The sequence below is a fragment of the Bradyrhizobium sp. UFLA03-84 genome, from assembly GCF_002289535.1.
GTDB lineage: Bacteria > Pseudomonadota > Alphaproteobacteria > Rhizobiales > Xanthobacteraceae > Bradyrhizobium > Bradyrhizobium viridifuturi.
In genome coordinates, this window is record NZ_NSJY01000009.1 from 115,344 (window position 1) to 173,014 (window position 57,671).

The 57,671-nt window shown below is 65.1% G+C and carries 39 protein-coding genes (1 of these 39 only partly in view); 16 read left to right on the forward strand and 23 right to left on the reverse strand.

Annotated features, from left to right (window positions below):
• The first annotated feature begins 116 nt into the window (after positions 1–116).
• From CK489_RS10700 to CK489_RS10715, 4 genes are all read left to right on the forward strand, one after another.
• Entirely contained in the window at positions 117–1,253 is a 1,137-nt protein-coding gene (locus CK489_RS10700; protein ID WP_095732286.1) for an acyl-CoA dehydrogenase family protein, read from the forward strand.
• 155 nt (positions 1,254–1,408) lie between these two features.
• On the forward strand, positions 1,409–2,578 hold the full coding sequence (locus tag CK489_RS10705) for an acyl-CoA dehydrogenase family protein (protein WP_095732287.1): 1,170 nt from the start codon (positions 1,409–1,411) through the stop codon (positions 2,576–2,578).
• Positions 2,578–3,234 (forward strand): glutathione S-transferase family protein, encoded by a 657-nt coding sequence (locus CK489_RS10710; RefSeq protein ID WP_095732288.1) that lies wholly within the window; start codon positions 2,578–2,580, stop codon positions 3,232–3,234. Before CK489_RS10705 ends, CK489_RS10710 begins: the two co-directional genes overlap by 1 nt.
• 116 nt (positions 3,235–3,350) lie before the next feature.
• Positions 3,351–4,175: a helix-turn-helix domain-containing protein gene (locus CK489_RS10715; RefSeq protein ID WP_095732289.1), complete on the forward strand. Its 825-nt coding sequence runs from the start codon at positions 3,351–3,353 to the stop codon at positions 4,173–4,175.
• A gap of 139 nt (positions 4,176–4,314) precedes the next feature.
• Here the strand turns inward: CK489_RS10715 and CK489_RS10720 are convergent, their stop codons facing one another.
• On the reverse strand, positions 4,315–5,538 hold the full coding sequence (locus CK489_RS10720) for an ABC transporter substrate-binding protein (protein ID WP_095732290.1): 1,224 nt from the start codon (positions 5,536–5,538) through the stop codon (positions 4,315–4,317).
• A 213-nt stretch (positions 5,539–5,751) separates the two neighbouring features.
• Here CK489_RS10720 and CK489_RS10725 point away from each other — a divergent pair, with 213 nt between their 5' ends.
• From CK489_RS10725 to CK489_RS10740, 4 genes are all read left to right on the forward strand, one after another.
• On the forward strand, positions 5,752–6,618 hold the full coding sequence (locus CK489_RS10725; protein ID WP_095732291.1) for a beta-keto acid cleavage family enzyme: 867 nt from the start codon (positions 5,752–5,754) through the stop codon (positions 6,616–6,618).
• Between the two features lie 142 nt (positions 6,619–6,760).
• Positions 6,761–8,359, forward strand: a complete 1,599-nt coding sequence (locus tag CK489_RS10730) for an AMP-binding protein (RefSeq protein WP_095732292.1) — start codon at positions 6,761–6,763, stop codon at positions 8,357–8,359.
• On the forward strand, positions 8,359–9,975 hold the full coding sequence (locus tag CK489_RS10735) for an acyl-CoA carboxylase subunit beta (protein WP_095732293.1): 1,617 nt from the start codon (positions 8,359–8,361) through the stop codon (positions 9,973–9,975). The genes CK489_RS10730 and CK489_RS10735 overlap by 1 nt, the downstream gene beginning before the upstream one ends.
• Positions 9,972–11,951 (forward strand): acetyl/propionyl/methylcrotonyl-CoA carboxylase subunit alpha, encoded by a 1,980-nt coding sequence (locus CK489_RS10740; RefSeq protein ID WP_095732294.1) that lies wholly within the window; start codon positions 9,972–9,974, stop codon positions 11,949–11,951. Before CK489_RS10735 ends, CK489_RS10740 begins: the two co-directional genes overlap by 4 nt.
• 143 nt (positions 11,952–12,094) lie before the next feature.
• On the opposite strand, the gene CK489_RS10745 is transcribed toward CK489_RS10740, so the two are convergent.
• The 9 genes from CK489_RS10745 to CK489_RS10785 all read right to left on the reverse strand — a co-directional run bounded on the left by CK489_RS10745 (position 12,095) and on the right by CK489_RS10785 (position 22,504).
• Positions 12,095–13,087 (reverse strand): ABC transporter ATP-binding protein, encoded by a 993-nt coding sequence (locus tag CK489_RS10745; protein WP_095732295.1) that lies wholly within the window; start codon positions 13,085–13,087, stop codon positions 12,095–12,097.
• Entirely contained in the window at positions 13,084–14,097 is a 1,014-nt protein-coding gene (locus CK489_RS10750) for an ABC transporter ATP-binding protein (RefSeq protein ID WP_095732296.1), read from the reverse strand. The genes CK489_RS10745 and CK489_RS10750 overlap by 4 nt, the downstream gene beginning before the upstream one ends.
• Positions 14,097–14,990, reverse strand: coding sequence for an ABC transporter permease (locus tag CK489_RS10755; RefSeq protein WP_095732297.1), 894 nt, complete (start codon positions 14,988–14,990; stop codon positions 14,097–14,099). Before CK489_RS10755 ends, CK489_RS10750 begins: the two co-directional genes overlap by 1 nt.
• A gap of 4 nt (positions 14,991–14,994) precedes the next feature.
• On the reverse strand, positions 14,995–15,942 hold the full coding sequence (locus tag CK489_RS10760; RefSeq protein ID WP_050630177.1) for an ABC transporter permease: 948 nt from the start codon (positions 15,940–15,942) through the stop codon (positions 14,995–14,997).
• Positions 15,943–15,972: 30 nt separating this feature from the next.
• A complete protein-coding gene (locus CK489_RS10765; protein WP_050630178.1) occupies positions 15,973–17,568 on the reverse strand; it encodes an ABC transporter substrate-binding protein in 1,596 nt (531 codons plus the stop codon).
• A gap of 402 nt (positions 17,569–17,970) precedes the next feature.
• Entirely contained in the window at positions 17,971–18,858 is an 888-nt protein-coding gene (locus CK489_RS10770; protein WP_095732298.1) for a TauD/TfdA dioxygenase family protein, read from the reverse strand.
• Between the two features lie 79 nt (positions 18,859–18,937).
• Positions 18,938–19,675 carry a DUF2270 domain-containing protein gene (locus CK489_RS10775; RefSeq protein WP_095732299.1) on the reverse strand — a complete coding sequence of 246 codons (738 nt, stop codon included), beginning with the start codon at positions 19,673–19,675 and terminating at the stop codon, positions 18,938–18,940.
• 84 nt (positions 19,676–19,759) lie between these two features.
• Positions 19,760–21,310 (reverse strand): AMP-binding protein, encoded by a 1,551-nt coding sequence (locus tag CK489_RS10780; protein WP_095732300.1) that lies wholly within the window; start codon positions 21,308–21,310, stop codon positions 19,760–19,762.
• A gap of 39 nt (positions 21,311–21,349) precedes the next feature.
• Entirely contained in the window at positions 21,350–22,504 is a 1,155-nt protein-coding gene (locus CK489_RS10785; protein WP_198960896.1) for an iron-containing alcohol dehydrogenase, read from the reverse strand.
• Positions 22,505–23,135: 631 nt separating this feature from the next.
• Here CK489_RS10785 and CK489_RS10790 point away from each other — a divergent pair.
• Positions 23,136–23,435, forward strand: coding sequence for a DUF6916 family protein (locus tag CK489_RS10790; RefSeq protein ID WP_245350316.1), 300 nt, complete (start codon positions 23,136–23,138; stop codon positions 23,433–23,435).
• On the opposite strand, the gene CK489_RS10795 is transcribed toward CK489_RS10790, so the two are convergent.
• The 5 genes from CK489_RS10795 to CK489_RS10815 all read right to left on the reverse strand — a co-directional run bounded on the left by CK489_RS10795 (position 23,428) and on the right by CK489_RS10815 (position 33,935).
• Complete coding sequence (locus CK489_RS10795; protein ID WP_245350317.1) at positions 23,428–24,003, reverse strand: GNAT family N-acetyltransferase; 576 nt, start codon at positions 24,001–24,003, stop codon at positions 23,428–23,430. The genes CK489_RS10790 and CK489_RS10795 overlap by 8 nt on opposite strands.
• Before the next feature lie 7 nt (positions 24,004–24,010).
• A complete protein-coding gene (locus CK489_RS10800; protein ID WP_095732303.1) occupies positions 24,011–24,541 on the reverse strand; it encodes a phage tail protein in 531 nt (176 codons plus the stop codon).
• Positions 24,542–24,553: 12 nt separating this feature from the next.
• Entirely contained in the window at positions 24,554–25,060 is a 507-nt protein-coding gene (locus tag CK489_RS10805) for a phage tail protein (protein ID WP_050631996.1), read from the reverse strand.
• A 12-nt stretch (positions 25,061–25,072) separates the two neighbouring features.
• Positions 25,073–25,570 (reverse strand): phage tail protein, encoded by a 498-nt coding sequence (locus CK489_RS10810; protein ID WP_095732304.1) that lies wholly within the window; start codon positions 25,568–25,570, stop codon positions 25,073–25,075.
• 334 nt (positions 25,571–25,904) lie between these two features.
• Positions 25,905–33,935: a cadherin repeat domain-containing protein gene (locus CK489_RS10815; RefSeq protein WP_095732305.1), complete on the reverse strand. Its 8,031-nt coding sequence runs from the start codon at positions 33,933–33,935 to the stop codon at positions 25,905–25,907.
• Positions 33,936–34,735: 800 nt separating this feature from the next.
• Here CK489_RS10815 and CK489_RS10820 point away from each other — a divergent pair.
• The 3 genes from CK489_RS10820 (at position 34,736) to CK489_RS10830 (ending at position 40,619) form a co-directional block, all read left to right on the forward strand.
• A complete protein-coding gene (locus CK489_RS10820) occupies positions 34,736–35,971 on the forward strand; it encodes an efflux RND transporter periplasmic adaptor subunit (protein ID WP_095732306.1) in 1,236 nt (411 codons plus the stop codon).
• A complete protein-coding gene (locus CK489_RS10825) occupies positions 35,968–39,138 on the forward strand; it encodes an efflux RND transporter permease subunit (RefSeq protein WP_095732307.1) in 3,171 nt (1,056 codons plus the stop codon). The genes CK489_RS10820 and CK489_RS10825 overlap by 4 nt, the downstream gene beginning before the upstream one ends.
• Positions 39,139–39,428: 290 nt before the next feature.
• On the forward strand, positions 39,429–40,619 hold the full coding sequence (locus CK489_RS10830) for an ABC transporter substrate-binding protein (RefSeq protein WP_095732308.1): 1,191 nt from the start codon (positions 39,429–39,431) through the stop codon (positions 40,617–40,619).
• 176 nt (positions 40,620–40,795) lie between these two features.
• Here CK489_RS10830 and CK489_RS10835 read toward each other — a convergent pair whose 3' ends face one another.
• The 5 genes from CK489_RS10835 to CK489_RS10855 form a co-directional block, all read right to left on the reverse strand.
• The gene (locus CK489_RS10835) at positions 40,796–41,185 is read right to left on the reverse strand and encodes an MAPEG family protein (RefSeq protein WP_095732309.1); all 390 of its coding nucleotides are present in this window, start codon (positions 41,183–41,185) and stop codon (positions 40,796–40,798) included.
• A gap of 102 nt (positions 41,186–41,287) precedes the next feature.
• Positions 41,288–42,373 carry a lipocalin-like domain-containing protein gene (locus tag CK489_RS10840; protein ID WP_095732310.1) on the reverse strand — a complete coding sequence of 362 codons (1,086 nt, stop codon included), beginning with the start codon at positions 42,371–42,373 and terminating at the stop codon, positions 41,288–41,290.
• The gene (locus tag CK489_RS10845; RefSeq protein WP_095732311.1) at positions 42,363–44,822 is read right to left on the reverse strand and encodes an ABC transporter permease; all 2,460 of its coding nucleotides are present in this window, start codon (positions 44,820–44,822) and stop codon (positions 42,363–42,365) included. The genes CK489_RS10840 and CK489_RS10845 overlap by 11 nt, the downstream gene beginning before the upstream one ends.
• Entirely contained in the window at positions 44,819–45,472 is a 654-nt protein-coding gene (locus tag CK489_RS10850) for an ABC transporter ATP-binding protein (RefSeq protein WP_094193754.1), read from the reverse strand. Before CK489_RS10850 ends, CK489_RS10845 begins: the two co-directional genes overlap by 4 nt.
• Before the next feature lie 36 nt (positions 45,473–45,508).
• A complete protein-coding gene (locus tag CK489_RS10855; RefSeq protein WP_050626899.1) occupies positions 45,509–46,270 on the reverse strand; it encodes a class I SAM-dependent methyltransferase in 762 nt (253 codons plus the stop codon).
• A gap of 222 nt (positions 46,271–46,492) precedes the next feature.
• Here CK489_RS10855 and CK489_RS10860 point away from each other — a divergent pair, with 222 nt between their 5' ends.
• Both CK489_RS10860 and CK489_RS10870 read left to right on the forward strand, forming a co-directional pair.
• Positions 46,493–47,809 carry an MFS transporter gene (locus CK489_RS10860; protein WP_095732312.1) on the forward strand — a complete coding sequence of 439 codons (1,317 nt, stop codon included), beginning with the start codon at positions 46,493–46,495 and terminating at the stop codon, positions 47,807–47,809.
• 540 nt (positions 47,810–48,349) lie between these two features.
• On the forward strand, positions 48,350–49,450 hold the full coding sequence (locus tag CK489_RS10870) for a tetratricopeptide repeat protein (RefSeq protein ID WP_095732314.1): 1,101 nt from the start codon (positions 48,350–48,352) through the stop codon (positions 49,448–49,450).
• 202 nt (positions 49,451–49,652) lie between these two features.
• On the opposite strand, the gene CK489_RS10875 is transcribed toward CK489_RS10870, so the two are convergent.
• On the reverse strand, positions 49,653–51,371 hold the full coding sequence (locus CK489_RS10875; RefSeq protein ID WP_095732315.1) for an N-acyl-D-amino-acid deacylase family protein: 1,719 nt from the start codon (positions 51,369–51,371) through the stop codon (positions 49,653–49,655).
• Between the two features lie 161 nt (positions 51,372–51,532).
• The gene (locus CK489_RS10880) at positions 51,533–53,302 is read right to left on the reverse strand and encodes a chloride channel protein (protein ID WP_095732431.1); all 1,770 of its coding nucleotides are present in this window, start codon (positions 53,300–53,302) and stop codon (positions 51,533–51,535) included.
• Positions 53,303–53,688: 386 nt separating this feature from the next.
• Between CK489_RS10880 and CK489_RS10885 the strand changes: the two genes are divergently transcribed.
• Positions 53,689–55,257: a CYTH and CHAD domain-containing protein gene (locus tag CK489_RS10885; protein ID WP_158226429.1), complete on the forward strand. Its 1,569-nt coding sequence runs from the start codon at positions 53,689–53,691 to the stop codon at positions 55,255–55,257.
• A gap of 14 nt (positions 55,258–55,271) precedes the next feature.
• Here the strand turns inward: CK489_RS10885 and CK489_RS10890 are convergent, their stop codons facing one another.
• Entirely contained in the window at positions 55,272–56,504 is a 1,233-nt protein-coding gene (locus CK489_RS10890; RefSeq protein WP_095732317.1) for an MFS transporter, read from the reverse strand.
• Positions 56,505–56,676: 172 nt separating this feature from the next.
• Here CK489_RS10890 and CK489_RS10895 point away from each other — a divergent pair, with 172 nt between their 5' ends.
• Positions 56,677–57,671, forward strand: the 5' portion of a protein-coding gene (locus CK489_RS10895) for an ATP-grasp domain-containing protein (RefSeq protein ID WP_095732318.1). It continues 295 nt past the right edge of the window; the window shows 995 of its 1,290 coding nt (coding positions 1–995); it begins with the start codon at positions 56,677–56,679; the stop codon falls past the right edge of the window.

The window sequence follows — 57,671 nt, forward strand, 5'->3', positions numbered from 1 at the left end:
GTTTAGTGGCTGGCGGGTGGCCAGATGGAACGCCGGTCCGGCCGGCAGCCACTCGACGCAAGTGAACCGGGAAAAATCCGGACATCGTCGGGCGCGAGAATCAATGGAGCACGCGGATGGCAAACCCGTTCTATACCGGTGAGCATGAGGCCTTTCGCGAGGTGATGCGGCGCTTTGTGACCAGGGAAATCGAGCCTTATGCCCATCAATGGGACGAGGAGGGCGAGTTTCCGCGCGAGCTCTATGCCAAGGCGTCCGAGATCGGGCTGCTCGGCCTCGGTTTCCCGGAGGAATATGGCGGGGTCGCCGCCGACCAGTTCATGAAGATCGTCGCCTCGCAGGAACTGGCGCGGGCCGGCGCCGGCGGTGTCAGTTCGAGCCTGATGAGCCATACCATCGGCTCGCCGCCGATTGCCCGCGCCGCGCGGCCGGAGGTGAGGGCGCGGGTGCTGCCGGAGGTGCTTGCCGGCAGGAAGATCTCCGCGCTCGCGATCACCGAGCCGAGCGGCGGCTCCGATGTCGCCAATCTGCGCACCAAGGCGCGGCGCGACTGCGATCATTACGTGGTCAGCGGCGAGAAGACCTTCATCACCTCGGGCATGCGCGCCGACTATCTGACGGTCGCGGTGCGCACCGGCGGCGAGGGTCCCGGCGGCGTCAGCCTGCTCTTGATCGAGGGCGACACGCCGGGTCTGTCTCGCACGAAATTAAAGAAGATGGGCTGGTGGGCCTCCGACACCGCGACGTTGCATTTCGACGAATGCCGTGTGCCGGTCGAGAATTTGATCGGCGAAGAGGGCCAGGGCTTCAAGCAAATCATGTACAACTTCAACAGCGAGCGCATGGGGATGGCGGCAAGCTGCACGGCGTATGCGCGGGTCTGCCTCGACGAGGCGATCGCCTACGCCAAGGAGCGCAAGACCTTCGGCAAGCCGATCGCCCAGCACCAGGTCATCCGGCACAAGATCGTCGACATGGCGCAGAAGGTCGCAGCCTCGCAGGCGATGCTGGAGATGCTGGCGTGGCGGCTCGGCCAGGGCGAAAGCCCGGTCGCCGAGATCTGCATGATGAAGAACCAGGCGACGCAAACCATGGCGCATTGCGCCAGCGAGGCGGTGCAGATCTTCGGCGGCGCCGGCTTCATGCGTGGCGTCAAGGTCGAGCGCATCTACCGCGAGGTCAAGGTCAACGCCATCGGCGGCGGCACCGAGGAGATCATGAAGGATCTCGCGTCGAGGCAGATGGGATTGTGACAAACCTGCCTCGTCATTCCCCGGTGCGCAATTGCGCACCTGAGGGCTCGTGAAGCGAGAGCCCGGAATCCATCGGGCAGCAGATTCGAGGTTGAATGGATTCCGGGCTCGTCCGCTTCGCGGCCGCCCCGGAATGACAAGGGATAGACCGAACAATGCTCTTCACCGCCGACCACGACGAGCCGCGCCGCGCGCTCCAAAAATTCATCGCGGCCGAGATCAATCCCCATGTCGACGAATGGGAGAAGGCCGACATCTTCCCGGCGCATGAGCTGTTCAAGAAGCTCGGCAATCTCGGCTTCCTCGGCCTCAACAAGCCGGTCGAGTTCGGCGGCCAGGGGCTGGATTATTCCTACGCGTTGATGATGGCCGAGGAGCTGGGGGCCATCACCTGCGGCGGCGTGCCGATGGCGATCGGGGTGCAGACCGACATGGCGACGCCGGCGCTGGCGCGGTTCGGCTCCGACGAGGTGCGGCGCGAATTTCTGGCGCCTGCGATTGCCGGCGACCAGGTCGCCTGCATCGGCGTCTCCGAGCCCGGCGCCGGCTCCGACGTCGCCTCGATCAAGACCAACGCCCGCTCCGACGGCGACGACTATGTCATCAACGGCGGCAAGATGTGGATCACGAACGGCACCCAGGCCGACTGGATCTGCCTGCTCGCCAACACCAGCGACGGCCAGGTCCATCGCAACAAGTCGCTGATCTGCGTGCCGATGAAGACCAGGGGTGTCCAAGTCGCGCGCAAGCTCGACAAGCTCGGCATGCGCTCGTCCGATACGGCGCAGATCTTCTTCGACAATGTCCGGGTGCCGAAGCGCAACCGGATCGGCGAAGAAGGCCAAGGCTTTACCTACCAGATGATCCAGTTCCAGGAGGAGCGGCTGTGGGGCTCGGCGGCCTGCCTGAAGGCGCATGAATTCATCATCAACGAGACCATCGACTACACCCGCAACCGCAAGGCGTTCGGCGGCTCGATCCTCGATAATCAGGTGGTGCACTTCAAGCTCGCGGAGATGCAGACCGAGGTCGAACTGCTGCGCTCGCTGATCTATCGCGCCGCCGAGGCACTGGTCGCCGGCGAGGATGTCACCCGGCTCGCGACCATGGCGAAATTGAAGGCCGGCAGGCTCGGCCGCGAGCTGACCGACGCCTGCTTGCAATATTGGGGCGGCATGGGCTTTACCAACGAGACGCCGGTCAGCCGGGCCTATCGCGACAGCCGCCTGACCTCGATCGGCGGCGGCGCCGACGAGGTGATGCTCATGGTATTGTGCAAGATGATGGGCACGCTGCCCGGCATGAAGCAAAAGGGGAACGCCTGATGATCACGCTGTATCACTGCGACGCCGCGCGCTCGTTCCGCCCGCTGTGGATGCTGGAGGAGCTCGGGCTGCCTTATGAGCTGAAGATGCTGCCGTTCCCGCCGCGCGTGTTCGCCAAGGAATATCTCGGCATCAACCCGCTCGGCACCATCCCGTTCATGGTCGACGGCGAGACCACGATGACGGAGTCCTCCGGCATCTGTCATTACCTCGGCACCAAATACGGTCCGACGCCGCTGATCGTGGGTGTCGACGAGCCGGCCTATGGCGCGTTCCTGAACTGGATGTATTTTTCCGATGCGACGCTGACCTTTCCGCAGACATTGGTGCTCCGCTACAGCCAGCTCGAGCCGGAGGAGCGGCGCAACCCGCAGGTCGCCGGCGACTATGCAAAATGGTTCCTGGGCCGCCTGCGCGCGGTGGAGGCCGCCGCCGCAAAGTCGGAATTCCTCTGCGCGGAACGCTTCACCGCAGCGGACATCGTCAATGGTTATGCGCTCCGGCTCGCCAGCAATATCGACCTCGCCAAGGATTTCGGGCCGAATGTCGCGGCCTATTGGGCGCGGCTGCAGCAGCGCGACGGTTACAAGCGTGCGGTGGCGTCGGAGCAAAAAGCCGGGCTGGAACAGAACGTTGCCCCGCGGGCGCGGCCTTGATCGTGCCCGAGACGATGTGTCCCGGAATTGATCCACCGCGTCGGTGACAGGCTTCGAATTTGCGCTATGGTAGCTCCGCCGCAGCGGCCCAAAGAGCCGCGCGAGGAGGAACCGCCATGGACGCGATCGTGGACGCGAAGTGCCAGAAGTCCGGCCAGCAGCAGTCCGGCCACCGGATGCTGATCACGCCGGAGCGGGTGTTCTATGCCGGGCTGCTCGGCCGCCCGCGTGAACGCTGCCCCGGAGCATTCCATGTCTACGTCGCGATCCGCGATGGATTGCATCTGTCGACCAGCGAGGGCCGCGAGTCCCATGGCGAGCTCGCGGTGACGATGCCGAACCTGCGCCACACCATCACCAGCGAATATCGTTCGGCGATCTGCGTCGCGATCGAGCCGGAAAGCGTGCCCGATGGTATCTTGGAAGCCGTTGCGCGCCGTTTGCAGGGACCGGACTCGCATCTGTTCGCGAACCGGATTCGCAACGCCTATGCGACGCTGGCCGAGATGCAGCATCGCGACGCGATCGCGAATGCCGAGTTCGACACGATGTGCTTCGGCGACGCGCTGCCGCAGCGCGTGCTCGATCCGCGCGTGGTGCGCGCGATCGGCCGCATCGGGCAATTCTCCGGCGAGCCCGTGACCGCCGCGGGCTGTGCCGCCGAGGCCGGGCTGTCGCCGTCGCGCTTCCTGCATCTGTTCAAGGAGGAGACCGGAATCTCGTTCCGCTCCTTCCGCGCCTGGAAGCGGGCGCGGCATCTGCTGCACTTCGCCAATCAGGACATCAACCTCGCGCATCTCGCGCAGGATATCGGCTATCCGGACAGCACCCATTTCAGCCACTCGATCCGCCGCTTCTATGGCTTGAAGCCGCGCGCGATCTTCTCCGGCTCGCGGGATCTTGCGATCTACCGGACGGGGCAAGAGCGCGCGCTGACATAGCCATCCGTCGTCCCGGCGAAAGCCGGGACCGATCACCACCGATCTCAGTAGTTGAGACGGCTGTGGCTCCAGCGGGCTGAAATAACTCCCAAACGTGGTTATGGGTCCCGGGTCGCGCTTCGCTTGCCCGGAACGACAGTTAGAGATTCGCGCCCTCGATCACCTCGCCGAACCGCAGCCAGCCCGGACCTTCGATCCGCTGCAGCTGAAGCTGCTGCAAGGGATGGTGGTTGGTCGGACTGGTGTTGACCTTGATGCCGGGCAACAGCGTCGGGACATAGACGTCCTTCAAATTGTTCGCCTGCGCCATGATGTTGTCGCGGGTGAAATTGCCTTTGCATTGCTCAAGCACGATCTTGAGCACGTTCGCGACCATATAGGCGTAGAGATTGTAGCCTTCCTTCGGATTGCCGTCGGGGAAGTACTTTTCCATGAAGGCGAGGAAATCCTTCACACCTTGGTCATTGGCCCAGGCCGGATCGGCAACGTCCTTGATATAGGCCGATGAGATCGTGCCCTGCGCCTTGTCGAGACCGACGGGGATGATGGTCGAAGACAGCGACGCAGCACCGCTGGCAATGAAATGCATCGGCTTCCAGCCGAGCTCGTAGATCTTGCGGATCGACTGCGCACAGAACTTTGCCGTTGTGCCCGAGATCAGCACGTCGGGATTGGCGCCGCGCAGCGCGACGATCTGGGAATCGATCGTGGGATCGGTGACTTCGTGCGAGGCGACCACGGCCGATGTCGCGAACCGCTCGCCTAGCACGTCCTTGGCGCCGGCGACGAAATCCTTGCCGAGATCGTCGTTCTGGTAGAGCACCGCGATCTTCGCGTCCTTGTGCTGGCTCAGCGCATATCTGACGAACACCTGCGCCTCGGTTCGCGCGCTCGGCGCAAAGCCCATGGTCCACGGATAGGATTTGTAGTCGCCCCATTTGTCGCCGTTCACGGACAGGAACAGATGCGGCACCTTGGCCGCGTTGATATATTTGACGACGGCCGAATTCGGCGCGGTGCCGAGCATGTTGAACAGGAAGGCGACGTTGTCGCTCTCGATCAGGCGACGCACCTGCTCGACCGTCTTCGCCGGATTGAACGCGTCGTCGTAATAGATGTACTTGATCTGGCGGCCGGCGATGCCGCCCTGCTCGTTCAGCATCTTGAAATAGGCTTCCTGGCAGCGCGCCTGCACGCCGAGCGCCGACACCGGCCCGCTCAGGGAGGTGGTGCTGCCGATCCTGATCTCGGTCGCGGTAACCCCTGGTGTGTCTTCCGCCAGGGAAGGCTTGAGGCCCGCGACTGCGGCGAGCCCCGCGCCTGCCGCGCCGGTGAGCCACGTGCGCCGGTTGATCGAGACCATGACGTTCTCCCCGTGATGCCGGCTTGTTGCGCCGCTTTGCTTTGCGGCAAGGCTACGCGTCAGGTGGGTGTCGCGTCTTGTGTTAACCGGCTGGCCGCGGATTACGGCGTGATCGCATCCACTTAGCCAGTCAACGCAAGATGGCGCGAAGGCAAATTTCTCATCATGGGAAAATCAGCAGCGCATGTGCACTGCAAAGCGGACAAGAGACCCATGAGCGACAAGGCCGTTATCACCTGCGCGCTGAACGGCGTGCTTACCGATCCGAAGCAGCACAATGTCCCGGTGACGCCGGAACAGATGGCGCACGAGGCCAAGGCAGCGTTCAACGCCGGCGCCAGCATCATGCATATCCATCTGCGTCAGCAGGAGCCGAACAAGGGCCATCTGCCGTCATGGGACGTTGGCGTCAGCAAGGAGATCCAGCAAGCGATCCGCGAGGCCTGCCCCGGCGTGATCATCAACCATACCACTGGCACCTCGGGCCCGAACTATCAGGGCGCGCTCGACTGCGTGCGCGAGACCAGGCCGGAGATCGCCGCATGCAATGCGGGCTCGCTGAACTATCTCAAAGTCAAGGCCGACAACACCTGGGCGTGGCCGCCGATGATGTTCGATAACGCGGTCGAGAAGGTGCAGGATTATCTCGACGTGATGAATGCGGCCGGCACGATCCCCGAATTCGAGTGTTTCGATGTCGGCATCGTGCGCTGCGTCGGGATGTATCGGCAGACCGGGATGTATTCCGGACCGCTCGAATACAATTTCGTCATGGGCGTCGCCTCGGGCATGCCGGCCGATCCGGAGCTGTTGCCGATCCTGTTGAAGCTGAAGGCGCCGGAAGCGCATTGGCAGGTCACTGCGATTGGCCGTGCCGAGATCTGGCCGCTGCACCAGCGGGCTGCCGACCTCGGCGGTCATCTGCGCAGCGGGCTGGAGGATACGTTCTATCTCGGCGACGGCACCAAGGTGACGTCGAACGGGCAGCTCGTCGAAGCGCTCGCAGCCTGTGCGCGGCGTGCGGGACGCGAGGTCGCGAGCCCGGCCGAGGCGCGACAGATCTTTGGGGTCAGGCACTAACCCCGTCATTCCGGGGCGCGCCTCTTGACGCGAGCCTCAGACGCGCAATTGCGCATCGGGGGAATCCATACTCACGATCGTGGTTGTGGATTCCGGGCTCGGCCCTTCGGGCTGCCCCGGAATGACGAGGAGGAGGAAACAGATGGACAACCTCTTGGCAACCGGTGGCGTCACTGGCCCGGGCCGCATCGGGCGCGTCGCGATCGGCGACCTCCTGAAGCGCGCCGCGCGGCGGTTTCCCGACCGCGTCGCGCTGACCGATGGCAGCCGGCAGGTCACCTTCACCGAACTCGAGCGCGACGCCAATCGCTTCGCCAACCATCTGGTGCAGCGCGGGCTGAAGCCGGGCGAGAAGATCTCGACCATCTGCAACAACTCCGTCGAGTTCGTCAAAGCGCTGTTCGGTATCCACCGCGCCGGCCTGGTCTGGGTGCCGATCAACACCATGCTCGGAGCGGCGGACATGGATTACATCCTCGGCCATGCCGAGGTGCGCTTTGCCATCATCGACGACAACCTCCACGCCCAGGCCGACCGGCGCGCGGCGCTGGAAGCGCGTGGCATGCAGATGATCGCGGTCGACCTGGCCGGCAATGCCGGCAAGACCGGACTGCAGGAATTCAACGGCCTGCTGGAAGGGCAGTCCGACATCGAGCCGGAGATCGAGATCAACGACCGCGATCTCGCCATGATCATCTACACGTCAGGCACGACGTCGCGGCCGAAGGGCGCGATGCATTGCCACCTCGCCGTGGTCATGGCCGTGATGAGCAACTGCATCGAGATGCAGCTGTCGCGCGACGACGGCATCACCGGCCAATTTCCGCTGTTCCACTGCGCCGGCCATGTGCTGCTGCTCAGCTATCTCTCGGTCGGCGGCCGGATGGCACTGATGCGCGGCTTCGATCCGGTCGCCTGCATGGAGGCGATCGTCCGCGACAGGCTCACGGTGTTCGTCGGCCTGTCGCTGATGTACCAGGCGATCCTCGATCATCCACGCCGGCGTGAGTATGACCTGTCGGTCCTGCGCTGCTGCATCTACACCATGGCCCCGATGGGCAAGCCGCTGCTCGAACGCGCGATGGCGGACATGTGTCCGAACTTCGTGCTGACCAGCGGCCAGACCGAGATGTATCCGGCGACGACGATGTCGCGCCCGGAGGTGCAGCTCGACCGGTTCGGCAATTACTGGGGCGAATCGCTGATCGTCAACGAGACCGCGATCATGGACGACAGCGGCAATCTGTTGCCGCGCGGCGAGATCGGCGAGCTCGTGCATCGCGGGCCCAATGTGATGATGGGCTACTATAAGGACCCGAAGTCGACCGAGGAGGCGCGCAAGTTCGGCTGGCATCATACCGGCGATCTTGCCCTGATCGACGCCAATGGCGAGGTGCTGTTCCTCGATCGCAAGAAGGACATGATCAAGTCGGGCGGCGAGAACGTCGCTTCGGTCAAGATCGAGGAGACGCTGCTGGCGCACCCTGCCGTGCAGAACGCCGCCGTGGTCGGCCTGCCGCATCCGCAATGGGGCGAGGCGGTCTCCGCCTTCGTCAAGCTGAAGCCCGGCGCGGTCGCCGACGAGGCCGGCATCGAGGCACATTGCAGAAAGCACCTCGGCGGCTTCCAGGTGCCGAAGCTGGTGCGTATTCTCGAGGAGATGCCGATGACCGCGACCGGCAAGCTGCGCAAGGTCGAACTGCGGCAGCAATACAACGGGCATTTTGTGGAGCGCGCCTAGTGGCCATCATCGAGAACACGATTTCCACCGGCAGCGCCGGCTTCCGGGGCAATCGCGACGGCATGCTGGCGCTGATCGCACGAATGCGCGGGCTGGAGGAACGGACACGCGCGGCTTCCGCCGCCGCCAAGGATCGCTTCCACAAGCGCGGACAGCTGCTGCCGCGCGAGCGCGTCGCGCTGGTGCTCGATCCCGGCTCGCCGTTCCTCGAATTATCGACGCTCGCCGGCTACATGTTCGATGTGGCAGATGCGGACAAGAGCGTGCCCGGCGGCGGGCTGGTCGCCGGCATCGGCTTCGTCTCCGGCATCCGCTGCATTGTCAGCGCCAATGATGCCGGCATCGATGCCGGCGCGCTGCAACCCTACGGTCTCGACAAGACGCTGCGGGTGCAGGAGCTCGCGCTGGAGAACAAGCTGCCCTATGTGCAGCTGGTCGAGAGCGCCGGCGCCAATCTGCTGCGCTACCGCGTCGAGGATTTCGTCCGCGGCGGCAATATCTTCCGTAATCTGGCGCGGCTGTCGGCCGCCGGGCTGCCTGTCGTCACCGTGACGCACGGCTCCTCCACTGCGGGCGGTGCGTACCAGACCGGGCTCTCCGACTACATCGTGATGGTGCGCGGCCGCACCCGCGCCTTCCTCGCCGGGCCGCCTCTGCTCAAGGCCGCCACCGGCGAGATCGCGACCGAGGAGGAACTCGGCGGCGCCGAGATGCACACCCAGGTCTCCGGCCTCGGCGATTATCTCGCCGAGGACGATCGCGATGCGCTGCGCATCGCGCGCGAGATCATGGCCAAGCTCCCCTGGGATCGTCCGAGCCCGGAACCTGCCGCATTCAAGCCACCGCGCTACGACGCAGAGGAACTACTCGGCATCATGCCGATGGATCACAAGCGACCCGTCGACATGCGCCAGGCGATCGCGCGCTTCATCGATGATTCCGATTTCACCGAGTTCGGTGCCAATTACGGACCTGCCACGGTCTGCGGCCATGCCCGCATCCAGGGGCAAGCGATCGGTATCATCACCAACAACGGCCCGCTCGACGTGCCCGGCGCCAACAAGGCGACGCATTTCATTCAGGCCTGCTGCCAGTCGCGCACGCCGATCCTCTATATGAACAACACCACCGGCTACATGGTGGGCAAGGCCTATGAAGAGGCCGGCATGATCAAGCACGGCTCCAAGATGATCCAGGCGGTGACCTCGGCGACGGTGCCGCAGATCACGCTGTATTGCGGCGCCTCGTTCGGCGCCGGCAATTACGGCATGTGCGGCCGCGGCTTCCATCCGCGGTTCTGCTTTTCCTGGCCGAACGCCAAGACGGCTGTGATGGGCGGCGAGCAGGCCGCCGAAACCATGGCGATCGTGACTGAAGCTGCTGCGGCGCGTCGCGGCAAGCCGATCGAGAAGGAGAAGCTGGAGGCGATGAAGGCGCAGATCACCGGCGTGTTCGACAGCCAGATGGACGTGTTCTCGACCAGCGCCCGCGTGCTCGACGACGGCGTGATCGATCCGCGCGATACGCGGACGGTGCTGTCGGAGGTGCTTTCGATCTGCCGCGAGGCCGAGGCGCGGACCCCGCAGCGCATGCAGTTCTCGGTGGCGCGGCCATGAGCGGTTCCATCGTGAAGCGGACGCCGTTCTTCAAGATCCTGGTCGCCAACCGCGGCGAGATCGCGCTACGCATCATGCGCACGGCGCGGCGGCTCGGCTATGGCGTGGTCGCGGTCTATTCCGACGCCGACCGCGACGCGCTGCATGTGCGCGAGGCCGACCAGGCGGTGCGGATCGGCGAGGCGTTGCCGGCACAGTCCTATCTGAAGATCGACGCCATCGTCGCCGCTGCCAAGGCAAGCGGCGCCGGCGCGGTGCATCCCGGCTACGGCTTTCTCGCGGAGAACGAGGACTTTGCGCAGGCGTGCCGCGATGCGGGGCTCGTGTTCATCGGTCCGTCGCCGGAGGCGATCCTTGCGATGGGCAACAAGGCCGGCGCTAAGGACATCATGCAGAAGGCCGGCGTACCCTGCGTGCCCGGCTATCAGGGCGCCGACCAGGGCGATGCGGCGATGCTGGCGGAAGCCAAGAAGATCGGCTTTCCCATTATGATCAAGGCGGTCGCCGGCGGTGGCGGCCGTGGCATGCGGCTGGTTGCGGATGCCGCGGCGTTTCCCGATGCGCTGCGCAGCGCACGATCGGAAGCGCAAGGCGCGTTCGGCGATCCCACTGTCATCCTCGAGCGCGCGATCGTCGATCCCCGCCACATCGAGGTCCAGGTGTTCGGCGACCGCCATGGCAACGCGATCCATCTCGGCGAGCGTGATTGCTCGGTGCAGCGGCGGCACCAGAAGCTGATCGAGGAGGCGCCGTCGCCGGCGGTGACGCCGGAACTGCGCGCGCGCATGGGTGCGGTCGCGGTCCAGGCGGTCAAGACGATTGGATACGAGGGCGCCGGTACGCTCGAATTCCTGCTCGACCGGGCCGGCAATTTCTACTTCATGGAGATGAACACGCGGCTCCAGGTCGAGCATCCCGTCACCGAGGCGATCACCGGGCTCGATCTGGTCGAATTGCAGTTGCGTGTCGCCCGCGGCGACCCCCTCGGTGTCAGGCAGGAGGACGTCACCTTCTCCGGTCACGCCATCGAGGTGCGGCTGTGCTCGGAGGACGCCGGGCACGACTTCATGCCGCAATCCGGCACGATGGCGCGCTGGCAGATGCCTGACGGTATCCGCGTCGAGCATGCGCTGCAGTCCGGCTCGGAGATCCCGCCGTTCTATGATTCGATGATCGCCAAGGTCATTAGCCACGGCGCCACCCGCGAGGAGGCGCGCGGCAAGCTGATCTGTGCGCTGGAGCAGGTCACGGCGTTCGGCATCACCACCAATCAGGGGTTCCTGATCGACTGCCTGCGCCATCCAGTCTTCGCCAAGGGCGACGCAACCACGGCCTTCATCGGCAACAACCGCGACGTGCTGCTGGCGCCGCGAGCCGATCGCGGCAGCGATCTCGCGCTCGCCGCGCTGCTGCTCTACGTCACCCATCCGCATGCCCCGCCGTGGCAGCGCGGCCGGTCGCTGTCAGCAACATTCCCGCTCGGGCTGCGGATCGATCTCGGCCACGGCGTGCAGGAGATCGAAATCGTCCGCGAACGCGACGGCAGCTATCTCGTAACCCGCAACGGCGATCGCTTCAGCTTCGTGATCGACGAGCTGGACCAGGACGGTATTCGTTTCCACCATGATGGCTTGATGGAGCAGGCCAGGTTCATGCGCGATGGCGATCGGCTCTTTGTCCTGCATCGCGGCGTCACGCTTCCGGCCCGCGACCTCACGCTCACGCCGCCGGAGAGCGCGACGGGCGCGGGCGGCGACGGCAAGGTCCGCGCCGCCATGAACGGCCGGGTCGTCGCCGTGTTGGTGAAGGCCGGCGACAAGGTCGCGGCCGGCCAGCCGGTGATGACGCTCGAGGCGATGAAGATGGAGCACGTGCACACCGCCGGGGTCACGGGCACCGTGTCGTCGATCGACGTTGCCGAGGGTGAGCAGGTGACGACGGGGAAGATTGTCGTGGAGATCGAGGCTGCCGCTTAAAGTCTGTCGTCCCGGGCAAGCGCAGCGCGACCCGGGACCCATAACCACCGATCTTGACTGTTGAAGCGCGCTGGAGCCACAGCGCCGCGAGACGGCGAACGACGGTGGTTATGGGTCCCTGCTTTCGCAGGGACGACAGCGGATTATTCGTCTCGCCCTGTCCCGTCGTTCAGCCAGCACGCGACCTGATGCCTGGAGCCGGCGGCCTGCAGCGCTGGGCGTTCCGACTTGCAGCGATCGATCGCGTAGCGGCAGCGGGTGTGGAAGGCGCAACCCGATGGCGGATTGATCGGACTCGGGACGTCGCCGTCGATCAGCGGTGCGGAGCGCTTGGCCTTGGGGTCGGCGATCGGCACTGAGGCGAGCAGGGCCTGCGTATAAGGGTGACGCGGATTGGCGAACAGCTCGTGCTTGTCGGCGATCTCGACAATGCGGCCGAGATACATCACGGCGACGCGGTGGCTGATATGGGCGACAACAGCGAGATCGTGCGCGATGAAGAGGTAGGAGAAGTTCTGCTTGCGCTGCAGGTCGATCAAGAGATTGATCACCTGCGCCTGGATCGAAACGTCGAGCGCGGAGACCGGTTCGTCGCAGACGATCAGCCGTGGCCCGAGCGCCAGCGCTCGCGCGATACAGATGCGCTGGCGCTGGCCGCCGGAGAACTGGTGCGGAAAATTCCTCATCTGGTCGGGCCGGAGGCCCACCTGCTGGAACAGCTCCGCGACCCGCTCCTGCTTCTTCGCACCGGTCGCGATACCGTGCACGCTCAAGGGCTCGCCGACGATGTCGCCGGCCGTCATGCGCGGGTTGAGCGAGGCAAACGGATCCTGGAACACGATCTGCATCGAGCGGCGGTATGGCCGCAGCGCCGTCTTGCTGAGCGGCGCGATATCCTCGCCGTCGAGCGTGATCGCGCCGCTGGTCGGCTCGACCAGCCGCAGCACGGTGCGCGCGACCGTCGACTTGCCGCAGCCGGATTCGCCGACCAGGCCGAGCGTCTCGCCGGCGCCGAGCGCGAAGCTGACTCCGTCGACCGCATGCACGGTGCCGACCTGCCGGCGCAGCACGCCGCCGCGCACCGGGTAGTGCTTGACCAGGTCGGTGACCTCGAGGAGCGGACGCTGCTCGGTCATGACGCCTCCGCCATCTCGCCGGCGCGCCAGCACGCGGCCCAGTGATTGCTCTTGACCTCGTCGAGCGGCGGATACTCCTGACGGCAGCGGTCGACCGCGAGCTTGCAGCGCGGCGCGAAGGCGCAGCCGGGCGGCAGCTTGGTCAGTGACGGCACCATGCCGGGGATTTCGACCAGCCGCACGTCCTCCCTGGCGTCGGGCGAGGGCACTGCGGGGATCGAGGCCATCAGGCCTCTGGTGTAGGGATGCAACGGCGTCTCGAACAGCGACTCGACCGTCGCCTCCTCGACCTTCTTGCCGGCATACATCACGATCACGCGCTGCGCGGTCTGCGCCACGACGCCCAGGTCGTGGGTGATCAGGATCAGCCCGGTGCCGAGCCGCTGCTGCAGATCGACGATCAGCGCCAGGATCTGCGCCTGGATGGTGACGTCGAGCGCGGTGGTCGGCTCGTCCGCGATCAACAACGCGGGCCTGCACGCCAGCGCCATCGCGATCATGGCGCGCTGGCGCATGCCGCCGGAGAGCTGATGCGGATATTCACGGGCGCGGCGCTCGGGCTCTGGAATGCGCACCAGCCGCAGCATGTCGACCGCCTGTTTCCAGGCCTCCTTGCTGCTCACCTTCTGATGCAGCCGCACCGCCTCGATGATCTGGTCGCCGATCCGAATCACCGGGTTGAGCGAGGTCATCGGCTCCTGGAAGATCATCGAGATGCGGTTGCCCCTGATGTCGCGCATCGCGGCATCATCGAGCTTCAGGAGGTCGGTGCCCTCGAGCGTCACCGAGCCGCCGACGATGCGGCCCGGCGGATCGGGCACCAGCCGCATGATCGACAGCGCGCTGACGCTCTTGCCGCAGCCGGATTCGCCGACGATCGCCAAGGTCTCGCCGCGGCGGACCGTGAACGAGACGTCGTCAACCGCGCGGAACAGGCCGGAGTTGGTGAAGAACACCGTCTGCAGGTTCTTCACGTCGAGAACCGTCTCTGCCGGAAGTGCCTCGCTCATCAGCCGCGCTGCCTCGGATCGAGGATGTCGCGCAAGGCGTCGCCGAACAGATTGGTGCCGAACACGGCAAGGCTGATCGCAATGCCGGGGAAGATCACCAGCCACGGCGCGGTGCGGACATATTCGGCGGCGGATTCCGACAGCATCCGGCCCCAGGACGGATAGGGCTCGGGGATACCGAGGCCGAGGAACGACAGCGACGCCTCGGTCAGGATGGTCGAGCCGAGCTGCGCGGTGGCCAGCACGATCAAGGGGGCAATGGTGTTCGGCAGCACGTGGCGCAGCGCGATGCGTATCTCGCTCATGCCGATCGATTTGGCGGCCTCGACGAACGGCTGCTCGCGCAGCGCCAGCGTGTTGGCGCGGATCACGCGGGCGACGGTCGGGATCAAGGGAATCGCGATTGCGAGGATCACATTCGGCAGCGACGGGCCGAGCGCCGCGGTCATCACGAGCGCAAGCACCAATAGCGGCAGCGATTGCAGGATGTCGGTCACCCGCTGGAACACGAGGTCGACCCAGCCGGATAGATAGCCGGAGGCGAGACCGACGATGACGCCGAGCGTGGCGCCGAGCGTTGTGGAGCCGATGCCGACGGCAAGCGAGATCCGCGCGCCGTGGATGATGCGGCTCCAGACATCGCGGCCGAAGGAATCGGTGCCGAACCAGTGCAAAGCAGACGGCGCGGCCAGGCGATGCGCCGAATCGACCGTGAGCGGATCATAACGGCTGATCAGGTCGGCGAAGATTGCCGTCAGCACGAACAGCAGCATGATCGTCAGGCCGACTGTGCCGAGCACATGGCGCTGCGCCAGGAAGGCCAGCCGTCCCCAGCCGCCGGTGGCATTGGCTCCGGCGCGCCGCAGTTCGCTGTCGAAATTGATCGTCGCCATCTAGTCAGTCTCCAAACCGGATGCGCGGATCGATCGCTGCATACAGCATGTCGACGATGAAATTCACGACCACGACGACGACGGCGATGAACATCACGAGGTTCTGCACGATCGGGTAATCGCGCCAGCGCAGCGCCTCGACCAGGAAGCGGGCGATGCCGGGAATATTGAACACGGTCTCGGTCACGATCAATCCACCGATCAGGAACGCAGCCTCGATGCCGATCACGGTGATGACCGGCAGCACCGCGTTCTTCAGCGCGTGGTGATAGTTCACCGAGGCTTCGGAAGCGCCCTTGGCGCGCGCGGTGCGGATATAGTCCTGGCGCAGGATCTCCAGCATCGAGGAGCGGGTGATGCGCATGGTCAGAGCCGCGCTGCGGAAGCCGACCGCCATCGCCGGCACCGCATAGATGGACAGCGCCTCGAGCCAGGTCTTCGGATTCGGATTGAAGATCGGCATAGTGCCGAACAGCGAGACCGAGGCCATCAGGATCAACAGGCCGAGCCAGAACGACGGCAGCGACAGGCCGCTGAGGCTGACGACGCGCAGCGCATAATCGAGCTTCGAGCCCTGGTGCACGGCGCTGATCACCCCGAGCGGGATGCCGATCGAGGCGGAGAACAGCAAAGCCAGTCCCGCGAGCCGTGCGGTGATCGGGATTCGCGGCAGGATCTCCTCCAGCGCGGGCTTCTCTGAGACATAGGAATAGCCGAGGTCGCCGTGCAGCAGGCCGCCGATCCAGTGCAGATATTGGATCACGATCGGCTGGCTCAGCCCGAGCTCGCGTTCCAGATTGGCCTTGTCGGCGGGATCGACGAAGCCCGCGGCATCGAACAGGATGTCGACGATGTTGCCGGGAACGACGCGCAGCAGCACGAAGATGATCACCGAGATCCCGAACAGGGTCACGAGCATCAGGAACAGCCGCCGCACGATATAGGCAAACACCCTGGCTCTCTCCCTGATCTCGCTTGTGGCTTATTTATCCAGCCAGACGTCTTCGTAGCGATAGCCGTTATAGGAGCTGTTGGACATGATCGTGACATTCTTCACGTAGGGCTTCCAGCAGGTGCCGGTGCGGGCATGGAAGATGATCGGCCGCGCGACATCTTCCTGCAGCTTCTTGTCGATCTCCCAGACCAGCTTCTTGCGCTTCTCGACATCGGTCTCTTCGGATTGCTGGTCGAACAGCTTCTCGATGTCCTTGTTGCAATAATTGGTGTAGTTCCGCTCCGAGCCGCAAGCATAGTTCTCGTAGAAGGACTGGTCGGGCTCGTCGACGGCATTGCCGGTGAGGTTGAGGCCGAGCGAATAATCCTTGCGCGCGATCTTCGGGAACCATTGCGCGGTGTCGACGACGTCGAGCTCGGCGTCGACGTAGATGCTCTTGATCTGGTCGATCAGGATGATCGCGGGATCGCGGTAGACCGCGATGTTGCGGGTCGACACCTTGATCTGCAGATGCTTGTCCGGGCCATAGCCCGCCTTCTGCATCAGCTTGCGGGCTTCCTCGCGGTTCTTCTCGATATCGGGCCCATAGCCTGGAATCGACTCAAGCATCTCCTTCGGCATCGCCCAAAGGCCGTCGGGCGCCGGCTCCATGGTACCGCCGATGTCGCCCTGGCCCTCGAACATGATCTGGATGAACGCCTTGCGATCGAGCGCCAGCGCCAGCGCGCGGCGGACGTCGAGATTGTCGAACGGCGGTGCGCTCGAATTGATGATGATGTTGGTGGAGACGTTGTTCGGTTCCACCACGCAGACCGCTGTCGGGTCCTGCGACTTGACGTCCTTGAGCAGGGGGATCGAGACCTCCGTCGGGAACGTCATGTCGAACTTGCCCGAGACGAATCCGAGGATCGCGGTCGAGCGGTTCGGGATGATGGTGAACTCGATGCCGTCGAGATAGGGCAGGCCCTTCTTGAAGTAGTCAGGGTTCTTGGTGAGCTTGATCGATTCGTTGGCCTTGAACTCGACGAACTTGAACGGACCTGTGCCAACAGGCTTGGTGCGCATTTCCGCCGGAGAGACGTGGCAGGGATAGACCGGCGAATAGCCCGAGGCGAGCAGCGACAACAACGCGGGCTGCGGCCGCTTCAGCTTGAACGACGCCTCATAGTCGCCGTTGGTCGTGACCTCGTCGACCTGCTCGTACCAGGACTTGCGCGGGTTCTGCCGGAACTTCTGCTGCGACTTGCCCATCAGCATGTCGAAGGTGCATTTGACGTCGGCCGCGGTGAAGGGCTTGCCGTCGTGCCATTTCACGTCCTTGCGCAACTTGAAGGTCAGCGTCTTGTGGTCGCCGCTCCAGGCCCAGCTCTCTGCCAACTCGGGTCGGATCGTGCTGGCGCTGTTCTGCGCGATATGCTGATCGAAGATAACGAGGTTGTTGAAGATCGGCATGAACGGAATGTTCACCGAGTAGGTCGCGCCCTCGTGGATCGAGGCGCTGCCGGGACTATCGCGGTGGTAGATCCTGAAAATGCCGCCGGATTTCGGCTCGGCTGCGCGTGAAACGTCGCTGATGGTCAGCACAGACAACACCGCGACGGCCAGCGCTTGCACGCTCCGCATGGTCCCCTCCCAAAGTCGGTCTCAATGGCCGATTGGCATCGACGATACCACGGTGAGACCGCCGGGCAACCAGCGAGGGCCGTGCGGGGATTGGCAATTCGGATGACACCTGACCATTAAAATTTCCGAGGACCGGGAATATTGGGTCTGATGATGTGGAACTCCGGCCGCTTTTCTACCTGGCGACGAGTCCCTGTTGGAGCTACGCCGAAGCGTGTGGCGTGAAGCTGATCGCAATCAGCGACAGTTTGTCGCCGATCACTAGTGTCGCGGTTGACTCGTTCCCGTCATCCTGAGGTGCGAGCGGAGCGAGCCTCGAAGGATGCACGGCCACCAGCCGGGCCGTACATCCTTCGAGACGCGCTTCGCGCTCCTCAGGATGACGGTGAGGGAGCATTCACCTCACTCCGCCGCTTGCGATGAGGGCGGGCTGACGGTCGCAACCCCATCCGCCTCGGTCGCCGAGATCGTGGTGCGGATCATCAGGCGGCCCTCATGCGCCGGCCAGGGGCGGCCGCGATGCATAGTGGCGCGGTTGTCCCACATCACGACGTCGCCCTGCTTCCATTGATGCAGATAGCTGACGCCGGGCGCGGTCGCGGCTTCGGTCAGCTGCTCGATCAGCGCCTTACCGGCCTCGGCATCCATACCCTCGACGCCATAGGCGTGGGAGGCGAGATACAGCGCGCCGCGGCCGTTGACCGGATTACGCCACACCATGCGCCAGCATACCGGCGGCAATGCGTCGGTTTCCTCCGTCGTCGCGAGACCGGCAGCCACCTTGCTGCGCGAATGGGCGTAGGAATGCCAGGCGAACGAGTTTTCCAGCCGCTTCGCCAAATCCTTGTCGAGCCGCTCGAAGGCGAGGCGCATCGAGACGAATTCGGTCTCGCCGCCATGTTCAGGGATGATGCGCGCAGACAGGATCGAGGTCAGCGCCGGCACGCGCTTGAAGGAGGAGTCGGTGTGCCAGAGCTGGTTGGCCCTGGCGCGCAGTTGCTGGCGATGATCGGACGGAACCACGTTGCCGTCGGGTCCGAAGGTCGAGAGGATCACGAAATGCGAGCCGGTGCCCATCGAGCCGACCTTGGTCACCTCGGGCGGACCGAAGCGGCGCGAGAAGGCGAGCTGGATGTCGTCGCTGACCTCCTGGCCACGGAACACCAGCACCGAGTGCTCCTCGAATGCCGCGCGCACCGCCGCATAGGCGGTATCGCTGGCGGCAATGTCTGACAGCGTCACGCCGCGCAGCTCGGCTCCGAATCCCTCGCGCAGTGGGATCACGTCCATCGGCAGGTCCTCCCTGATTTTTCTTGTTGAAGCGAGGTTAGGGGAAAACCCCGCCACCGGCAACGCGGCCCGCGGCATCTCACCCCATTGCGATCAGATTGTGCCGTGTGCGCCGGTCGGCGACCTCGATGCGCTGCGTGATGAGGGCGAACAGCGCCCAGCTCGAATGGAAGACGACGCCGGCCAGGATCACGACGGCTCCCGGAATCGGCCCGATCGAGGCGCGGTCCCAGATGTCGCTCACCGTCATCAACGGCAGCGGATGGATCGCCAGCTTGCCGTAGTAGGCGATGGCCTGGATCGCGAAAATCCAGCCGTAGGTCCGGCGCAGCCGCCGGCCGACCGCGCGCGCAAAGCTGATGTGGTAGCTGGGGCGGCGATAATCATTGGCCAGCAGCTCGGTCCAGGCGGCATTCGGCGATGGCTCTTCGCCGCGGATCATCGGTGCGTAGAAGTCGGTTTCGAGCAACCGGGCGCGGGCGCGCCAGACGTTGAAGTAGCGGTAGCGCCGCGCCTCGAACAGCAGGAAGACCGTGACCAGCAGGCCGACCAGCACCATCGGCAGAGGTGATGCCTCCGCATTGCTGTAGGTCGCCGACAGCGCGATCCCGGTGGTGACAACAGCCCAGTTGGTCGAGCTGTCGAGGCGGGTACGCCAGACCGTGCTGCGGTAGACCTCGCCGCGATAGAGATGGGCGAGCGCGCCGATCTCGGCGGCGGTGAACTCGAGCCTGCCGGCCTGTGCCGGCTCCGGCTCGCGCGGCTGGGGCGACGGCATGGCGGCCTCCGGCGAAGCTGGCTTGCGATCGCAGAGCATAACGCGAAATCCGCGCGGCGGGCGAGTCCGTTGCGCGGCGGCGCTTGTCCGGCCGGATCAGCGCCGTCAGCCGCATCGCTCGGCTCAGACGATCCGCGAGGTCTTGTTGCCCCAATAGCGGTCGCGCAGCAGGCGCTTGTAGAGTTTTCCGGTCGGCAGCCGCGGCAGCTCGGCCTCGAAATCCACCGAGCGCGGCACCTTCTGGCGCGACAGCGAGCCCGCGCAGAAGGCGATCAGCTCCTCGGCGAGCTCGGGCCCCGGCGCGATACCCTCGGCCGGCTGCACCACCGCCTTCACTTCCTCGCCGAGATCGGCATTGGGCACGCCGAACACCGCGGCGTCGGCGACCTTGGGATGCGTGATCAGGAGGTTCTCGCATTCCTGCGGGTAGATGTTCACGCCGCCGGAAATGATCATGAAGGTGGCGCGATCGGTGAGATAGAGGAAGTTGTCGTCATCGACATAGCCGACGTCGCCGACCGTGCTCATGCTGCCGTCGGCCGAGCGCGCCTCGCTGGTCTTGGCCGGATCGTTGAAATATTCGAACGGCGTCGCCGTCTTGAACCACACCGTGCCCGGCGTGCCCTTCGGGCAGGGTTGCATGTTCTCGTCGAGGATATGCAGGTCGCCGAGCAGCACCCTGCCGACGGTGCCGCGATGCGCCAGCCATTCCTCGCTGTTGCAGGCGGTGAAGCCGAGGCCTTCGGTCGCGCCGTAATATTCGTGGATGATCGGGCCCCACCATTTGATCATCTCGTCCTTGACCAGCGCCGGGCAGGGCGCAGCGGCGTGGATTGCGATCTCGAGCGTCGACAAATCGTAGCGGTTGCGAACCTCCTCGGGTAGCTTCAGCAGACGCGAGAACATGGTCGGCACCAGCTGGCTGTGGGTGATGCCCCACTTCTCGACCAGCTGGAGATAGCGCTCGGGATCGAAGCTCTCCATGATGACGACCGTGCCGCCCATCCGGATGGTGAGATTGACCGCGGCCTGCGGCGCCGAGTGATAGAGCGGCGCCGGCGACAGGTAGACCATGCCCTCGCGGTAGTGCCAGAGCTTGGTCAGGAAATCGAACAGCGGCAGGTTCTGCGATGGCGGTTGCTCAGGCAGCGGCCGCACGATGCCCTTGGGCCGGCCTGTCGTGCCGGACGAATAGAGCATCGCGGTACCGGCGTATTCGTCCGCGATCGGCGTCGACGGCAGGCCGGCGGTGGCTTCTCGCAGTCCGACGATGCGATCACTCTCGCTGTTGCCGTCGACCACGATGCAAAGCTCGACCTGCGGGCACTCCTTCAGCGCCTCGCGTGCGATGTCGAGCTTCAGCTTCGAGGTGATCAGGATCCGCGACTGGCTGTTGGTCAGGATGTAGGCGAGCTCACCCGCGGTGAGGTAGGAATTGACGCAGGTATAATATAGTCCTGCGCGCTCGCCGGCGCCGCAGGCCTCGAGGTAGCGATTGTTGTTCTCCATGAAGATCGAATAGTGGTCGAGCCGCTTGAGGCCTCGCTTGCGGAACAGATGCGCGAGACGGTTGCTGCGCGCCTCGAGCTCGCGATAGGTGACGATCTCGCCGGTCCCGGCCATGATGAAGGCCGGTTGCAGCGGACGCAGGTAAGCATGCTTGCCAGTGTACATTGAGCTCTATTTCCCCCTCACTCGCGACTCGTTCTTGTTCTAGGCCGCCATTGCCAGAATCTCGCAGACCTCTGATGGACCGTCGATCTTGCGCGGGTTGCGTGGCACCCAGGGCGTGCGCATCGCACCCGCCGCGATGCGGTCGAAATGTTCGGGACCGACCTGCACCTCCTTGAGGCTGCGCGGCATGCCGAGGTCGCGGATGAAGCGATCGAGTACGTCGCCGGCGTCCGCGCCTGGATGCCCCATCGCGGCCGCGACCAGCGCCTGCCGGTCGGCATTGTCGCGCTTGTTCCAGCGCATCACCGCAGGCAGCATCACGCACGACGTGTAGCCATGCGGCACATCGAACTCGGCGCCGAGCACGTAGCCGATGCCATGGCTCGCGCCCATCGGCACGCCGGAGGCGAGCGGGCCGGTCGAGAGCCAGGTTCCGATCTGGCAATCCATCCGCGCCGAAATGTCCTTCGGGTTGGCCTTCACCCGCGGCAGACCGGCGGCCAGCATCTCGAGCCCCTTGATCGCCTGCGCGTCGCCGTAAGGGTGCGCCTCGCGCGAGCAGATGCCCTCGACGCAATGGTCGACGGCGCGGATGCCGGTCGACAGGAACAGCCAGTCCGGCGTGTGCACCGACAATTCCGGATCGAGGATGGTGGCGCGTGGCATCACCAGCGGATGGCGCAGCATCTCCTTCTGCCGCTTGGCCTCGTTGGTGACGCCTGCGATCGAGGAGAATTCGCCGCCGGCGATCGTGGTCGGCACGCTGATCTGCCGCACCGTCGGCGGATTCATCTCGGGCGAGACGCCGCCACGGGTGCGGATGGTGTCGATGCCGTCGGATGTGGTGACATTGTTGGCGAGGCAGAGCTGCACCGCTTTGGCACCATCCGTGATCGAGCCGCCGCCGATGGTGACGATCAGGTCGGCCTTCGCATCGCGCGCCTGCTCGGTTGCCGCGATGACCGCGGCCCGCGGCGTATGCGCCGGCATCCTGTCGAAGATGCCGACGCAGCGGGACCCGAGCGCCTCGCGGATTCTTTCGATCTCGTCGGTCTCGCGGTTCAGTGTGCCCGAGACCATCAGGAAGGCGCGCTGCGCGCCCAGCCGGTCCAGTTGCTCGACGACGGCCTCACCGGCGGGCCGCCCGAACACGACCTCGTCCATGGCGCCAAATACGACACGGCCTCTGTGCACGCGCCTCTCCTCCCTCAAGATGGTCCGCCTTGCCGGCGGCGCTTTGCGGAGAGGTTAGCGGAGGAAATCGGGGTCGTCATCAGGGCTGCTGCCGGTGGTCGGAACGATCGCGCCGCCTATTCCGCCGTCGTCCCTGCGAAGGCAGGGATCCATAACCACAGGGTTGTGGTGTTGAAGTGAGCTGCGGCCCCGGCGCTGGCCAAGCAACTGTCATTGCTGGTTATGGATCCCGGGTCGCGCTGCGCTTGCCCGGGACGACATCGAATATGTGGCACTCGCTTGAGTCATACATCTGCATTCTCGCGAGACGATCCGTTCGAGTCTTGCGTTTACTTGCCCCTCTCCGGGGACAGTGGGCACAGGGAAAATTCGGTGCCGATAGCGCCCAACTTAGATGCAAGGGCCGCCCGCCCCTCTATCCTCCCGTCATTCCGGGCCTCGCGAAGCGAGAGCCCGGAATCCATCACGCCGCATCACTTTTGGTGAAATGGATTCCGGGCTCGACGCTTCGCGTCGCCCCGGAATGACGAGGACGGGAGCCGCTCCGGAATGACCGTGAGAGAGCACGCCAGAAACCTTGACCGCATCGTCGCGACGTGTGTTACACGTCGATAGCAACAGGGACGTGCGCATGACCACCGTCGATCTCGCGAAATTGCACATTGATGACTTCACGGCGCATCAGGGTGCGGAGTTCGAGATGCAGGCTGCGGATCGCATCGTGGCGCTGAAGCTCGCCAGGGTCGAGCCCGCCGGTAACAGCGGCCGGCCGGGTGGTGCGTTCTCGTTGCTGTTTGCGGGGCCGAAGGGAGCATGGCTTCCGCAGGCGATCTATTCGGTGCGGCATCCCGCGCTCGGCGTGATGGAGATTTTCCTTGTGCCGATCGGGCCGCTCGCCGACGCCAATGGCTATCAGGCGATCTTCACCTGACTGTCTGAACCTGATCGTCAGAAGCACGTGCCGCGCGCCGGCGCATCAGATCGTAGACGCCCTTGTCTTCCTCGGTGACGAAGCCGAGCCGGCGGTAGAGCCGCATCGCCGGGTTGAGCTTCTCGACGTGGATCGAGACGTCCTTGTCGGCGGCCGCCGCCTCGTCGATCGCGTCGCGCAGCAGCGCCTCGCCGTAGCCTTTGCCGCGATGCGCCGGCATGAAGGCGATGTCGATGATGCGGTGCTGGCTCGGCCAGCGCTCGATGTAGAACCGGCCGACGTCCTCATCGCCCTGGGCGATGACCAGCCAGTCGGCGTCCGGATAGTGCCGCTGATAGTGCGTGTGCTGGGCGCGAAACTGCTGATCGAGAAAGGCAGCTTTCTCTGCGTTGCTCCATGGCAACGGCGCCAACTCCTCGGCGCGGGTCGAGGCATAGAGGCGGACCAGGAACGGCAGATCGGCCTCCGACAGGCGGCGAAATTGGCAACCGGATTCAGCCGCGCGCGCCCAACCGAATGCGGGCGCGCCAAACGTCGGCGCACCAGGTGAGGGGGTATGCAGCGTCAAGACAACCTCAGCTCCGTGGCGGGAAAACGCCCTGCATCGCAATGCAGAAATTGAGCGTGAGGTAGGGCATCAGATTGTTGTGCGGCAGGCTGGCGCCTGCCGGTCCAATCATGTTGGAGGCCATCTGCACCAGCGCGGGCATTGGACTGGTGGTGACATAGGCCGCACCGTTGACCGATCGCGCGATGCCCCGGGTCGATGTGGGGGCTGCCTGGTCGGCCTGTAGATTGACCGCCACCATGTTGTGGGGGTGCGAGGGCATTTCGGTCTGCAACAGGGTCACCGTGTCCGAGCCGCCGTTCTGGCCGAGGTCGTACAGCGACAGGCCCGGTCCCTGACCCGGCGCCATTGGCGCGTTGCCTTGCATGTTGGGAAGCGCGAAGTTCGAGGTGCCGTTGCCGCCATATGTCACGCCAAGCAACGAGAACAGCGCCGTGTTCTGCGAGATCGGCAGGATCTGACCGTTACAGAACGCCCAGCCGGAGGGCGCGAAGTTGAACGGAAAAATGCGAATTTCGGCGACGAAGGGGTCAGCCATGTTGTCGCGCTCCTAGCTCTGGCTCGGGAAGATGCCGAACAGCGAAATAATGAAATTGACGCACAGATAGGGCTGGATGTTGCTGTGCGGCTGGCTGCCGCCGGCCGGTCCGATCACGACCGGGCTCAGCGGCGTCGTCGGCGTTTGCTCCTTGTAGAGCAGCAGTGCACCACCCATCTGGTCGAGCACGTTGCCCTGCGGGTTCGAGCTCGTGCCGGTGTTTTGACATGCCAGCATGGTGTGATCATGCGCCGGAATCTGCTGCGTTGTGAGGGTGATTGTCTCGGCGCCGCCGGTTTCCCCAATCGCGAATCCGTTGCCCATGTGAAGCGGCAGCCGGCCGCGCAAGTCGGGGAGGGCAAAGGTCGACTGACCGTCGCCGCCATAGGTGGTGCCGATCAGGTTGAACAGCACCTCATTGTCGGAAATCGGCAGCAGCCGGCCATCGCAGAATTGCCAGCCGGCCGGCGCGAAGTTGCCGGCGAAGAGCTTGAGTTCGCCTACAAAGGGTTGCGGCATGAGAGGTCTCCGTCAATTCTGCGAAGGGAAGACGCCCTGCAAGGCGATACTGAAATTGATCGTCAGGAATGGCTGCATATTCAGATGCGCCTGGCTGCCGCCGGTCATGGAGATGCTGCCTGCCACCAGCGGGGTCAGCGCCGTCGGTGCGGCATAGGCGTTGTTCAAGGCGCCGAGGACGTTGTTCGCGGGCACCAGAACAGCGCCATTGGTGTTGGTGGCGTTCGCGGAATGGCTATGCGTCGGCATTTCGGAAATCGTGAGCGTATGCCCTTGCTCGCCGGCTCTCTCGCCGAGCACATGGCCGTTGCCGGTGTGCATTGGTACGCTGCCTTGCAGGTTCGGCAGTGCGAAAGTGGTCTGCCCGTTGCCGCCAAAAGTGGTGCCAAGCAATGAGAACAACGCCTGGTTCTGGTTGATCGGAAGCAGCTGTCCGTTGCAGCCCGCCCAGCCCTTGGGCGCAAAGCCAAACGACATCATGCGTATTTCGGAAAGAAACGGATCGGCCATCGGTCCTCCGCAAGTATGTCGTAAGATTCGTGAAAAATTCGAGACAATGATGCCGCGTCGATAACGTTCTGCACGATAGCGTGTTTTACGGTAAGTGCAACCTCAACGATTGTTCGGCTTCTGCGATTTTTTTGTCTGATTGCGTGAGCGGCTCGTGAACGAGATCGATCGTCGACGACGGCGCTGTCGTCACGAATCGGACATGTCGGATGTGGACATGATGCGGAGATCGAAGCTGTCCCGGCATCGAGGCCGCGCGCGGACTCCATCGGTCAAAAGACGACACCTGCCGCACCGGCTCGGCAGGCGTCGTTGTCTTCGGCAAGGCGCCCGATCAGACCACCAGGTCGTGATGGAATGTGGCCTGGGCGTGACTGTCGGTCGGCGTGCCGCCCATCGCGGCGAACACGGCCTCGTGGCTCATCCACCACGGGGCGGCGGCGTTGGATTGCCCGCTGAACAGATCGGACATGGTCTGGTTGCTCGCGCCTGGGTCCACACGGCTCGTGGTGGTCTGCGACGGCGCTTTGGCGAACGACGCGAAGTCGAAGCTGTCACGATTGGCCATGACCTGCGGAGAGGTACCGTCTTGCGTGGGCATGACGTGCGGCGACGCGGTGCTGGCATCCACCGCGCTTGGCAGCCGGCGCTCGCCGTCGGTCAGATTGATATACATCAGGTCACCAGCGTGGCTCGGCGTCGTGTCGTCTGCCAGGCCGATGACATGGCCGAGCTCGTGCGACACCGCGGTCAACAGGTCGAGATGTCCAGCCGCCGCGCTCGTCGGGTCCGCGAATAGGTCGGTCGCGGTGGCGGCGTGGGCGAACTCGAAATTGTCCGAAGGTGTCGGGTCGACGAACCAGCCATGTCCGGCGGCGCTGGCATCGATCGTGATGTGGCCATTCGATTCCGCGCTGACGACGCTGCCGCCGAGGGTGGCGACACTGAACGTGACCGCCTTCATGATCGCGAGCTGGCTTGCCGACGCACCGACGGTAGCCCATTGCGCAATCGCGGTCGAGACGACGGAATTCAGCTCCGTCTGGGTGAGATGGGTTTCGCCCGTGGTCGGCGAGGCCGCTGCGACGCCGCCCGAGGTGGCGACCATGAACTGGGCGCCGCCGAAATAGCCGCCACCTGCGGCATGGGTGGGATCGCCGATCGCCTGGGTCGCGACCGCCCCGTTTCCGGTGCCGGTAACGGTGTTGTTGGCCGCCACGTAATTCGCCACTGCGGTGAAATCATAGGGCGCGCCGCCGTAGTTGGGAGTGCCAATCAAGCCGGTTTTCGAAACCCCCTCCTGCTCGAGGAAGATGCCGGCGACCAGGCCTAAGCCGGTATTGCCACCGAGATCGACGTTGTTCCTCAGCGCGCCTGCGCCGCCGATCGTGGCGTCCAGCAGATTGTTGTCGCCGCCGGCTCCCGTCCCCGAGCCGTTCTGCACATAGATGCCGGCAAATCCGTTGGTCGAATCGAGCGTATCGACCGTGTTGCCCTGGATCACCGCGGTCATCGCCCCGGCGGCGCCGTTATGGACCAGCGTATAGATGCCGCCGACGACGCCGGAGATATGGTTGTTGGTGATGGTCGTGCTCGAGGTGCCCGCGCCATCCTCGAACACGGCGATGCCGTAACCCTGCGTCGAACCGCTGCCGCCCGAACCTTGCGTGCCGATCGTGTTGCCGGTGATCGTGCCGGTGAACGAGCCGGCGGAGCCGGTGCCCTTGCTGATCCCGAGCGCCGCGCCGAGCGCGCCCTTGATGGTGTTGTTCGCGATGTCGTAGGTCAGCGTGATGTCGTTGGTCGGGCCACCGCCGCCGATCGTGATGCCGCCGCCGCCGCTGACGATGTTCTGGTTGGTGTTGCTGAAGTTGTCGCCGGTCATGACCAGGTCCGACGACACCGTGCCCAGCAGATTGAGCTGGAACATGTCGCCGCGCGCGGATGTGACGGTCGAGTTCTGGATCGTGGCGTTGAAGGTGCCGCCGGTCGCCTGGAATCCGATCGCGTCGTTGGACGCGTTGCCGGCCGCCGAATTGGTCGCGAAGGTCGAGCCGGAGACGGTGATACGGTTCAGCGTCTGGCCGCTGTCGTTGAAGACGTGCAAGGCATCATAGGCCGCACCGGTGAGGGTCGAGTTCGTGACCGAGGCGGTGCCGGACAAGCCGGTGAAGTAGACGTCGCCCTCGCCGATGCCGCCGACGCTGGTGCCGTTGGTGCCGGTCACCGTGGTGTTGCCGAGCGTAAAGCCGGTGACGTTGGTGCCGACGATGCCGTAGTTCTGGAAGTCGTGCATCGCCAGATAGGAGATCTGAACATCCTTGGTGTTGTTCAGGTAGATGCCGCTGCCCTGCGTGGTGCTGCCGTCGGCGCCGGTCTTGTTGGCGATCGTGCCGCCGCTGCCCGCCGTCGAGCCGTCGCCGGTGACATGCAGGCCGCCGTTGCCGGCGGCGGTACCGGTGTTGGAGAGGATGATGCCGTTGTTGGACCCGCCGCTCGACGTGATGCTCTTGAGGATGAGGTTCGACGAGCCGATCTGAGTGTTCTCGACATCGAGCGCGGTGCCGGTCGTCGACGTGATGGTGTTGTTGCTGCCGGTCAGCGTGATGGTGCCGCCATGGGTGAAGCTCATGCCGGTGCCGCTGGACGTCTTGATCACGATGTCCTGCATCGTGACGGTGCCGACATTGTTGCCGTCGTCGCTGATGCCGATGCCGGTCGAAGCCGAGGTATCGATGCTGACACCTGTGATGGTGTGGCCTGACGTGCCGAGCAGATCGATGCCGTTGTCGGCGCCGGTGACATGGATGACCGGGTCGGTACCGGAACCGGTGTTGGCGGTGACCACCTGGCCGGTCACCGGATTGGTGAACTGCAGGTTGTGGCTGCCGCCGATCAGGTTGACGCCGTTGGCGAGATTGATGCCGCTGGCCTCGCTGTAGGTGCCGGTGCCGTGCTCCAGCACGACGTAGTCGCCGGAGCCCGCCGGGTTCGCCGCGTTGAAGGCCGCGATCGAGGTGTACGGGTCGGCCTGGGTGCCGAGGTTGTGGCTGCCCGCGGCCGAGTTGTCGATGTAGAACACCTGCGGGACGACGCCGACGTGGAAGGTCTGATTGCCCGACGAGAGCGGCCCGCCGGTGCCGGTGTGGCCGTTGTCGCTGACGTTCAGCGTGACGGTGTCGGTACCGGTGAAGCCGTCGTCACTGTTGTATGTCAGCGTTGCCAGCGCGGTGTTGACCTGCGCGGCCGTGCCCGTGAGGGTCACGGTGTGGCTATTGTTGTTGGTGAAGCTCGCAAGCCCCGAGGTGTCGAAGCTCACATTCGCGTGGACCGTCGAGATCGTCGCGGTGACGGTGCTGGGGTCAGAATCGACGTCCGCGACCGACAGGCCTGATATCGCGAGATTGGTGTGCGAGAACGCGGTTCCGATCGAAGAGTCCGCCGGCACCGTCGCGGTCGGCGCATCGTCTACCGCGGTGACGGTTCCGGTCGTCGATCCCGTCCCGGTGTCGTTGCCGCCATTGGCGGTGCCGCCGTCATCGTGCACGGTCAAAGTATAGGACCGCGCGGTGGTGTCGGGATTTTCGCTGGTGTTGTTGAACTGGATCAGGTCGAGCGCCGCATTGTAGTGCGCGAGCGTGTCGGTGCCGGTGAAGCTGATCGTCTCGGTGCCGGCCGTGCTGGTGATGTCGAAGTGGATTCCGCCGATATCGCCGCTGCTGCCGGCATGCCCCGCGATCGAGAGCGCGTCCAACGTCTTCAGATTGCTCAGCACGAAGGTCGCGTCGGTCAGGTTGTTGCCTTCGGCGTCGGTGATCGTCAGGTTGGGCGTGATCGTGACCGGCGTCGAGTTCGCCGCCGGCGTGCCGTTCGGCGGCTCGGTGAAGCCGGTGATGGCGCCGAAGGAAATCACCGGCGCGTCGTTGACCGGCGTGACGTGGATCGTCGAGGTCGAGGTGTTGCTGTTCAGCGAGCCGTCATTGACCGTGAAGCTGACGGTGCGATCCGCTCCGGACGGGTTGTCGCTCGAGTTGAAATAGGTGATGGAATCGAGTGCGGCCTTGTAGTTGGCGACGCTCGAGGAGCCGGTCAGCGTCAGCACGCCGATCGCGGCATTGTACGAGCCGGTGATGCCGTTCTGGTTGATGAAGCCCAGCACGTCCTGGCCGGCGGCAAAGCCGCCGGTGATCGCAATCGTCGCGCCGACCATGTTGGCGCTGTCGACGTCGGTCACGTTGACCGACGCATCGATCACGGTCGCCGCCTGGTTCTCGATGTAGCTCAGCGTGCCGCCGGCTGACGTGACCGGCGGATCGTTGACCGGCGTGACGTTGATGGTGTCGGTGACTGCGGTGGAGTTCGCCGCGCCGTCATTGGCGATGATGGTGACGGTACGCGCGAGGCCCGACGGGTTATCGCTGGTGTTGAAATAGGTCACCGAGGCCAGCGCGGCCTGGTAGTTGGCGACGCTGGAGGAGCCGGTCAGCGTCAGCGTGGCGGTCGCGGCGTTGAACGATCCACTGATGCCGTTCTGGTTGACGAAGCCGAGCACGTCCTCGCCGTTGACGTAGTTGCCGGTGATCTGCACCGTCGCGCCGGCCAGCGTGGTGTTGTCGACGTCGGTCACGGTGATCGCCGGGTCGAACGCGGTCGCGGCCTGGTTCTCGGTGTAGTTCAGCGTGTGCCCGGCGGTGACCACCGGCGGGTCGTTCACCGGCGTGACGTTGATGGTGTCGGTGACCGGCGTGCTGTCGAGCGTGCCGTCATTGGCGGTGATCGTGACGGTGCGCGGCGCGCCCGACGGGTTGTCGCTGTTGTCGAAATAGGTCACCGAGGCCAGCGCGGCCTGGTAGTTGGCGACGCTGGAGGAGCCGGACAGCGTCAGTGTTCCGGTCGCGGCGTTGAACGATCCGGTGATGCCGTTCTGGTTGGTGAAGCCGAGGATGTCCTCGCCATTGATGTAGCCGCCGGTGATCTGCACTGTGGCGGACGCCAGATTGGCGTCGTCGGCGTCGGTCACGGTGATCGCCGGGTCGAACGCGGTCGCGGCCTGGTTCTCGGTGTAGTTCAGCGCGTGGCTGGCGATGACGATCGGCGCCTGGTCGACGACGACGCCGATGGTGAAGGTCTGCTGGCTATGCAGCGTGCCGTCGCTGGAATCGACCGTGATGTCGTAGGACGGATCGGCGGCGAGGATCTTGCTGGGATCAGCGACGGTGACGGCGCCGGTCGTGGCGTTGATGGTGAAGGCGCCGCCGGAGGTGTCGCCGACCAGCGAATAGGTCACCGGCGGTCCGTTCACGTCGACCGAGGACGCCGTCAGGTGGACATAGCTGCCGGCCGGAGCGCCGACCGCGACACGGTTCGCGGTGCCGTCGCTGTCGACCGGGGTCGACGGCGCGACGTCGGTGACGTCGATGGTAAAGGTCTGCGAGCTTGTCAGCGTGCCGTCGCTGGCGGATGCTGTCACCGTGTAGGCGTGGGTGGGGCCGCTGGTCTCGTAGTCGATCTTGGTGGAGTCTGTGACGGTGATAACGCCGGTGGTCGCGTTGATGGTGAAGCCGCCGCCGGAGGTGTCGCCGGTCAGCGAATAGGTCACGGCCGGGCCGTTGACGTCGATCGCCGACGCGGTGATGCCGACCGTCGATCCGTTGGCGGCGCCTTCGGCGATCGAATTCTGGGCGACGTCGCTGTCGACCGGGGTCGACGGCGCGGCGTCGTCGACGGCGATGGTGAAGGTCTGCGAACTCGCGAGCGTGCCGTCGCTGGCCTGCGCGGTCACCGTGTAGGAATGGGTCGGGCCGCTGCTCTCGTAGTCGAGCTTGGTGGGGTCGGCGACGGTGATGACGCCGGTTGTCGCGTTGATGGTGAAGCCGCCGCCCGAGGTGTCGCCGGTCAGCGAATAGGTCACGGGGGGGCCGTTGACGTCGGTCGTGGTCGCGGTGACACCGACGGTGTTGCCGGCGGCGGCACCTTCGACGATGTGGTTGGCGGTGGCGTCGCTGTCGATCGGTGTCGACGGCGCGGCGTCGTCGACGGTGATAGTGAAGGTCTGCGAGGTCGCGAGCGTACCGTCGCTGGCCTGCGCGGTGATGGTGTAGCTGTGGGTCGCGCCGCTGGTCTCGTAGTCGATCTTGGTGGGATCGGCGACGGTGACGACGCCCGTGGTGGCGTTGATGGTGAAGCCGCCGCCCGAGGTGTCGCCGACCAGCGAATAGGTCACCGCCGGGCCATTGATATCGGTTGCGGACGCGGTGATGCCGACGGTGCTTCCGGCGGCGGCGCCTTCGACGACGTGGTTAGTGGTGACGTCGCTGTCGACCGGGGCCGACGGCGCAACGTCGGTGACGGCGATGGTGAAGGTCTGCGAGCTGGCTTGCAGGCCGTCGCTGGCCTGCGCCGTCACCGTGTAGGAATGGCCGGCGCCGCTGGTCTCAAAATCGATCTTGGTCGGATCGGCGACGGTGATGACGCCGGTCGTGGCATTGATGGTGAAGCCGCCGCCGGAGGTGTCGCCGATCAGCGCATAGGTCACCGGGGGACCGTTGACGTCGATCGAGGACGCGGTGACGCCGACCGTGGTGCCGGCGGCGGCGCCTTCGGCAACCGCGTTGACGGTGGAATCGGTATCGGCCGGTGCCGACGGCGGCGCATCGGTGACGGCGATGGTGAAGGTCTGCGAGCTGGTCAGCGTGCCGTCGCTGGCCTGTGCGGTCACGGTGTAGGAATGGCCCGGGGCGCTGGCCTCAAAGTCGAGCTTGGTCGGATCGGCGACGGTGATGACGCCGGTCGTGGCGTTGATGGTAAAGCCGCCGCCGGAGGTATCGCCGGTCAGCGAATAGGTCACGGCCGGACCGTTGACGTCGGTCGACGACGCGGTGACGCCGACCGTGGTGCCGGCAGCGGCGCCTTCGACCACGGTATTGGCGGCGGCGTTGCTGTCGACCGGGGTCGATGGCGCGACGTCGGTGACGTTGATGGTGAAACTCTGCGTGCTGGTCAGCGTGCCGTCGCTGGCCTGCGCGGTAATGGTGTAGGCGTGACCGGGCGCGGTTTCGAAATCGATCTTGGTCGGATCGGCGACGCTGACGACGCCGGTCGCGGCGTCGATGGTGAAGCCATGGGCATCGCCGACCAGCGAATAGGTCACGGCGCCGCCGTTGATGTCAGTCGAATGCGCGGTAACGCCGACCACGGTGCCGATGGCCGCGCCTTCGGCGACCGAATTGGCCGTGACGTCGGTGTCGGTCGGTGCCGACGGCGGTGCGTCGGTGACACCGATGGTGAAGGTCTGCGTCGACGAGGTCGCGCCGGCCGTCGCGTGCACCGTGATGGTATAGGCGTGGCCGGGCGCGCTCTCGTAGTCGAGCTTGGTCGGATCGGCGACGGTGACGACGCCGGTATTGGGATCGATCTTGAAGCCGCCGCCCGAGGTGTCACCGGTCAGCGAGTAGGTGGTTGCCGGACCGTTCGGATCGACCGCGGACGCGGTGATACCGACCAGCGTGTCGACGGCGGCGCCTTCGACGACGCTGTTGGCGGCCGAATTGACGTCGATCGGCGTGGAGACGGGAACGTCGTTGACGTTGATGGTGAAGGTCTGCGTGCTGACGCCGCCATGGCCGTCGCTGGCCTGCACAGTGATGGTGTAGGCGTGGCCCGGCGCGGTCTCGAAGTCGATCTTGGTGGAATCGGCGACGGTGACGATACCGGTGTTGGGGTCGATCTTGAAGCCGCCGCTGGAGGAATCCGCCGTCAGCGAATAGGTGACGCCGGGGCCGTTGACGTCGGCCGACGATGCGGTGATGCCGACCAGGGTATTGACGGCGGCGCCTTCGTTGATGGCGTTGGCGGCGGCGTTGCTGTCGACCGGTGTCGACGGCGGCGCGTTGCTGACCGCGATTACGAAGCTCTGCGACGAGACGAAGATACCGTCGGTTGCCTGCACGTTGACGACGTAGCTGCCGCCGGAGCTTTCGAAGTCGACCTTGGTGGGATCGGAGACCGAGACCACGCCGGTATTCGGATCGACCTTGAAGCCGCCATGGGAGGAATCTGATGTCAGCGAATAGGTGACGGGGAGGCCGATCAGGCTGCTCGACTGCGCGGTGATGCCGACCGAGGTGTTGGCTGCTGCGCCTTCAACGACCGTGTTGGTGCTGGAATTGACATCGCTCGGAGGCGCCAGGAAGCCCTGGATCGGCGGCCAAAGGGTTCCGGGAGGGCAGCCGATGTAGAGATATTGCAGACCATACGTGTCGGCGAATGCCTGCGCGGCCGGATCGAGGATGATATGTCCGGTCGGATCGAGGTGAAGCTCGGGGCGCGTTAAACCACCGATTGTATAGGCAGGTATGGTCGTCATGAGCGCTCCTGCGACCGGCGTGGAAGCCGATCAATATTTACAATTATTGGGGACGATGACGTGTGAAGCCGCTCACACGTTGAAGTTGACCGCCCGCGACTGGCGATCGCACCAAGTCGCCTGCAATTCGGGAAAGCCGCGATGCTCGCGGAGCCGTCACATCAGCAAGGTCAAATGCGCTTGCCATTTACGTAGTCGCTTTCACACACTCGCGCCGCGACAAAACATAATGAATGTTCGAGAAAAATGCGGCCGGCCAACAAAATTTATGCTTTGGCAACCATGACCGTATTGGCGATATTTCCGGGTGTCAATGTGTGTCCGGATGACAACCGCGTCGTTAACGATGATTTCGCCCGTGCAGCGGGAGGTAGAGTAATGGAACTTGGCCGGTCTTGCCGTCTGCGCGTCGGGGTTGTTACGTCGAAAGTCGAAATGGAGGCGCTGTGACGGATCCGTGAAACGAATTCGCGCTGTGATTGTTTCGGGACAGTCCATCTGTGACCTTCCGCTTTCGATAGGCCAGCAAATCTGCCCCTTTTCGTCGTCACGGTTTCGCGAGCGTGTCGTAAGGCGTTCAGATTCCGCAACTATTTGCTTGATCCGGCGGCCATCTTGAACAGACTGGGGTGCGGCTACATCTGTGACGTCCGCCGCCGCGGCATCGCAGTGGTCCATCCGCGTTGAATCACCGCAAATTCAATTGCGACTTTGGTAGCCCTGCTTCGGTCGGCGTGCTTCGTGGTCTTTTGGGGGAGAGTGAATTGAGTTCGATTGACAGAGCGGAGCGTCCGGCTCCGGTGATCGGCGTCGGGCGTCATTCGCTTCGCCGCCATGCATCGTTCAGCCTTTGGCGCGGCCTCGCGCCGCTCGGCCTGCTGGCGGCGCTGACGCTCGGCGGCTGCGACGACAAGAGCGCGCAATCGCAGGCCGCGCCGCCGGCGCCGCCCGTGACCGTGGCACAGCCGGTCAAGCGCACCGTCACCGATTGGGACGAATTCACCGGCCGGTTCGAGGCGATCGAGGAGGTTCAGGTCCGCGCCCGCGTCGGCGGCTTCGTCAACAGCGTCGAGTTCAAGGATGGTGCGATCGTCCACGCCGGCGATCTGCTCTACATCATCGACCCGCGGCCGTTCGAAGCCGTCGTGCTGCAGGCCGAAGGCCAACTAGCCGACGCGCGGGCCAAGGGCGAGCTTGCCAAGCGCGATCTCGAGCGCGGGCTGAACCTGGTGCAGACCAGCGCGGTCTCGGAGCAGGTCGTCGACCAGCGCCGCCAGGCGCTGCAGGCGGCGCGCGCCGCCGAGACGCAGGCCGAGGGCACGCTGAAGGCCGCGCAGCTCAACGTCGAATTCACCCATGTGCTGGCGCCGATCACCGGTCGCGTCAGCCGGCATCTGGTGACCCCTGGCAACCTGGTGCAGGGCAGCGAGGGTGGCGCGACGCTATTGACCTCGATCGTGTCGCTCGATCCGATCTACATCTATTTCGACGTCGACGAGGCGACCTATCAGCGCAACAGCAAGCTGTGGTTCGAAGGCCGGCGGCCGAGCTCGCGCGACACCGCGAATCCGGTGCAGGTGGCGCTGACCGGCGAGACCAAGCCCTCGCATGAGGGCAAGATGGACTTCCTCGACAACCGCCTCGACGTCTCGACCGCGACGCTGCGCAGCCGCGCGGTGATCCCGAACCATGATCTCTCGATCCTGCCCGGCCAATTCGGCCGCGTCCGCCTGATCGGCTCCTCGCCCTATGAGGCGCTGCTGATCCCCGATACCGCCATCGCCACCGACCAGTCGCGCAAGATCGTGTTCGTGGTCAAGGACGACAACACGGTGGAAGCAAGGGCGGTCACGCTCGGGCCGCTGGATGAAGGCCTGCGCGTGATCCGCGAAGGCCTTAAGCCGGAGGATCACGTGATCGTCGACGGGCTGCAGCGCGCCCGCGTCGGCGCCAAGGTGACGCCGAAGATGGCGCAGGCGCCGGCAGGTGACAAAGCACCGGCAGCAGACAAGCCGGCGGCAGGTGCCAAGCCATGAATCTCGGCAGGCTTTCCATCAACCAGCCCATCCTCGCGATGGTGCTGTCGATCGTGCTGCTGATCGTCGGCGCGATCGCCTATCCGACGCTGCCGGTCTCGGAATATCCGCAGGTGGTGCCGCCGACCGTCACGGTCACCACGCAATATCCGGGCGCTTCGGCGCAGACCGTGTCCGACACCGTCGCGGCTCCGATCGAGCAGGAGATCAACGGCGTCGAGGACATGCTGTATCTGTACAGCCAGGCGACCTCGAACGGCCAGCTCACCATCACCGCGACCTTCAAGCTCGGCACCGACCTCGACAAGGCGCAGGTGCTGGTGCAGAACCGCGTCGCGATCGCGCAGCCGCGGCTGCCTGAAGAGGTGCAGCGCAACGGCGTCGTCACCCGCAAGAACTCGCCCGACATCCTGATGGTCGTGTTCATGCTGTCGCCCGACGATACGTTCGACCAGCTCTACATCTCCAACTACGCGTTGCTGCAGGTCCGCGACCAGCTGCTGCGGCTCGACGGCGTCGGCGACATCCAGATGTTCGGCGCGCGCGATTACTCAATGCGGCTGTGGCTCGATCCCGACCGGATTGCCAATCTCGGCCTGACCTCGACCGAGGTGCTGGCGGCGATCCGGGCGCAGAACCTGCAGATCGCGGGCGGCCAGATCGCCGAACCGCCGATCGCCGATCGCGCCTTCCAGCCCAACCTCGTCTTCACAGGCCGCCTCAAGGATATCAGGCAATTCGAGGACATCGTGGTGAAGGCCGGCTCCGACGGCCGCACCGTGCGCCTGCGCGACGTCGCGCGCGTCGAGCTCGGTGCGCTGTCCTACGCCACCAACAGCTTCCTGCTGCGCAAATCGGCGGTCGCGCTGCTGGTGACGCAGCGGCCCGGATCGAACGCGCTCGCCACCGCCAAGAGCATCTCCGACACGATGGAGCGGATGAAGGCGACGTTCCCGAAGGGGCTCGACTACAATATCGGCTACAACCCGACCGAATTCATCGCCCAATCGGTTCATGAGCTGATCAAGACCATTTACGAGGCGATGGCGCTGGTCGTCATCGTGGTGCTGGTGTTCCTGCAGGGCTGGCGGCCCGCGATCATCCCGATCATCGCGATCCCGGTGTCGCTGGTCGGCACCTTCGCGGTGATGGCCGCGCTCGGCTTCTCGATCAACAATCTGACGCTGTTCGGCCTCGTGCTTGCGGTCGGCATCGTGGTCGACGACGCCATTGTGGTGGTCGAGAATGTCGAGCGGCATCTCGAGCACGGCATGTCCAGGCGCGACGCCGCGCTCAAGACTATGGAGGAGGTCGGCGGTGCGCTGGTCTCGATCGCCTTGGTGCTGTGCGCGGTGTTCGTGCCGACTGCGTTCCTCGGCGGCATCTCCGGTCAGTTCTTCCAGCAATTCGCCGTCACCATCGCGGTGGCCACCGCGATCTCCTGTTTCTGCTCGCTGACGCTGTCGCCGGCGCTGGCCTCGCAGATCCTGGTCCCGCACGAGGAGAAGCGGCCGCCGGCGCGCTGGAACTTCATCGCCCGCGGCTGGGACAGCTTCACCGCGCTGTTCAACCGCGTGTTCGACCGGCTGGCCCATGGTTATGCCGGTGTCGCCGACTTCGTGATCCGGCATACCGTGGTGATGGTCGCGATCTACCTCGTCCTGATCGGCAGCGCCGGCTGGCTGCTCGCGACCACGTCGCAGGGCTTCATCCCGGCGCAGGATCGCGGCTACGTCATCATCTCGGCGCAGTTGCCGGGCGCCGCGTCGCTGGCGCGGACCACGGCCGTGGTCCGCGAGATCGAGCGGATCGCGCTGGATACGCCGGGCATCGTTCGCGTCGCGGCGTTCGCCGGCTTCTCCGGCGCGACGCGCACCCAGGCGGGCAACGCCGCGGCGCTGTTCCCGGTGTTCGACGAGCCGGAGGCGCGCCTGAAGAAGGGGCTGACGGCGACCGCGATCACCGCCGACCTGCGCAAGCGGCTGTCGGTGATCCAGGGGGCCTTCATCATCGTGATTCCGCCGCCGGCGGTGCCTGGCATCGGCACCGGCGGTGGCTTCACGATCCGTGTCCAGGACCGGCAGGGGCGTGGGGCCGAACTGCTGGCGTCCGCGACCGACGAGCTGGTGCAGGCCGCTCGCAAGTCGCCGAGCCTGACATCGGTGTTCTCGCCGTATTCTGCGAACACGCCGCAGCTGTTCGTCGATATCGATCGGGTCAAGGCGCAGAAGCTCGGCGTTCCCATCGCCAACATCACCGACACGATCGAGACCTATTTCGGCTCGACCTATGTCAACGACTTCAACCTGTTCGGGCGCACCTACCACGTCACCGCGCAGGCCGACCTGCCGTTCCGCAAGGAAACCACGGATCTGTCGCGGCTGCGCACCCGCAACGCCAATGGCGACATGGTGATGCTCGGCAGTGTCGTCGACTTCAAGGACATTTCGGGCCCCGACCGAGTGGCGCGTTACAACCTCTACTCGGCGTCCGAACTGCAGGGTGAGCCGGCGCCGGGCGTCAGCTCGACGACGGCGCTCAACACCATCAAGAAGATCGCCGACGACACCCTGCCCAGCGGCTTCTCGTTCGAATGGACCGACCTGTCCTACCAGCAGGTCAACGGCGCCAATGCCGGCCTCTACGTGTTCCCGATCTGCGTGCTGTTCGTCTACCTGGTGCTGGCCGCGCAATATGGCAGCTGGACACTGCCGTTCGCGGTGATCCTGATCGTGCCGATGTGCCTGTTCGCGGCCACGATCGGTGTGCGCATCATGGGCCAGGACGTCAACATCCTGACCCAGATCGGCTTCGTGGTGCTGGTGGGGCTCGCCGCCAAGAACGCGATCCTGATCGTCGAGTTCGCGCGCGACATCGAGCTCGAGGGCAGGCCGCGGCTGGAGGCTGTGATCGAGGCCTGCCGGCTCCGCTTGCGGCCGATCCTGATGACGTCGTTCGCCTTCATCCTCGGCGTGCTGCCGCTGGTGCTGTCGACCGGCTCGGGCTCGGAAATGCGTCAGGCGGTTGGCGTCGCCGTGTTCTTCGGCATGCTCGGCGTCACCCTGTTCGGCCTGGTCTTCACGCCGATCTTCTACATGGTGGTGCGCAACCTCGCGGAAGGAAAGAACGAGGGCAAGCCGAAGGAACCCGCGGCCGTGGCGGGGTGAGCACTGCTCCCCCGTCGTCATTCCGGGGCGCGCCATCGAACTCGGGTTTACCCGAGTTCGACATTCCAAACTGATCCAAGTCGGCTACAGCCGGCTTGGATGCGCGAGCCCGGAATCCATTCTTCTACGTGGACTGCGGCCCGATGGATTCCGGGTCCGCGCTGCGCGCGCCCCGGAATGACAAGGGGAGCCCATACTTTTGGCTGAACTGAAATCGATGGGCAGCGGCTAGGTTATAAAATAATGTCGCGCCGATTTTTCCTGATAGAAACTGCTGGGAGAGCATAACAATGAAGTCGGGATTTTTGGCCGCGGTCGCGGCGTGCAGCCTGATGCTTGCGACGCCGGCGATGGCCCAGGGCGTCAAGATCGGCATCCTGAACGACCAGTCGGGCGTCTACGCGGACTACGGCGGAAAATACTCGGTCGAAGCCGCCAAGATGGCGATCGAGGATTTCGGCGGCGAGGTGCTCGGCCAGAAGATCGAGATGGTCACCGCCGATCACCAGAACAAGCCCGATCTCGCGACCTCGATCGCGCGGCGCTGGTATGACGCCGATGGCGTCGACATGATCACCGAGCTGACGACCTCGTCGGTGGCGCTCGCGGTGCAGGAGCTCTCGAAGGAAAAGAAGAAGATCGACATCGTGGTCGGCGCTGCGACCTCGGCGATCACGGGCGCGGCCTGCACGCCGTACGGCTTCCACTGGGCGTTCGACACCCATGCGCTCGCGGTCGGCACCGGCGGCGCGCTGGTGAAGGCCGGCGGCGACAGCTGGTTCTTCCTCACCGCCGATTATGCGTTCGGCTACGCGCTGGAAAAGGACACCAGCGAGGTCGTCACCGCCGCGGGCGGCAAGGTGCTGGGTTCGGTCCGCGTGCCGCTGAACTCGTCGGACTTCTCTTCCTTCCTGCTGCAGGCGCAGAGCTCGAAGGCGAAGGTGATCGGCCTCGCCAATGCCGGCCAGGACACCACCAACTCGATCAAGCAGGCCGCCGAGTTCGGCATCGTCAGGGGTGGCCAGAAGATGGCGGGCCTTTTGATGACGCTCGCCGAGGTCAACGGTCTTGGCCTCGAGGCCGCGCAGGGCCTGGTGCTGACCGAAGGGTTCTACTGGGATCATGACGACAAGAGCCGCGCCTTCTCCGAGCGCTTCTTCAAGCGCACCGGGCGGATGCCGAGCATGATCCACGCCGGCACCTATTCAGCGACGCTGAGCTATCTGAAGGCGGTGAAGGCCGCCGGCTCCAAGGACTCCGACGCGGTCGCCAAGAAGCTGAAGGAGCTGCCGGTCGACGACGCCTTCGCCCAGGGCAAGGTACAGGAGAACGGCCGCATGGTGCACGACATGTATCTGTTCGAGGTCAAGAAGCCCTCGGAATCGAAGAAGCCGTGGGACTATTACAAGCAGCTCGCCGTGGTGCCCGGCGATCAGGCCTTCCCGCGGGCCAAGGACTCCGGCTGCCCGCTGACGAAGTGACGCGGAGCTGGGGCAACAAATATCGGTGTCGTCCCGGCGAAAGCCGGGACCCATAACCACCGATGTTCGCTATTCTGCTGCGCTGTGGCCCCAGCCTTCGCAAAACTGGACCCTGTGGGTTATAGGTCCCGGGTCAAGCCCGGGACGACAGCGGAGGTTGTGGCGCGATCGCGCCCTCAATGCGCCAGCCGCCACACCGCGCCGCCGATCGCGCCGACCCACAGCACGACGGAGGCGACTGCCTGGATGGCGAAGCCGGGGCTGCGTTTCGCCACTGCCTCGCGATAGCCGATGAAGTAGACGACGCGGCCGACCACCCAGATCGCGCCGATCGCCGCCGCCGCGGCATCGCCGACATAGTTCGCGAACAGCCACAGCGACGGCAGGAAGATCGGCATCCATTCCAGCGTGTTCATCTGGATGCGGAAGATGCGCTCGAAATCCGGATGACCTGAAATCGCCGGTAGCTTGACGCCATAGGCGACGCGGGCGCGCGCGACTTGCGTGGAGGTGAAGAAATAAAACGCGACCGCAAGGCAGGTGACGATGGCCGTGTAATGGTACATGGCAGGCGTGTCCTCTCTGTTGGCTCCGATGTCATGACGCGGCGGCGCCGCGCGGTGTGACAAGCGGGGCTTTCTTTGCGGCGCCGATCTTCCGTCGACGTCCTAGTATCCCGTCATCTCAAGATAGCCGATTCCGGCATGGCTGCCTGAAAAGCGGATCGGGCCTTCCCAATAGGGGAAGCTGGTTCCCATCCAGGCCTTCGGATTGACCGGCGTGGTCTCGATGGCAAGGCGGCGCGCCGGAAGTGTCACGCGCCATGAGGTCGGCAGCTTGCGGCCGTTGATCTCGGTTGTCGCTGTTGGCGCGATGCTGTTGCCGGCGGCTGCGATCTCGGTAGAGCGGCCATCCGGCGTGATCCAGTTGCCGAACAGGTTCTCGCGGCCGTCTTTCTGGCGCAGCCGGTACAGCATCAGTTTCTCGTCGCCGGGTAGATGCAGCGAGAACCAGTCCCAGCCGGTTTGGTCGGCGGCGAGCGGTTGGCTGCTCCATTCGCGGTCCATCCAGGCTGTGCCGGTGACGTCGACCGCCTTGTCCTCGATCACGATGCGGCCGGACGCCCTGTAGAACGGCTGGCTGTAATAATAGGAGGCCTGTCCGCGATCTGATTTGCGGCTGTAACCGTGGTCGCCTTGCAGCACCAACGCGCGGTCGGTTTCGAGCCGGAGCGTGGTCGAGAAGTCGGCGGCGGAGGCCCTCAACTCGAGCGGCGCGACGCGTTGTACATCGAAGTCGTTCAACCCGCGCATCTCCCAGGCGTCGATCCAGGCGCGGAACGGTGTGGCTTCGACACCGGCCTGCCCGACGCCGCCGCGCGCAAACGTTTCGCTGAAGCGGTGCGTGGTGGCGCTGGTCACGGCAGCGTGGCCCATCCACACCTGCTGATTGGCCCACCCCTCGCTGGGCCCGCCCGGCTTCATGGCTTGGCGGAACAGCGTCCATTGCATGCCATAGGCTGCGCCGCCGGCATCCGACAGGTTCGCCGTCACGTACCACCATTCGATCCGGAACTCGGGATGCGGGCCGTGATCGACGGGGAAGACGAACGGCTTGCCCGGCGTGACGGCGGCAAAGCCTTCGGCATTCTCGCCGAGCCCGGCAAAGCCCTGCGCGAAGCCCTTGCCGCCGAGTGCCAGCGCCAGCGCGCCGCCGGCAAAGGCACGCCGCGTGATCGTGCCGCTAGCGCTCATTGACGAAGGTCCGGATCAGGGTGGCCGGCTGCATGCGGGCCAGTCTAGCAACCGGCAGCGCCGCGGCACAGAGCGCTGCGGCCATCGCCACCGCGAGCAGCTCGATCAATTGCAGCGGGAAGACGTGGAACGGTAGCCGCCAGCCGAACGCCTTGACGTTGACGATCGCAAGCAGGCACCACGCCACCAGAAGTCCGAGCGGCAGCGCGAACAGCGCGGTGATCAGCGCGACCGCCATCGTCTTCAGCAGTTCGAGCGCCGCAAGCCGCCGCCGCGTCAGGCCGATCGCCCACAGCGGCGCCAGCTGCGGCAGTCGCGAATTGGCCAGCGTGAGCAGGCTGGTCAAGAGCGCGATGCCGGCGACGCCGAGCGTGAAGGCGTTGAGCGCCGCGGTCACCGAGAAGGTGCGATTGAACACCCGCTTGGATTCGCGCTTCATCGTCGCCTGGTCGGCGACGCTGCGGTCGTCGAGACCGAATTTTTCCTGCAACGCCGTGATCAACGGCGCGATCTTGTCTGGTGCGACGCGGAGCCCGATCCGGGTCAGTGGGGTCTGTGGGAAGTGGCGCGTCAGCGCAGCGAAGTTGACCGCGATCTGGCCCTTCGGGTTGCCGTAATCGGCGTAGATGCCGACGATCTCGAGCGGCCAGTTGCCGCCCGGCGCGGGCAACTCGATGTGATCGCCGATCGCAAGCTTCATTCGTCGCGACAATTGCTCGCTGACGAGGCAGGTGTCGCCGGGGCGCAGTCTGATCCAGGCATTCGCCGCGCTCTCCAGCAACGGCCAGTTGTCGCGGTAAGTGCTGTGGTCGGGCAGGCCGAGTACCTCGATCGGTGCGCCACCGAACTGGGTGTCGGCGCGGCCGCCGGGCAGGATCGCCTCGACCTCTGGTCGATCGCGCAGCCATGCCTTGATCTCCTTGGCCTGCGTATCGCTGGAGGCGCTGACATAAACGTCGGCGGCAAGCCTTCCGTCGAGCCAGACCAGGAAGGTGCGGCTGAAGCTGTCCACCATGGTGCCGACGCCGACATTGACCGCGAGCGCGAGCAGCAGCGCCATCAGCGCCAGCGACAAACCGGACAGCTGCTGGCGGCTGTCGGCCCAGAACCAGATGCCGACCGGCGCGCGCGCGCTGCGCTGGCCGATCGCGAGCGCGATCTGCAGCACCATCGGCAGGATCAATGCCGCGCCGAGCATCAGCGCGGCCAGCACGGCAAAGCCCGCGATCAGGGAATCGCCGAACTGAATGAGCACTGCTGCGGCCGCGAACACCGCGAGCGCCGCCGCGCTCTGGAACATCAGCCAGCGCCGCTGCGCCTGCTGCCAGGCCTGCGGCTGCGCCGTCGCCAGCACCGGCATCCGGATCGCCTTGGCAAGGCTCGCGGCCGCAGCTGCCAGCGCGCCGAGAATGCTGATGGCGATTCCGGCGAACCACCAGACAGGCTTCAGCGAAAGCTGCCCGGGGATCTGCGCCCCATAGAGCCCGCGCAGCGACGCAGCGACGTCGGGCAGCAGGGCCGCCGCGATGAAGTAGCCGCAGACCAACCCGATCAGGCCGGCGACCAGCGCCAGCGATACCAGCTCGATCACCAGCACGGTGTTGAGCATTCGCGCCGAGACGCCGCAGGCGCGCAGCGTGCGCAGCATCGGCAGCCGCTGCTCGAAGGCGAGCCCGATCGCGGAGTTGACGATGAACAGGCCGACGAAGAACGATAGCAGGCCGAATGCGGTGAGGTTGAGGTGGAAACTGTCGGTGAGCCGTTCGAGGTCGCTCTCGGCACTTGGCTCGACCAGGTGGAGTTTGTCACCCGCCACGCTGTCGAGCGTTGCGTGAGGCGTTTTGGACTTGCCGACCAGCAGGCGCGACACCTGGCCGGGTAGCTTCAGGATATCCTGCGCGATGCCGATATCGACGACCAGCGCACCGGGCGCGAGCTCGGCCTGCACGCGCAGCGGCGGCAGGCTCAAACCGTTCGCCTGCGGCCGCTCGCCTTCCTTGAGGGCGAGATCGCGCAGCGTCTCCGGCGCCACCAGCATTTCGCCGGGCGGCGTGACGAAGGCCTGCAGGGTGCCGCGTCCCACAGCCGGCGCGGTGCCGACCTCGGAGGGCAAGGTCACCGGCTCGACGCCGAGCAGGCGGAAGCTGCGCCCGTCGATCTGGACGCGGCCCTCCAGCGTCGGCGACACCTGCCAGCCGGCGCGGCGCAGATCGACGAACAGTTGTTGCGGGAAGGTCGCGCTGTCGCGGCTCACCAGCATGGCGGTGCGCGAGCCGCCGAAGGTCGCGGCCGCGCGGTCATAGGCGATGCGCGCCTGCTGGTTCAACGCCTGCACGCCGCTCCACAGTGCGGTCGCCGAGATCAACCCGATCAAGAGCGTCGCAAGCTGCATCGGATGCCGCCGCCAGTGGCTGAGCAGCACCGCGAGGATCCAAAGCGCGCGCCTCATGCCACCACTCCGGCATGCAAGGTGACCTGACGGTCGAGCGTGGCCGCGAGCCGCGCGCTGTGGGTGACCATCAGGAAGCCGCAGCCGGTGCGGACAACCAGATCGCGCGCCAGATGCAGCACCTCGTCGGCGGTGTCCTCGTCGAGATTGCCGGTCGGCTCGTCGGCGAGCAGCAACAGCGGCTTCGGCGCCAGCGCGCGGCCGATCGCGACGCGCTGCTGCTGGCCGCCGGACAATTGCTCCGGATAGCGCCTGAGCAGGTTCTTCAGGCCGAGACGCTCGACCAGCTCGTCATGCCAGGTCGCATCGTGCCGGCCGGCGATGCGCGACTGGAATACGAGATTATCCGCGACCGTCAGGCTCGGGATCAGATTGAATTGCTGGAACACGAGGCCGAGCCGATCGCGGCGCAGCTCGGCGCGGCCGGCATCGTTGAGGCCGGAGACGATGATCTCGGCGAGGGCGATCTCGCCGCTGTCGGCAGCATCCAACCCTGCGATCAGATGCAGCAGCGTGCTCTTGCCGCTGCCGGATTCACCCGTCAACGCGACGCTCTCGCCGGTTGCCACCGTGAGATCGACGCCGCGCAGCACCGCGACGTCTTCGCCGGCGGAGCGGTAACTCTTGGTCAGGCCGGTGACGCGAAGCAGCGCGGCGGTCTGGTCAGGCGAAGCGATGGCGGTGCCTCATTGCGGCTTCTGGTATTTCAGGACGAACTCGTCGATCGGCACCGGGGCCTTGAAGACGGGAATGTCCTTCGGGTCCTCCGCATGATGCAGGAAATCGCCCTCGGCCACCAGCTTGAAGCCGGCCGCCTCGATTTCCTGCTTCAAAGTGCTCTCCTCGATCCGGTGCAGGGTCTTGGCGACATTGGTGCCGTCGCCCGGCTTGGCCGAGTGATCCGCGATGATCAGGAAGCCGCCCGGCTTGAGTGCCGCGAACATCTTCTTGTTCATCGCGGCGCGATCGACCGGCAGATAGCTGATGTCGTGATAGAAAAAGAAGAAGGTGATCATGTCGAGGTCCTTGACCTCGGGCGGGATCGGGTCGTCATAGTCCCGCACCACATGGACGACGTTCTTCATCGCGGGCGCCTTCGCCCGGTTGTCGAACTTGTCCTTGACGAAGCGCTCGAGCACGCTGGCCGAATCCTGGGCGTAGACCTTGCCCGACGGGGCGACGGTGCGCGCCAATAGTTCGGTGCTGTAGCCGGCGCTCGCGGCCATGTCGAGGATGGTCATGCCTGGCTTGACGCCGGCAAAGGCGAGCATCTTGGCCGGCTGGCGGCGCTGGTCGACCTGGCGATCGGCGTCGCTGCGATCGGGCGCGGCGACGATTGCTGCATAGTCGGGGCTGGCGGTGTTCTCGGCGCGAACAGCTGGTGCAGTGAAGGCGGCGGCAGACGCGAGTGCAGCGCAGGCGACCGCGCGAAGGATCAATTTGTTCATGAAATAACCCCGGCTTTTCGTTGCGCCTGAGCATAGCAGCAGGGCCATGACAGATCACCGTTTCGCGGCCGCGACGACGCGATCGTGATCGGCCGTGACAGGCGCGCCGGGCCGTGCGACCCCGGAAAAATGCGTTGTTGCGTTGCGCAGCGAGGCGTGGCTAGCATCGCCGATTGGGGCCGAATTTACGAAGCCAAAAAACGAAACGACGGGGAGCCAGACATGACGACGCAACCGACGCCCAAGGGGACGTCAACGGGGACGCCCAAGGGCGCCTGGCAAATCACCTTCCTTCTGTTCCTGTTCATGGTGGTGAACTTCGCGGACAAGATCGTGGTCGGGCTGGCCGGCGTGCCGATCCGGAAGGAGATGGGTCTCACGCCGGAGCAATTCGGCGACCTCGGCTCGGCCTTCTTCATCCTGTTCTCGATCTCGGCGATCGTGGTCGGCTTCATCGTCAACCGTGTCGATACGCGTTGGGTGCTGCTGATTCTGGCGGTGATCTGGTCGCTGGCGCAATTTCCGATGATCGGCACCGTGAGCTATGCGACGCTGGTGATCTGCCGCGTTATCCTCGGCGCCGGCGAGGGACCGGCCTTCTCGGTCGCAGCACACGCCATCTACAAATGGTTTCCGGACGAGAAGCGCACCCTGCCGACCGCGATCCTGTCGCAGGGGTCGGCGTTTGGCGTGATTCTCGCGGTGCCGGCGCTGAACTGGATCATCGTCAATCACAGTTGGCATCACGCCTTCGGCGCGCTCGGCATCGTCGGCCTGATCTGGACTGTGGCCTGGCTTGCGCTCGGCAAGGAAGGGCCGCTGGTCTCCACGATGGCCGTCGCCGCCGACGAGCCGCGGATTCCCTACTGGAAGCTGCTGACCTCGCGCACCTTCATCGGCTGCGTGGTCGCGACCTTCGGCGCCTATTGGGCGCTGTCGCTCGGGCTGACCTGGTTCACCTCCTTCATCATCGAGGGCCTCGGCTTTTCGCAGCAGCAGGCCGGCTTCGTTTCGATCCTGCCGTGGATCTTCGGTGCGACGATCGTGATCCTGACCGGCTGGATCTCGCAGCTGATGCTGGCGCGCGGCTTCACCACCCGCGGTGCGCGCGGCGTGCTCGGCTCGGTGCCCCTGATTATCGGCGGCTGCATTCTCGCGACGCTGCCCTATGCACCACAGGGCGGTCTGATGATCGCATTGCTGGTGATCGGCTCGGGTCTGTGCGGCTCGATCTACGTGGTGTGCCCGCCGATGCTCGGCGAGTTCACCCCGGTGTCGCAGCGCGGCGCGATCATCGCGATCTACGGCGCGCTTTACACCATCTCCGGCGTCCTGGCGCCGATGGTGATGGGCAGTGTGATCCAGCATGCCGCGACGCCGATGGCCGGCTACATGTCCGGCTTCACCATCAACGCCGCGATCATGGTGGGATCCGGCGTGCTCGGCTTACTGCTGCTGTGGCCGAACACCGAGCGCGCAAGGCTCGCCGGCACGTCACGGCCCGCGGGCGCGATCAGGAGCGCCGTGTCGTCGACGTAAGGCGGTTGGAGCGCTCAGTTCTATCTTGTCAGCTTGATCGGCTTTGCCTCTCCCCTCGTGGGAGAGGCCGGATGTCGCGCGTCAGCGGGACATCCGGCTAAGGGGTCGTCTCCAAAGGCTCGCGTCTGTCGAGAGACCGCGCCCCTCAACCCGGATAGCGACCTCCAGATCGATGACGCCGCGTTGACTTCCGCAACGTAAGGCTGCAAGATTTGCCGATATTCTACCTGTAAAATTGCACAAGATGTTCGCGGTTCAGGATCGGGCGATAATCAATTTGCGACGGAGGTCCGTGGATGAAGCCTGATTGGTTTACAATTTTGGTCTCATGGACCCCGTTTATTCTCGTTGTGGTGTTTTTCGCGGGTATCTGCTGTATCTCCGCGGCGGCGCAAGGCGCGGGCGATTGCTGATTGAGATTTCCGAGCAACAGGTCGCCGAAATGCGGCGCACGAACGTCGTCTTGGAGAGGGTCGCGGAGGCGTTGGAAAAGCGGTCGCCGGGTTAGCTCGAACAGTGGTGGATCGGAGGAGGAAGGGTATGCGCTCGGGGATTTCCGCGCATGTCTGGACGGTTGCTCTGGTATTCGCAGCAGTTGCCGCTGTCAGCCAGCCGGCGGCAGCCGATGATCGACAGGAGTGTTTGAAGACCTCGAGAGAAACCGCTGCTGCGGCCATCGCCGCCTGCACACGCGCGATCGAAAGCGGCGAGTATGAGGGCCGGGAGCTATCCGACCTGTATCATCACCGTGGCTACACTTGGTCATGGACAAGCGCCGCTGATCGCGTCGACCGCGCCTTCGAGGATTACACCGAGGCGATTCGGGCGGACCCGAAGGCCGTTAGCTCACTGCTCAACCGGGCGAATATCTACAATGAGCGACACGACTACGACAGCGCGATAGTGGACGCCAACCAGGCGTTCGAAAGCGGTCTGTCGGACTATGGAAAAGCGGTCGGATACCAGGCGCGCGGCAACGCCTACCAAGCCAAGGGTGACAACGACCATGCCATCGCGGACTTTAGCGAGAGTATCCGGCTCGATGCGAACAATAAGGTCACACTCGTCAACCGAGGAAACGCATATCTGGCCAAAGGCGATCCCGATCGCGCCATTGTCGATTACGATCAGGTGATCGCGCTTAATCCGAAATCTGCTATCGCCTACTACAACCGCTCCCTGGCGTACAGGGACAAGGGGGACGTCGATCGCGTCATCGCCGACTGTAGTCAGGCGATCGCGCTCTTTCCGAGATATAGGGACGCCTACCTCAACCGCGGGTACGCCTACCAGATCAAGAAGGACTTTGACCGCGCGATCGCAGACTACAGTCAGACAATCGCGCTCGATCCGCAAGATAGGGGCCTCTATGGCCGTCGCGCCGTTGCGTATCTATCCAAGGGTGACCTCGGCCGCTCCATCGCCGACTATAGTCAGGTGCTCCCATGGACCCTTATGCTCACCATCTTGATGATGTGTGTGGTGTTCGGGGTCTGGCCTAATCTCCGAGGGAGCGCGTCCGCGCGGGGGCGGCCCGGGGCGGCGGTCGAAATTGGCGAACAGGAGCTCGTTGAAATGCGGCGGAGGAACGCCGCATTGGAGAGGATCGCGGCGGCACTCGCGAAACATTCGCCGGCCTGATCATTCCGACCGCCGAGATCAACGGGAAGCCGGCCCGGTCGATCCGTTGCCGGCTCGCTCTGCTAAGCAGCCACTTGCCAACGGCATCGCCAACTTCCAGTCCGGCTCGCACGCCCATCAATCGGATGCTCACAAGCGGCATTGGCCTCGTAAACCATCAATCCCTCGGGGACCGATGCGCGAGCGATCGGGCGTGGTGGCTCTACTGCAATCCCCGTGCGCCGCGGACGAGCCGGCCCGGCCGCGCGCCGGTGGCCTTGCCGTCGCGCTGGGTGACGATGCCGGAGACGATGGTGGCGTCGTAGCCGTCGACCTGCTGCAAGAGGCGGCGGCCGCCGACAGGGAGGTCGTAATGCACCTTCGGCGGATGCAGATGCAGCCGGTCATAATCGATCACATTGACGTCGGCCTTGAAGCCCGGCGCGAGCACGCCGCGATCATGCAGGCCGACCGACAGCGCGGTCTTGCGCGACTGCGCCGCGATCACGAACGGGATCGAGAGCTTGTCGCCGCGGCTGCGGTCGCGGGTCCAGTGCGTCAGCAGATAGGTCGGGAAGCTGGCATCGCAGATGATGCCGCAATGTGCGCCTCCGTCGGACAGGCCGGGCACCGCGCTCGGCTCGCGAAGCATCTCGTGCACGGCATCGAGATTGCCGTCGGCATAATTCAGGAACGGCACATAGAGCATGCCGCGGCCCTCGTCGGTCAGCATCGCGTCATAGGCGAGCTCTTCCGGCTGCCGGCCCTGGCGCCGCGCCTGCGGACCGAGCGCGTTCTCCGGCGGTTGTTCATAGTCCGGCGGATTGCCGAGCAGGTACATCTTGTCGTAGTTCGGCCGGAAGAACAGCGGATCGTCGGTTGCGGTCGCGCTCTCGCTCAGGATCGCGGCGCGCACCTCGGGCCGGCGCAGATGCGCGAGCCGCTCGGCCAGCGGCAGCCTGGCGATCTCGCGATAGCTCGGATGGGTCTGGAACGGGTTGCGCGACAATTCCAGCCCGAGCAGCAGCCCGACCGGCCGCGCCGCGATCTGGGTCGTGATCGACAGGCCGCGCGCGGCGGCTTCATTGATGGTGTCCATGGTCTGCCGCCAGCGCCGCGGCGCCTTGTCGGCCTGGGCGACCGAGAACGAGATCGGGCACTTGGTGTTCTCGGCGACCCGCAGCATCATCGGCAGATCTTCGTGGACGGTGCTCTGGTCGAGCACGAATTGCAGCACGCTGCGGCCGACGCCGTGCATCGCGCCGGCAATCGCGGTCAATTCATCCTCGCCGGCCTTCAGCGTCGGCGTGTAGTCGCCGGTCGAGGTACGGTGATTCAGCGTGCGCGAGGTCGAGAACCCCAGCGCGCCCGATCGCACCGCATCGCCGGCGAGTGCCGCCATCTGCTTGTTGTCCTCGGGTGTGGCCGGATCGCGGCGCGCGCCGCGCTCGCCCATCACATAGACCCGCAGCGCTGCATGCGGCAGCTGCGCGCCGATATCCATGTCGAAATTGCGCTTCGACAGCCATTCCATGTAGTCGGGGAAACTTTCCCACGCCCAGGGAATGCCGGCGGAAAGCACCGGCTCGGGAATATCCTCGACACCTTCCATCAGTTGGATCAGCCGGACGTGGTCGCTCGGCCGGCACGGTGCGAAGCCGACGCCGCAATTGCCCATGATCGCTGTGGTGACGCCGTTCTGCGACGACGGCGTGATGTCCTGGCTCCAGGTCACCTGGCCGTCGTAATGGGTGTGGACGTCGACGAAGCCGGGCGCCACCAGCTTGCCGCGGGCATCGATCTCTTCCTTTCCCTTTGCCGTGACCTTGCCGACTTCGGTGATCTTGCCGCCTGAGATCGCGACATCGGCTTCATAGAGATCGCCGCCCTTGCCGTCGGCGACGTTGCCGCCGCGGATCACGAGGTCTGGGGTTGAGGTCATGGCATTTCATCCCGAGGCTGTTCTTGGTTATGCCGCATCATGGGAGAGCCCTTGATGCTGTCAACCATCGCCGGTGAAGCTCTGGGATGCGCTGGCAGTTCGTCGCGCCCTGGCGTTGCCGCCCGGCGGAAATTTGTTCCGCCAGGCTAGCCGCCGCGGAGCTAGCGCGCGCCGAAGAACGCCGTCTTCTGGGTTTCCTCGGCCTGCAACCGGGCGCGCACGCGCATCAAATCCTTCCAGCCGATATAGCCGACCAGGCGCTGGTCCTCGCGCGAGATCACGGGCAGATGCGAGACGTTGACCTGCATCAGTCGGTCGGCCAGCCGGTCGAGAAATTCGTCGGGGTAGGCGACGGTGATCTTGCTCCCGGTCAAAAGCTGGCCGAGCGTCGCGGTGCGATGCTTGCCGGCGCGGCGCCAGCGCAGCACGGACGGCGGGTCGATCACGCCGAGCACGTGATGGTTGGCGTCGATGACCGGGAAGCTCGGATGGCCGGTCTTCGGGTTGGTCAGGAAGGCTGCCGCGCCGTGCAGTGTCATGGTGTCGGCGACGGTCTCGACCGCCTTGGTCATGACGTCGCGCACGCGCGTCAGCGCGAACGGATCGACGCGATACTCGCGCACCAGGTGGTGGCCGCGCCGCGCCACCTTCTCGGTCAGGATCGATCGCCGCATCAGCAGCACCGTGACGCCATGCGCGCTGCAGCAGGCCGCGATCAGCGGCAGCAGCACATGGGTGTTGCCGGTGAGCTCGACCGCGAAGAAGGTCGCGGTCAAGGGCGAGCGCATCGTGCCGCCCATCGTCGCCGCCATCGCCAACAACGCCCAGAAGCCGGGACTCGCCGCCGGCAGGTATCCGCTCAGTGCCGTGCCCATCGCGCCGCCCATGATGAGCAGCGGCGCCAGCACGCCGCCCGAGGTGCCGGAGCCTAGCGCTACCGACCAGATCACGGCCTTCACCACGAGCAGCAATAGCGCGGCCTTCAGCACCACGTCGCCTCGCAGCATCGATGCGAGATTGTCGTAGCCGACGCCGAGTGCCTGCGGCTCGATCAGGCCGCCGAGGCCGACGACCAGTCCGCCGATCAGCGGCCACCACATCCAGTGGATCGGCAACTTCAGGAAGATGTCCTCGCAGCCATAGACCAGTTGCGTCAGCACGCCCGACAGCAGACCGGAGAGGATCCCGATCAGCATCCAGGCGCCGAGCTGCAGCACCGAGATGTCGACGCCGCCGGTGAACGGAAACAGCGGCACGGGCATGTGCAGGAAGGTGCGGCCGACGGCGGCCACGACGGCGGCGACGGTGACGGGAATGAAGCTGCGCGGTGTCCATTCGAACAGCAGGAGTTCGACCGCGAGCATGATAGCCGCGATCGGCGTTCCGAACACGGTGGTCATGCCGGCGGCGGCGCCGGCCACCAGCAGGGTTTTGCGCTCGTTGTCGCTGACGGGAAGCATCTGCGCGATCAGTGAGCCGATCGCGCCTCCGGTCATGATGATCGGACCCTCGGCGCCGAACGGGCCGCCGGTGCCGATCGACACCGCCGACGACAGCGGCTTGAGGATCGCCACCTTGGGGTCGAGCCGCGAACGTCCGAGCAGGATGGCCTCGATCGCTTCGGGAATGCCGTGCCCGCGGATCTTCTCGCTGCCGAACCGCGCCATCAGGCCGATGATCAGCGCGCCCGCGACCGGCACCAGCACGGTCCACAGGCCGAGCGGCGAAGCCTGCAATTTCAGGTCGGCGAAGCTGAACTGACCGAAATAGGCGATGTTGGTGGCAAGCTTGATCAGCTGCAGCAGGCCCGCGCCGGCCAGCACGCCGGCGGCGGAGACAAACACCGCGATCGCCGAGATCACTACGACGCGCGGATCGGTGGTGAAGTCGCTCAGAAGGTGGCTGGCCTTGTCGCCGATCTTGTCGCCCATCTTGGCGCTCGTGTCGGCGGCGGCGTTCGATTTGGTGGAAATGACGCTCATTGGCGGCGCAGGGCTCGGGTGAGAGGATGCCGGCGTAATATCGTATTGCGATATAATTACAAGCGTGGCCTCGGATGGCGGCGTTGCAGACGCCTGCGCGCCGCCGGCCCGCGGGTTCCCGGCCGTGCGGCCGGCTTGCTCGCGGAGAACGAAGCGCGAGGGAGGCGGTCCTTCCCCCGGATAGCGGCGCAATTCCCTGCAACGTGACCGCGTGGATTCGGCTACAATTCGCAGCCAACGCACGCTGCCATGCCAGGGATTTGGCTTGTCATGGTCATGAAACCTTCATAAACCATGCGCCGGGGGCGATATCATTGAATGGACGGCGGCCGGTCGTGACCGAGGCGGGCACTGCCATTGCTGTCACGCATGGCGATCAGACGGAATTCGAACTCAAGCTGCTTGCGCCGCAAGGAAGCCTCGAAAAGCTGCGTGAGGCGCCCTGCATCGTGCAGCACGCGCGCAATCGCGGTGCATTTCACCGGCTGGAAACGGTGTATTACGATACGGCCGAGCACCTGCTGTTCCAGCATGGCATGTCGCTGCGTGTGCGGCGCAGCGGCAAGACCTTCATCCAGACGCTAAAGCTTTCACCCAATGGCGGGCAGCCGCTAATGCGCCGCCAATGGGAGATGCCGGTTGAGGGCATGGCCCCCGATCTGGCGCGGCTCCCCGCCGACGAGGTCGGCGATCCCATTGCCGCGCTGAGCAACGATGCGCTGGTGCCGGTGTTCGAGACAAAGGTGCGCCGGCACGCCCGGCAACTCGACCTGCCCGATGCCTCGGTTGAAGTCGCATTCGACGAGGGGACGATCGAGGCCGCTTCGCGCCAGGAGGTCCTGTCGGAAATCGAGATTGAACTGAAGAGCGGCAATGCTGGCGTCCTGTTCGACCTAGGAACGCAGTTGCTCGACGCGGCGCCGCTGCAGATCGGCACGCGAAGCAAGGCGGAACGTGGCTATGCGCTGGCGTTCGATGTCGCGCCATCCGCGGTGAAGGCCGAGGCGTCGGACATCACCGCGGATCACGTGGTCGACGACGTCATCGCACTGCTGGTGGGTTCCTGCTGGCATCATCTGTTGAAGAATCACGCGGTGGCCGAGCAGGGGGCGGACCCCGAAGGCGTGCACCAGATGCGCGTGGCCTTGCGGCGCCTGCGCACGATCTGTGCGCTGTTCCGGCGCGACATTCCATCGCCGGCATTTCTGACCGTCAACAGCGAAGCAAAATGGCTGATGCGGCAACTAGGCAAGGCGCGGGATTGGGACGTGTTCGCCGAGACGACGATCACCCGCCTGGTCAAGGCGGTTCCGGATATCGATCTCGGCGGCCTCCGCCAGGCGGTCGAGCAGCGCCAGAAATCGAGCTACGGCGCCTTGCATGGCGTTTTGGCCGATCCCCGTTGCAGCCGCTTCCTGCTCTCGCTGGGGCAGTTGGTGGAACGTCGCAGCTGGCGCAACGAGATCGACAGCGAAGCGCTGGTGACCCTGTCGCAACCGATGCCGGTACTTGCCGATCGGATTCTGCAACGTCTGCATCGCAAGACATTGAAGCGTGGTGTGCGCTTCCGTCGGCTCGATATTCATGCGCAGCACAATCTGAGGATCAACCTCAAGAAGTTACGCTACGCGGCCGAGTTCTTCCTGCCGCTTTATGCTGCCCACGCACCGGCGAAGCGCTACGTGAAGCGGCTCGCCAGGCTGCAGAACAGCCTCGGGCGGGTGTGCGACATCGGCAGCACGCGGGTGCTACTCCATACGGTCGCGCAGGACGATCAGCCTGCGCTGCATCTCGGCATCGGAGCGATGGCCGGCTGGCTGGCCCGCGATCAGATCGCGGTGACGAAAACGCTGCGCAAGAGCTGGCAGCGGTTCAAGACGACCCCCGTGTTCTGGGGCCGGTGAGGCCTTCAGTCGATCTAACGGGACTGCGCCTGGACCGCCATCGTAGATGCCCGCGGCTTGCGCTCGGTGACCAGCGCGAGCAGCACGGTCAGCACCATGAAGACCACCGAGGCGCCAAATACCCAATGCGGCATGTGCTGGTCCATGATCCAGCCGAACAGCAGCGGACTGACGATGCCGCCGAAGTTGAAGCCGGTCGAGACAATGCCGAAGGCGCGGCCTGCGGCACCGGGCGGCGCCGCATTGCGCACCATCATGTCTCGGGACGGCGCGATCACGCCGCCGAGGAATCCGGCAAGCCCCATCGCGAGCGTCAGCGCCACCGGCGGCAGGTTCATCAGTGCGATCAGCAGCACCAGCACGGCATTGACCGCGAAGCAGGCCGCGGCGAGCTGGCTGTGGCGATGGGTCCAGTCGGCGAGATAGCCGCCGGCCAGCACGCCGGCGGCGCTGGCGCCGAGGAATGCGGTCAGCGCGATATTGGCAGTCGAGAACGACGCGCCGTAGCCGCCCATCAGCGCGACCACGCCGAAATTGTTGATGCCGGAGGTCGACAGGCTGAGCAGCGTGAAGAAGGCGGTCAGCACCATCAGCGCCGGCGTGATTACGCTGGCCTTCGGTGCGGCGTCGTCCTTGGCCTTGGTCTTGTTGGCGCCGGCATCGGGAATGCCGAGCACGATCAGGAACAACGCCACCAGCGGACCGACTGCGCCGGCCACGATCAGCGCGCCGAGACCACCGATCGAGGCGACCAGCGCCGCCATGATCGCGGGCGCGACCGCGCCGCCGAGGAAGCCGGCAAAGGTGTGGATCGAGAACGCGCGGCCCATCCGCGCCTCGTCCATATGGGCTGACAGGATGGCGTAATCGGCCGGGTGATAGACGCTGTTGGCAAGGCCGAGCAGCACGGCGCAGACGATCAGCGAAGTATAGCTCAGATGCAGGCCGAGCCCGATCAGCGCGCAGCCGCCGACGGTCAGTCCGACCAACAGGATCTTGCGCGCGCCGATATGGTCGGCGAGGTATCCGATCGGTGCCTGGGTCAGGCCGGAGACCACCGCAAACACCGTCAGCGCGAAGCCGAGCTCGACATAGCCGACGCCGAGTTGCTGCTTCAGGAACGGGAACAGCATCGGCAGCACGAAGATATGGAAATGGCTGACCCAATGGGCGACCGAAATCCCGGTCAGGGTGCGCAGCGCGCTGTCGGCCTTCGCTTGCTGCGGTGCGGCCAGAATATCGACCATGTCTGCGACAACCCACTTTTTCCAAGGCCCGGCAGGGCGGGCCGAAAATAGAGGCTGGCCGCTAATTGTCCATGAACGCAGGCGCATGGCTGCCCCCGGCGCGGGCGTGCCGGATCGACACATGCGGCATTAAAGGCGGCGACAAAGTGCGGCCGCGCGGTGATGATCGGCCATGATCGACGCCAAAAAGCCGCTCCGCGTGCTGGTGTCGGAGGGCTCCAGCACCTCCGGCCGCGAGGCGATCACGATCCTGGGGCTGGCCGGCCATCATGTCGAGGTCTGCGATCCCTCGCGCTGGTGCCTGGCGCGCTATTCCCGTTTCGTCCGCAAATACCACCATTGCCCGCCTTTGCGCACCGATCCGGCCGGCTTCCTGCGCTTCGTCGAGCAACTGTTGGCGTCGCAGCATTTCGATGTGCTGCTGCCGACCCATGAGCAGGGCTTCGTCTTCGCCCGCGCAGCGGCGCGGCTGACATCGCGCACCGGCCTCGCGCTGCCGGAGTTCGCCTCCTATCGCGCCGTGCACGGCAAGGCGGGCTTCAGCCGGCTGCTCGACCAGCTCGGCCTGCCGCAGCCGCCGACCCGGATTGTGAATTCGGCCGAGGAGCTGCGCGACGGCCTGCGGTTTCCATCTGTTGTCAAGACCTCGGTCGGCACCGCGAGCCGCGGCATCTGGTTCGTGCGCGACGCCGGCGATCTCAATCGCGCGCTCTACGATCTCGAATCCTCGGGCGATTTTGCCGGCGAAGTGCTGGCGCAGGATCTCATCACCGGAACGGTCGAGAAGGCGCAGTCGGTGTTCTGCCGCGGCACGCTCGTTGGCTTCCACGCCTATCGGCAGATCGCGGCCGGGGTCGGCGGCGGCGAGGCGATCAAGGAGAGCGTGAGCCGGCCGGCGATCCGCGCCGCGCTCGAGACCATCGGTGCGCATCTCGGCTGGCACGGCGCGCTCTCGGTCGACGTCATCATGCCGCTCGACAGCGCAACGTCGCTGTTGATCGACTGTAACCCGCGGCTGGTCGAGCCCATGAACGCCTATCAGTCGGGCACCGATCTGGTCGATCTCTTGCTGCGGGTCTCGCGCGGCGAGACGCCGGCGCCGCTCGCCGAGAGCCGCGCCGGGGTGCGGACGCATTTGGCGATGCAGGCGCTGCTCGGCAGCGCCTC

Bases quoted from the DNA above. Each gene is read 5' to 3' on its own strand.
- CK489_RS10800 (WP_095732303.1), bottom strand. From the start codon at position 24,541: ATGGCTGACCCCTTCGTCGCCGAAATTCGCATTTTTCCGTTCAACTTC.
- CK489_RS10810 (WP_095732304.1), bottom strand. From the start codon at position 25,570: ATGGCCGATCCGTTTCTTTCCGAAATACGCATGATGTCGTTTGGCTTT.
- CK489_RS10815 (WP_095732305.1), bottom strand. From the start codon at position 33,935: ATGACGACCATACCTGCCTATACAATCGGTGGTTTAACGCGCCCCGAG.
- CK489_RS10705 (WP_095732287.1), top strand. From the start codon at position 1,409: ATGCTCTTCACCGCCGACCACGACGAGCCGCGCCGCGCGCTCCAAAAA.
- CK489_RS10720 (WP_095732290.1), bottom strand. From the start codon at position 5,538: ATGGTCTCGATCAACCGGCGCACGTGGCTCACCGGCGCGGCAGGCGCG.
- CK489_RS10875 (WP_095732315.1), bottom strand. From the start codon at position 51,371: ATGACCTCAACCCCAGACCTCGTGATCCGCGGCGGCAACGTCGCCGAC.
- CK489_RS10710 (WP_095732288.1), top strand. From the start codon at position 2,578: ATGATCACGCTGTATCACTGCGACGCCGCGCGCTCGTTCCGCCCGCTG.
- CK489_RS10845 (WP_095732311.1), bottom strand. From the start codon at position 44,822: ATGAGGCGCGCGCTTTGGATCCTCGCGGTGCTGCTCAGCCACTGGCGG.
- CK489_RS10805 (WP_050631996.1), bottom strand. From the start codon at position 25,060: ATGCCGCAACCCTTTGTAGGCGAACTCAAGCTCTTCGCCGGCAACTTC.
- CK489_RS10730 (WP_095732292.1), top strand. From the start codon at position 6,761: ATGGACAACCTCTTGGCAACCGGTGGCGTCACTGGCCCGGGCCGCATC.
- CK489_RS10880 (WP_095732431.1), bottom strand. From the start codon at position 53,302: ATGGGCGACAAGATCGGCGACAAGGCCAGCCACCTTCTGAGCGACTTC.
- CK489_RS10740 (WP_095732294.1), top strand. From the start codon at position 9,972: ATGAGCGGTTCCATCGTGAAGCGGACGCCGTTCTTCAAGATCCTGGTC.
- CK489_RS10870 (WP_095732314.1), top strand. From the start codon at position 48,350: ATGCGCTCGGGGATTTCCGCGCATGTCTGGACGGTTGCTCTGGTATTC.
- CK489_RS10830 (WP_095732308.1), top strand. From the start codon at position 39,429: ATGAAGTCGGGATTTTTGGCCGCGGTCGCGGCGTGCAGCCTGATGCTT.
- CK489_RS10780 (WP_095732300.1), bottom strand. From the start codon at position 21,310: ATGTACACTGGCAAGCATGCTTACCTGCGTCCGCTGCAACCGGCCTTC.
- CK489_RS10890 (WP_095732317.1), bottom strand. From the start codon at position 56,504: ATGGTCGATATTCTGGCCGCACCGCAGCAAGCGAAGGCCGACAGCGCG.
- CK489_RS10855 (WP_050626899.1), bottom strand. From the start codon at position 46,270: ATGAACAAATTGATCCTTCGCGCGGTCGCCTGCGCTGCACTCGCGTCT.
- CK489_RS10790 (WP_245350316.1), top strand. From the start codon at position 23,136: ATGACCACCGTCGATCTCGCGAAATTGCACATTGATGACTTCACGGCG.
- CK489_RS10840 (WP_095732310.1), bottom strand. From the start codon at position 42,373: ATGAGCGCTAGCGGCACGATCACGCGGCGTGCCTTTGCCGGCGGCGCG.
- CK489_RS10715 (WP_095732289.1), top strand. From the start codon at position 3,351: ATGGACGCGATCGTGGACGCGAAGTGCCAGAAGTCCGGCCAGCAGCAG.
- CK489_RS10835 (WP_095732309.1), bottom strand. From the start codon at position 41,185: ATGTACCATTACACGGCCATCGTCACCTGCCTTGCGGTCGCGTTTTAT.
- CK489_RS10755 (WP_095732297.1), bottom strand. From the start codon at position 14,990: ATGGCGACGATCAATTTCGACAGCGAACTGCGGCGCGCCGGAGCCAAT.
- CK489_RS10860 (WP_095732312.1), top strand. From the start codon at position 46,493: ATGACGACGCAACCGACGCCCAAGGGGACGTCAACGGGGACGCCCAAG.
- CK489_RS10750 (WP_095732296.1), bottom strand. From the start codon at position 14,097: ATGAGCGAGGCACTTCCGGCAGAGACGGTTCTCGACGTGAAGAACCTG.
- CK489_RS10775 (WP_095732299.1), bottom strand. From the start codon at position 19,675: ATGCTCTGCGATCGCAAGCCAGCTTCGCCGGAGGCCGCCATGCCGTCG.
- CK489_RS10765 (WP_050630178.1), bottom strand. From the start codon at position 17,568: ATGCGGAGCGTGCAAGCGCTGGCCGTCGCGGTGTTGTCTGTGCTGACC.
- CK489_RS10725 (WP_095732291.1), top strand. From the start codon at position 5,752: ATGAGCGACAAGGCCGTTATCACCTGCGCGCTGAACGGCGTGCTTACC.
- CK489_RS10745 (WP_095732295.1), bottom strand. From the start codon at position 13,087: ATGACCGAGCAGCGTCCGCTCCTCGAGGTCACCGACCTGGTCAAGCAC.
- CK489_RS10770 (WP_095732298.1), bottom strand. From the start codon at position 18,858: ATGGACGTGATCCCACTGCGCGAGGGATTCGGAGCCGAGCTGCGCGGC.
- CK489_RS10825 (WP_095732307.1), top strand. From the start codon at position 35,968: ATGAATCTCGGCAGGCTTTCCATCAACCAGCCCATCCTCGCGATGGTG.
- CK489_RS10700 (WP_095732286.1), top strand. From the start codon at position 117: ATGGCAAACCCGTTCTATACCGGTGAGCATGAGGCCTTTCGCGAGGTG.